Annotated in this window: 56 protein-coding genes and 1 CRISPR repeat array (1 of these 57 running past the window's edge); of the genes, 10 read left to right on the top strand and 46 right to left on the bottom strand. The window is 69.8% G+C overall.

Annotation, left to right across the window (positions count from 1 at the left end; all coding sequences use genetic code 11):
• From CG747_RS36975 to CG747_RS36940, 8 genes are all read left to right on the top strand, one after another.
• A protein-coding gene (locus CG747_RS36975; protein WP_100606286.1) for a CRISPR-associated endonuclease Cas3'' crosses the window boundary here: on the top strand, window positions 1-1326 show its 3' portion. The gene continues 957 nt to the left of window position 1, outside the view; 1326 of the gene's 2283 nt are visible here — the last part of the coding sequence; its start codon lies off the left edge, out of view; its stop codon occupies window positions 1324-1326.
• A 693-nt stretch (window positions 1327-2019) separates the two neighbouring features.
• Window positions 2020-2781, top strand: coding sequence for a type I-C CRISPR-associated protein Cas5c (gene cas5c, locus CG747_RS36970; protein WP_180985856.1), 762 nt, complete (start codon window positions 2020-2022; stop codon window positions 2779-2781).
• Window positions 2782-2785: 4 nt separating this feature from the next.
• On the top strand, window positions 2786-4588 hold the full coding sequence (cas8c, locus tag CG747_RS36965) for a type I-C CRISPR-associated protein Cas8c/Csd1 (RefSeq protein WP_180985855.1): 1803 nt from the start codon (window positions 2786-2788) through the stop codon (window positions 4586-4588).
• Between the two features lie 58 nt (window positions 4589-4646).
• Window positions 4647-5519: a type I-C CRISPR-associated protein Cas7/Csd2 gene (gene cas7c / locus CG747_RS36960; protein ID WP_100606284.1), complete on the top strand. Its 873-nt coding sequence runs from the start codon at window positions 4647-4649 to the stop codon at window positions 5517-5519.
• Complete coding sequence (gene cas4, locus CG747_RS36955) at window positions 5516-6184, top strand: CRISPR-associated protein Cas4 (protein WP_100606283.1); 669 nt, start codon at window positions 5516-5518, stop codon at window positions 6182-6184. The genes cas7c and cas4 overlap by 4 nt, the downstream gene beginning before the upstream one ends.
• Window positions 6181-7215, top strand: a complete 1035-nt coding sequence (gene cas1c, locus CG747_RS36950; RefSeq protein WP_100606282.1) for a type I-C CRISPR-associated endonuclease Cas1c — start codon at window positions 6181-6183, stop codon at window positions 7213-7215. The genes cas4 and cas1c overlap by 4 nt, the downstream gene beginning before the upstream one ends.
• A complete protein-coding gene (gene cas2 / locus CG747_RS36945) occupies window positions 7215-7505 on the top strand; it encodes a CRISPR-associated endonuclease Cas2 (RefSeq protein WP_100606322.1) in 291 nt (96 codons plus the stop codon). The genes cas1c and cas2 overlap by 1 nt, the downstream gene beginning before the upstream one ends.
• Before the next feature lie 137 nt (window positions 7506-7642).
• A CRISPR array of direct repeats spans window positions 7643-11803; the repeat unit is 37 nt; unit sequence GTGGCGGTCGCCCCCCGGGGCGACCGAGGATCGCAAC.
• Window positions 11804-12104: 301 nt separating this feature from the next.
• Window positions 12105-12992 (top strand): DUF5655 domain-containing protein, encoded by an 888-nt coding sequence (locus CG747_RS36940; protein WP_100606281.1) that lies wholly within the window; start codon window positions 12105-12107, stop codon window positions 12990-12992.
• A 183-nt stretch (window positions 12993-13175) separates the two neighbouring features.
• On the opposite strand, the gene CG747_RS36935 is transcribed toward CG747_RS36940, so the two are convergent.
• Together CG747_RS36935 and CG747_RS36930 are read right to left on the bottom strand one after the other, a co-directional pair.
• Complete coding sequence (locus CG747_RS36935) at window positions 13176-13505, bottom strand: DUF6087 family protein (protein ID WP_180985854.1); 330 nt, start codon at window positions 13503-13505, stop codon at window positions 13176-13178.
• A gap of 52 nt (window positions 13506-13557) precedes the next feature.
• A complete protein-coding gene (locus tag CG747_RS36930; protein WP_180985853.1) occupies window positions 13558-14256 on the bottom strand; it encodes a DUF317 domain-containing protein in 699 nt (232 codons plus the stop codon).
• Between the two features lie 88 nt (window positions 14257-14344).
• Here CG747_RS36930 and CG747_RS48395 point away from each other — a divergent pair, with 88 nt between their 5' ends.
• Window positions 14345-14581 carry a hypothetical protein gene (locus tag CG747_RS48395; RefSeq protein WP_180985852.1) on the top strand — a complete coding sequence of 79 codons (237 nt, stop codon included), beginning with the start codon at window positions 14345-14347 and terminating at the stop codon, window positions 14579-14581.
• 383 nt (window positions 14582-14964) lie between these two features.
• Here the strand turns inward: CG747_RS48395 and CG747_RS36925 are convergent, their stop codons facing one another.
• From CG747_RS36925 to CG747_RS36760, 33 genes are all read right to left on the bottom strand, one after another.
• Window positions 14965-16074: a DnaB-like helicase N-terminal domain-containing protein gene (locus tag CG747_RS36925; protein WP_100606278.1), complete on the bottom strand. Its 1110-nt coding sequence runs from the start codon at window positions 16072-16074 to the stop codon at window positions 14965-14967.
• On the bottom strand, window positions 16075-17340 hold the full coding sequence (locus CG747_RS36920; RefSeq protein WP_180985851.1) for a DNA cytosine methyltransferase: 1266 nt from the start codon (window positions 17338-17340) through the stop codon (window positions 16075-16077). It lies immediately after the preceding gene.
• On the bottom strand, window positions 17337-18206 hold the full coding sequence (locus CG747_RS36915) for a hypothetical protein (RefSeq protein WP_100606277.1): 870 nt from the start codon (window positions 18204-18206) through the stop codon (window positions 17337-17339). The genes CG747_RS36920 and CG747_RS36915 overlap by 4 nt, the downstream gene beginning before the upstream one ends.
• 105 nt (window positions 18207-18311) lie before the next feature.
• Window positions 18312-18629 (bottom strand): hypothetical protein, encoded by a 318-nt coding sequence (locus CG747_RS36910; protein WP_100606276.1) that lies wholly within the window; start codon window positions 18627-18629, stop codon window positions 18312-18314.
• A gap of 241 nt (window positions 18630-18870) precedes the next feature.
• On the bottom strand, window positions 18871-19644 hold the full coding sequence (locus tag CG747_RS36905) for a hypothetical protein (RefSeq protein ID WP_257980976.1): 774 nt from the start codon (window positions 19642-19644) through the stop codon (window positions 18871-18873).
• Between the two features lie 73 nt (window positions 19645-19717).
• Window positions 19718-20431 (bottom strand): DUF317 domain-containing protein, encoded by a 714-nt coding sequence (locus tag CG747_RS36900; RefSeq protein ID WP_257980975.1) that lies wholly within the window; start codon window positions 20429-20431, stop codon window positions 19718-19720.
• Complete coding sequence (locus CG747_RS36895) at window positions 20428-21198, bottom strand: hypothetical protein (RefSeq protein ID WP_257980974.1); 771 nt, start codon at window positions 21196-21198, stop codon at window positions 20428-20430. The genes CG747_RS36900 and CG747_RS36895 overlap by 4 nt, the downstream gene beginning before the upstream one ends.
• Window positions 21199-21302: 104 nt before the next feature.
• On the bottom strand, window positions 21303-22067 hold the full coding sequence (locus CG747_RS36890) for a hypothetical protein (protein ID WP_100606275.1): 765 nt from the start codon (window positions 22065-22067) through the stop codon (window positions 21303-21305).
• Window positions 22068-22193: 126 nt separating this feature from the next.
• Window positions 22194-22772, bottom strand: coding sequence for a DUF317 domain-containing protein (locus CG747_RS36885; protein WP_100606274.1), 579 nt, complete (start codon window positions 22770-22772; stop codon window positions 22194-22196).
• A 361-nt stretch (window positions 22773-23133) separates the two neighbouring features.
• Window positions 23134-23619, bottom strand: a complete 486-nt coding sequence (locus tag CG747_RS36880) for a hypothetical protein (RefSeq protein WP_100606273.1) — start codon at window positions 23617-23619, stop codon at window positions 23134-23136.
• Between the two features lie 69 nt (window positions 23620-23688).
• Window positions 23689-25491, bottom strand: a complete 1803-nt coding sequence (locus CG747_RS36875; RefSeq protein WP_100606272.1) for a type IV secretory system conjugative DNA transfer family protein — start codon at window positions 25489-25491, stop codon at window positions 23689-23691.
• Between the two features lie 46 nt (window positions 25492-25537).
• A complete protein-coding gene (locus tag CG747_RS36870) occupies window positions 25538-26305 on the bottom strand; it encodes a DUF317 domain-containing protein (protein ID WP_100606271.1) in 768 nt (255 codons plus the stop codon).
• Window positions 26306-26309: 4 nt separating this feature from the next.
• On the bottom strand, window positions 26310-26915 hold the full coding sequence (locus tag CG747_RS36865) for a hypothetical protein (protein WP_100606270.1): 606 nt from the start codon (window positions 26913-26915) through the stop codon (window positions 26310-26312).
• Between the two features lie 69 nt (window positions 26916-26984).
• Window positions 26985-27812 (bottom strand): DUF317 domain-containing protein, encoded by an 828-nt coding sequence (locus CG747_RS36860; protein WP_100606269.1) that lies wholly within the window; start codon window positions 27810-27812, stop codon window positions 26985-26987.
• Window positions 27809-28165 carry a hypothetical protein gene (locus CG747_RS36855; protein WP_100606268.1) on the bottom strand — a complete coding sequence of 119 codons (357 nt, stop codon included), beginning with the start codon at window positions 28163-28165 and terminating at the stop codon, window positions 27809-27811. The genes CG747_RS36860 and CG747_RS36855 overlap by 4 nt, the downstream gene beginning before the upstream one ends.
• 48 nt (window positions 28166-28213) lie before the next feature.
• Window positions 28214-29092, bottom strand: a complete 879-nt coding sequence (locus CG747_RS36850; protein WP_100606267.1) for a DUF317 domain-containing protein — start codon at window positions 29090-29092, stop codon at window positions 28214-28216.
• Window positions 29089-29895, bottom strand: coding sequence for a DUF317 domain-containing protein (locus CG747_RS36845; protein ID WP_100606266.1), 807 nt, complete (start codon window positions 29893-29895; stop codon window positions 29089-29091). Before CG747_RS36845 ends, CG747_RS36850 begins: the two co-directional genes overlap by 4 nt.
• Window positions 29892-30281 carry a hypothetical protein gene (locus CG747_RS36840; protein WP_100606265.1) on the bottom strand — a complete coding sequence of 130 codons (390 nt, stop codon included), beginning with the start codon at window positions 30279-30281 and terminating at the stop codon, window positions 29892-29894. The genes CG747_RS36845 and CG747_RS36840 overlap by 4 nt, the downstream gene beginning before the upstream one ends.
• A 251-nt stretch (window positions 30282-30532) precedes the next feature.
• The gene (locus CG747_RS36830) at window positions 30533-30940 is read right to left on the bottom strand and encodes a hypothetical protein (RefSeq protein WP_100606263.1); all 408 of its coding nucleotides are present in this window, start codon (window positions 30938-30940) and stop codon (window positions 30533-30535) included.
• A gap of 30 nt (window positions 30941-30970) precedes the next feature.
• A complete protein-coding gene (locus CG747_RS36825) occupies window positions 30971-31750 on the bottom strand; it encodes a hypothetical protein (RefSeq protein WP_100606262.1) in 780 nt (259 codons plus the stop codon).
• A gap of 27 nt (window positions 31751-31777) precedes the next feature.
• Complete coding sequence (locus CG747_RS36820; RefSeq protein WP_308303831.1) at window positions 31778-32491, bottom strand: hypothetical protein; 714 nt, start codon at window positions 32489-32491, stop codon at window positions 31778-31780.
• A 16-nt stretch (window positions 32492-32507) separates the two neighbouring features.
• Entirely contained in the window at window positions 32508-33425 is a 918-nt protein-coding gene (locus CG747_RS36815; protein WP_180985850.1) for a hypothetical protein, read from the bottom strand.
• Complete coding sequence (locus tag CG747_RS36810; protein WP_100606260.1) at window positions 33425-34201, bottom strand: tetratricopeptide repeat protein; 777 nt, start codon at window positions 34199-34201, stop codon at window positions 33425-33427. The genes CG747_RS36815 and CG747_RS36810 overlap by 1 nt, the downstream gene beginning before the upstream one ends.
• Window positions 34198-34620 carry a hypothetical protein gene (locus CG747_RS36805; protein ID WP_100606259.1) on the bottom strand — a complete coding sequence of 141 codons (423 nt, stop codon included), beginning with the start codon at window positions 34618-34620 and terminating at the stop codon, window positions 34198-34200. Before CG747_RS36805 ends, CG747_RS36810 begins: the two co-directional genes overlap by 4 nt.
• Window positions 34621-34726: 106 nt before the next feature.
• On the bottom strand, window positions 34727-35176 hold the full coding sequence (locus CG747_RS36800; RefSeq protein WP_100606258.1) for a hypothetical protein: 450 nt from the start codon (window positions 35174-35176) through the stop codon (window positions 34727-34729).
• A 377-nt stretch (window positions 35177-35553) separates the two neighbouring features.
• Window positions 35554-36654, bottom strand: coding sequence for a hypothetical protein (locus CG747_RS36795; RefSeq protein WP_257980987.1), 1101 nt, complete (start codon window positions 36652-36654; stop codon window positions 35554-35556).
• 82 nt (window positions 36655-36736) lie between these two features.
• Window positions 36737-37075, bottom strand: a complete 339-nt coding sequence (locus CG747_RS36790) for a hypothetical protein (protein WP_100606256.1) — start codon at window positions 37073-37075, stop codon at window positions 36737-36739.
• Window positions 37072-37530 carry a hypothetical protein gene (locus tag CG747_RS36785; protein ID WP_100606255.1) on the bottom strand — a complete coding sequence of 153 codons (459 nt, stop codon included), beginning with the start codon at window positions 37528-37530 and terminating at the stop codon, window positions 37072-37074. The genes CG747_RS36790 and CG747_RS36785 overlap by 4 nt, the downstream gene beginning before the upstream one ends.
• 28 nt (window positions 37531-37558) lie before the next feature.
• Window positions 37559-38671, bottom strand: coding sequence for a hypothetical protein (locus tag CG747_RS36780; RefSeq protein WP_100606254.1), 1113 nt, complete (start codon window positions 38669-38671; stop codon window positions 37559-37561).
• Window positions 38664-39404 carry a glycosyltransferase gene (locus CG747_RS36775; RefSeq protein WP_100606253.1) on the bottom strand — a complete coding sequence of 247 codons (741 nt, stop codon included), beginning with the start codon at window positions 39402-39404 and terminating at the stop codon, window positions 38664-38666. Before CG747_RS36775 ends, CG747_RS36780 begins: the two co-directional genes overlap by 8 nt.
• Window positions 39405-39459: 55 nt before the next feature.
• Entirely contained in the window at window positions 39460-40344 is an 885-nt protein-coding gene (locus tag CG747_RS51110; protein WP_374701861.1) for a hypothetical protein, read from the bottom strand.
• A gap of 3 nt (window positions 40345-40347) precedes the next feature.
• The gene (locus CG747_RS36765; protein ID WP_100606252.1) at window positions 40348-40620 is read right to left on the bottom strand and encodes a hypothetical protein; all 273 of its coding nucleotides are present in this window, start codon (window positions 40618-40620) and stop codon (window positions 40348-40350) included.
• Between the two features lie 61 nt (window positions 40621-40681).
• Window positions 40682-41464, bottom strand: coding sequence for a hypothetical protein (locus CG747_RS36760; protein WP_100606251.1), 783 nt, complete (start codon window positions 41462-41464; stop codon window positions 40682-40684).
• Between the two features lie 709 nt (window positions 41465-42173).
• Between CG747_RS36760 and CG747_RS36750 the strand changes: the two genes are divergently transcribed.
• Complete coding sequence (locus tag CG747_RS36750) at window positions 42174-43280, top strand: hypothetical protein (RefSeq protein ID WP_146022211.1); 1107 nt, start codon at window positions 42174-42176, stop codon at window positions 43278-43280.
• A 148-nt stretch (window positions 43281-43428) separates the two neighbouring features.
• Here CG747_RS36750 and CG747_RS36745 read toward each other — a convergent pair whose 3' ends face one another.
• From CG747_RS36745 to CG747_RS36695, 11 genes are all read right to left on the bottom strand, one after another.
• Window positions 43429-43998: a hypothetical protein gene (locus CG747_RS36745; protein ID WP_100606317.1), complete on the bottom strand. Its 570-nt coding sequence runs from the start codon at window positions 43996-43998 to the stop codon at window positions 43429-43431.
• 16 nt (window positions 43999-44014) lie between these two features.
• Window positions 44015-45529: a VirB4 family type IV secretion system protein gene (locus CG747_RS36740; protein ID WP_100606249.1), complete on the bottom strand. Its 1515-nt coding sequence runs from the start codon at window positions 45527-45529 to the stop codon at window positions 44015-44017.
• Window positions 45530-45584: 55 nt separating this feature from the next.
• A complete protein-coding gene (locus tag CG747_RS36735; RefSeq protein WP_100606248.1) occupies window positions 45585-46049 on the bottom strand; it encodes a DUF6238 family protein in 465 nt (154 codons plus the stop codon).
• 38 nt (window positions 46050-46087) lie between these two features.
• Window positions 46088-47560, bottom strand: coding sequence for an SCO6880 family protein (locus CG747_RS36730; protein ID WP_100606247.1), 1473 nt, complete (start codon window positions 47558-47560; stop codon window positions 46088-46090).
• Between the two features lie 87 nt (window positions 47561-47647).
• Window positions 47648-49024: an ATP-binding protein gene (locus tag CG747_RS36725; protein ID WP_100606246.1), complete on the bottom strand. Its 1377-nt coding sequence runs from the start codon at window positions 49022-49024 to the stop codon at window positions 47648-47650.
• Between the two features lie 34 nt (window positions 49025-49058).
• A complete protein-coding gene (locus tag CG747_RS36720; RefSeq protein ID WP_100606245.1) occupies window positions 49059-49751 on the bottom strand; it encodes a hypothetical protein in 693 nt (230 codons plus the stop codon).
• A complete protein-coding gene (locus tag CG747_RS36715; RefSeq protein ID WP_100606244.1) occupies window positions 49752-50066 on the bottom strand; it encodes a DUF6112 family protein in 315 nt (104 codons plus the stop codon).
• A 140-nt stretch (window positions 50067-50206) separates the two neighbouring features.
• Entirely contained in the window at window positions 50207-53239 is a 3033-nt protein-coding gene (locus CG747_RS36710; protein WP_100606243.1) for a TniQ family protein, read from the bottom strand.
• Window positions 53236-54324: an ATP-binding protein gene (locus CG747_RS36705; RefSeq protein WP_100606242.1), complete on the bottom strand. Its 1089-nt coding sequence runs from the start codon at window positions 54322-54324 to the stop codon at window positions 53236-53238. The genes CG747_RS36710 and CG747_RS36705 overlap by 4 nt, the downstream gene beginning before the upstream one ends.
• Window positions 54321-56372 carry a Mu transposase C-terminal domain-containing protein gene (locus CG747_RS36700; protein WP_100606241.1) on the bottom strand — a complete coding sequence of 684 codons (2052 nt, stop codon included), beginning with the start codon at window positions 56370-56372 and terminating at the stop codon, window positions 54321-54323. Before CG747_RS36700 ends, CG747_RS36705 begins: the two co-directional genes overlap by 4 nt.
• A complete protein-coding gene (locus CG747_RS36695; RefSeq protein WP_100606240.1) occupies window positions 56369-57121 on the bottom strand; it encodes a TnsA-like heteromeric transposase endonuclease subunit in 753 nt (250 codons plus the stop codon). Before CG747_RS36695 ends, CG747_RS36700 begins: the two co-directional genes overlap by 4 nt.
• Window positions 57122-57335 lie beyond the last annotated feature (214 nt).

Genomic DNA, 57335 nt, shown 5'->3' with positions numbered 1-57335 from the left:
GACTCCGAGGAGCGTTTGAAGGGCCTGACACCCACGCAGCAGGATGAGCTCCAAGCGCGAGCCCACACGGCGCGGCTCGCGGCGGAGAACTGGGACGCCCCGTTCGTGGTGACCACAACGGTGCGTCTGTTTGAGTCGCTCTTCTCGCACAAGCCTTCGCAGATGCGGCGGTTACATCGCTTGGCCGGATCCGTGATTGTGCTGGATGAGGTCCAAGCGTTGCCCGACCGGCTGCTGACTCCGATCCTGAGTGCGCTGCGGGGCCTGGTCGACCACTTCGGGGTCACGGTGGTACTGGCGTCGGCCACTCAACCCTCCTTCTGGAGGCTGCCCGTGTGGGAAGGGCTGGAACGGCGGAACATCGTCGACGATCCATCCCGGCTGTTCGAGGCGCTGCGGCGAGTCGATTACGAATGGCGAGCGGGCGATGACGTGTCCTTGGGCAGCATCGCGGCCGAGGCGGCCGAATACGAGCAGGTGCTCACTGTCGTCAACACTACGAAGGATGCCGCACACTTCCATCGCTACCTTGACGAACACGTGGCCCAGGCCGCGGAAGTGCTGCACCTGTCGACTCGGATGACCGCCGGCCACCGTCGCGAAGCCATCGCGGAGATCAAGAAGCTCCTCAGCGACGGGCAGCCCGTGCAGGTGGTATCCACCAGTCTCATCGAGGCTGGAGTGGATCTTGACTTCCCGCGGGTCTACCGCGCATGGGCGCCGGCGGAGTCGATGCAGCAGGCCGCAGGGCGCTGCAACCGCGACGGCCGCCTGCACCGAGGCGCCGTCGTCATCTTCCAGCCCTCCGACGGAAAGCAACCACGCAGCAAGACGTACGAGGCTGCCTTGAACGCCAGCGGCACCTACTTCGGACCTGGTCGGTCCGCTCCGGACGACCTGGAAGCTTTTGAGCGTTACTACCCTGAGCGCTACGCCTTCCAACAGGGGACCCCCGATTCAGGGCTCGGGGCCGAGATCGAGGACCTGCGACGCAGCCTCGACTTCCCCAAGGTCGACCGCAGCTTCCAGATGATCGAGGACGAGCTGAGCGCACCAGTAGTCGTCATTCGCTGGGAGACCGACCGAGAGGCTATCGAGACGGCCATCGCGCGGCTTCGGGACCCCGCCCGCCCGTGCGGACCTGAGGTGCTTCGCAGCCTGCAACCGCACACCGCTTCCCTGCCGCGCGGTGAAGTGGAGGCGGCCCTGCGCTCTGGCCTGGCGACGCCCATCACCGGCGACCTGTTGCTGTGGGAAGGGGGGTACCACCCACAGCGTGGACTCGACCCGGACGCTCCCGAGGACCGGAGCGCGTTCAATCTCTGACAAGTGTTCCGCCCAGGCACACCTGTTCGCGGTTGGCGGGGCAGTCTGCGTAGGACGTGGCATCATAGGTCATTCCCGGCCCTTGCGAGGCGGCCAATACCTGCGCTCTCCGGTATGCCAGGAGGCGACGGTCCGCCGAGTCCCGGCGCAAGAGCAATGTGGCATGTTGCTGGGGCAGCAAACCCAGCATGGCGGTCGCCTTCCGCGACTGAGGGTCGCAATCATGTCGGTGGGTGCGTGCTGCTCTGCACCACCAGGGTCCGCACCGGTGAGGGGCGGGGCGTCAGCCTCGCCCCTCACTCGTGCCCCCATTGAGCGAACTCCGTCCCGAACGCTACTCACACAAGATCCGCGTACCCCAGGATCACTATCGACCGCACTAGACGCTGGTTATCAAGCAAATACCACTTCACCTACATGGAAGCTGTAACTGGAGCCGGGTTGAACGCAATTGCTTTGCTCATCGAGCCCGGCAGTGTCGTTGTCGCCGTGATCCTCGTCGTCGTGCTCGTGATTCGCCGTCGTGCTGTGCGACTCCTCCTGGAGGTGACCTGAACTGCCCAAACACAGCGTGGCGTTGCTGGCTTTTGGCTGGCAACGCCGCCGCTGTCAGTGGTCGCCCCTATGGTGAGGATTCGAGGCCGCGCCACCGGCTGCGGGTCCTTTCAACAATCGTGCTTTGGTGAGGAGTTGATGGTGGAGTCGGATCCCGGAAGGCGCCTCGGTCTGGCTGAGCGGCGCGGCAACGACGGCTGGGTCTATCCGGACTTAGTGGTGGAGGTGGCCGGTCCGCTGGCCTGCTTCACCCGCCCCGAACTGAAGGTGGAGCGGGTCTCCTACCCGGTGATGACGCCCTCAGCGGCATCAGGGGTGCTGGAGGCCATCTACTGGAAACCCGAGTTCCACTACGTGATTCGGGCGATCGAGGTGCTCAGGCCGATCGAATGGACATCGATCCGCCGTAACGAGGTGAAGTCGGCGATCTCAGCCGCCGAGGTGGCAGCACTACGCAAGGATCCACGACGACGCTACGACGTGGAAGGTGACCGCGATCAGCGCAACACCATGCTGCTGCGGGATGTTGCCTACCGCATTCGAGCTCAGGTGAAGCCGGCGGCACACAGCCAGGGCGAGTCCCCTGCTAAGTACCGGGAGCAGCTGCGCCGCCGCGTGGACAAAGGCGCCTGCTTCTCCCAACCGTTCCTAGGCTGCCGTGAGTTCAGCTGCGCGTTCGGCCCTGCTACCGAAGCCCCGACCATCGACAGGGACGAAGAGCTGGGAGTCATGCTCCACTCCATCATCTACCCCAAGCGCGGCCAGGGCGGCGGGGAGAAATACCGCTGGTTCCGTGCTCAACTCATCAACGGTGTACTCAACGTTCCGGCGAAGCCCCTGGATGACAGCCACGTTGCACTGCCCGGCGTCGGAGCGCGCACGTCCGCCCGGGGGAAATGACCACATGTTGCTGCATCGCCTGACGGAGTACGCGGACCGGGCAGAGAAGCTGCCGCCACCGTACTACCGCCCGAAGAAGATCCAGTGGGCACTGCGCGTAGACGCGGACGGTACAACCGCAGCCCTGTACGACCAGCGCCTCCCCAAGGGGTCTAAAGAGAAGCCTCTGCAGACGCCCGCTCCATATGCCTACCGATCGGGGAAAACTCCGCCCCCCTCCCTGCTTGTAGACACTGCCCAGTTCGTCCTTGGGGTGCCGAAAGCCGCGGCCGACGGCAGAGTCAGCGACGCCGCCATCCAAGAGGCCCACCGCCGCCGGGACGAGTACGCAGCCCTGCTGCTGTCCTGGGCCGAGCACCACCCCGACGACCCGGGCGTCAGCGCACTGGCCACATTCGTCTCCTCAGGCGGCCTGGACCGGGTGAAGATCCCGCAGGAGGTGAACTCCACCGACACTGTCGCCGTGATGGATGCGGACGCCGGCTGGCTGCACCTGCGCCCATCCGCGCAAGAGGCGTGGGCGACACAGGTCCGCGCACGGAAAGCCGGCAGCGGCATCGTCGATGTGTGCCTGGTATGCGAGGACGAGGGGCAACTGCTCACCACCATTCCCGAGAGCATCAAGTCCGGCGCCATCCCCACCAGCGGAGTGGGCCGTGACGCGCAGTTGGTGAGCATCAACGCCTCAGCCCACGGCCGAGGTGGAGCCCTACAACTCGTCAACACGCCCGTCTGCGAAACCTGCGGCTCCCGGTCCATGGCCGCCCTCAACCTCCTGCTCGCCGACGACCGCCACCGGCGGCGCGCCGCTGAGTCGGTCACCGTGTGGTGGACCCGTGAACCCACCGACCCATTCTTCGACGCCTTGGACCATCCCACCGAGGAGACGGTCGCACGCCTTGTCGACTCCCTGCACGCCTGCCCCGACCCCATCATCGCTGAGCGCCTCGACCCCAACGGTTACTACGCACTCACCCTCGCCCTGAACAATGCTCGGGCAGCCGTTCTGGACTGGCTGGACACCACTGTCGGGCGGCTGCGCAACCACCTCGGAGCCTGGTTCGAAGACCACAAGGTCTTCGACGGATGGACCGGCTCCTACCGCTACCTGCCCCTGTGGCACCTCGCTCTGGCCTCCGGCCGCTGGGACGACAAGGCCGGCAAGTACGCCCCCCGCAGCGCACCCCGCGGCCTGGAAGACGAATTGCTGCACGCCGCCCTGACCCGCGGACCGATGCCCGCCCGCCTGCTGCCACACCTGCTCCAGCGCATCCGAGCCGACCACCGTGTCGACGCCCCCCGCACCGCCCTGATGCGCCTGACCCTCCACTCCAACCGCACCGACAAGGAGCAAACCGGCCCCATGCCTCGTCTGGACGACACAAACCAAGAGCCTGGCTATCTGTGCGGCCGCACCTTCGCCGTACTGGAAGCCATCCAGCGCGCAGCACTGCCCGAGATCAACGCCACCATCGGCGACAAGTTCTTCGGCACCGCGATGACCGCCCCCGCAGCGGTCCTCACCAACCTGCGCAACGGCGCCAACGGCCACCTCAAGCGCCTGCGCCGCGACAAGAAGGGGACCTACTACGCCCTGGACGCGCGCCTGGCCGACGCCTTCGCAGCCCTTGCCCACATCGAAGGCGGCATCCCCGTACTCCTGAACACCCGCCAACAGGCGTGGTTCGTCCTCGGCTACGAACAACAGCGCGCCGAGGACAACGCCGCCCGCGCCGCCCACAAAGCCGCCCAGGAACGGAAACTGGCCGAAGCCGAGAACCCCCAGAGCGCCGGCGCTCCCGCCTAAAGCCGTCGCACATCCAACGGGCCCCACAACCTTCTTCACGACTTAGGAGCAACAGCACATGACTGCAGCGCACCTTGACCCGAACCGCAAGATGGACTTCGTGTTCCTCATCGAGGCCCGCGACTCCAACCCCAACGGCGACCCAGATGCCGGCGGCATGCCGCGTACCGACCCGGTCTCGGGCCAGGGCCTGATCACCGACGTCGCCCTCAAGCGAAAGATCCGCAACACCGTCGCTCTCCTCAACGAGGACGCCAAGCAGCCCGGCTACGACATCTACGTCGAAGCCGGCACCGCCCTCAACGCCCAGCACGAACGCGCTTACGCCCCCGACGCCCTGGGCAACGAAGCCAGCCAGCTCGATGCCCGCCAGTGGATGTGCCAGACCTTCTTCGACGTCCGCATGTTCGGCGCCGTCATGACCACCGGCAAGAAGGACAAGCAGGCTGGCCGCGTCCAAGGCCCCCTCCAACTCACCTTCTCTCGCTCAGTAGACCCCATCACCCCGCTCGAATACGGCATCACCCGCGTCACGCCCACCAAGCAAGAGGACATCGAGTCCGGCAAGAACACCGAGATGGGCACCAAACACATCGTCCCCTACGGCCTCTACCGCGGCGAAGGCCACTTCAGCGCCCCCCTCGCCGCCCGCACCGGCATCACCACCCAGGACCTGGAGATCTTCTGGCGCGCCTTCACCCTCATGTTCGACCACGACCGCGCCGCCGCCCGCGGCGAACTCAACCTCCGCAGCCTGTACGTCTTCACCCACGACGACAAGTACGGCAAAGCCCCCGCGCGCCAACTCCTGGACCGCATCACCATCAAGGGCCCCGGCGACGCCACCGCCCGCGCCTTCACCGACTACCAGCTCGATATCGCCGACACCGACCTCCCCGCCGGCGTCAGCCTCATCCGCCTCATCGGATGAACACCCCAACCCTCGAGGACGGCGGGGAGGGGCATCTGGCCCAGATCCCCCTCTCTGCCCTGGAACACTACGCGTACTGCCCACGCCAGTCCGGGCTGATCATCCTGGAAGACGCCTTCGCCGATGACGCCGCCACCGTCCGCGGCACCCTCCTGCATCAACGTGTCGACACTCCCGGCAACCGAGGTCGCGGAACCGTCCGTACCCTCCACGCGCTGCCGGTGTGGAGCGACAGCTACGGACTGACCGGCATCTGCGACGCCGTCGAACTCCACGCCGACGGCCGCATCCTCCCCGTGGAGCACAAATCCGGGCGCTACCGCCCAGGCGGCCCTGCTGACATCCAGGCCGCCGCACAGGCGATCTGCCTGGAAGAAATGTTCCGCCGACGCGTTCCCGAAGCCGCCGTGTACTCCGCCGCCGACCGCCGACGCCACAAGGTCACCGTCGACGACGAACTACGCACCCACGTACACCAACTCACCCTCACCGTGCGCACGATGCTCTCCACCAGTTCGCTCCCCCCACCCGCCGCCGACAGTCGTTGTCGACGCTGCTCGATGGCTACCAGCTGCATGCCCAGAGCCCTCGCCAGCACCCGCCGCTACCAACAAGCCCTCACCGACCTCTACACCCTCGACGACTCCCAGGACGACGTCCCTTGACCACCGAACTTCTCAACACCCTCTACGTCCAAACCCAAGGCACCGACCTACGCCTCGACCAGGACAGCCTCCGAGTCCACCTCCCCGACACACCCGGACGCAAAATCCTCCCCTTACGCCGCATCGACAGCATCGTCGTCTACGGCCACATCAACCTCTCCACAGAACTGATCACCCGCTGCGCCCAGGACAACCGCCCTGTCACCTGGATGAGCCGCAGCGGCCGCTACCTCGCCCGCCTTGACGGAGCTATCCAAGGAAACGTTCTCCTCCGCCACGCCCAGCACCATCTCCACGACCAACCCGAACCCCGGCTCGCGATCGCTCGCAACATCGTCGCCGGCAAAATCCGCAACAGTCGCTGGATCCTCCTACGCGCGGCCCGTGATACTCCCACCCAACAGCGCGAGCAGATCCGAGGCGCCGCCGAAGGTCTTGCCGAAGCACTCAACAAGACCGCCACTGCCGAATCCCTCGACATCATCATGGGCATCGAAGGCAACGCCGCTCGCTGTTACTTCGGCGCCCTCCAACACGTCCTACGTCCCGCTGCGGGCATCTCTGCCTTCACACACCGCAACCGCAGACCTCCCACCGACCCTGTCAACGCATTGCTCTCCTTTACCTACGGCCTCCTACGCGGACTTGTCCACGGAGCGACTGAACAGATCGGACTCGACCCCTACGTCGGCTACCTCCACGGCATCCGCCCAGGCAAACCCGCACTCGCCCTCGACCTCATGGAGGAACTGCGCCCCGTCCTCGCCGACCGTTTCGCCCTCACCCAACTCAACCGACGCCAACTCCGAGCAGAACACTTCGAACACCTACCTGGCGGCGCCGTACGCCTCACCGAAGATGGCCGCAAAGCCGTCATCAGTGCCTGGCAAGAGTGGAAGACCCAAACATGGGAGCACCCCATCGCTGGCAGGGACGTCCCCGCCGGCCTGCTGCCCGTCATCCAGGCGCGCCTGCTTGCCCGGCATCTACGAGGCGACTTGCCTGGATACCTCCCGTGGACGGCGGCCTAGTGGACCTGCTGCTGACCTACGATGTTGATACCACCACGCCGGAAGGCCGCCGTCGCCTCCGCCGCGTGGCCAAACTCTGCGAAGGCCATGGCATTCGCGTCCAGAAATCCGTGTTCGAAATCGTCTCCGACGACAAGAACCTGCTGATGCTCCTGGGCAAGCTCGACAGCATCGTCAACGCGGACTGTGACAGTATCCGTATCTACCGTCTGCCCCATGAGGGATTCGAAAGCGTCCAGACCCTCGGTATCGCCGAAGCGCAGCGACACCGAGACGATCTCGTCCTGTGATGTCACTGCTTCGGAACCACAAGCACACACACGACACGCGGATCACGCCGAAGCAGAATGTCCTTTCTGTGTATCTCTGATCCCGCCTGCCGGGTAACTCTCTGGCTCGAGTGTCGCGTTTCCGCTGCTCAGCCAGTGTGGCGGTCGCCCCCCGGGGCGACCGAGGATCGCAACATCTCGGTGGCGCGGGCTCGGCCTCCGTCGTAGGAAAGTGGCGGTCGCCCCCCGGGGCGACCGAGGATCGCAACCGCATTTCGGGGAACACCCCGTCGTCGAGCACCAGGTGTGGCGGTCGCCCCCCGGGGCGACCGAGGATCGCAACCCCTAGAGGGGAAACGGGCTGATGAGGGAGGTGAAGTGTGGCGGTCGCCCCCCGGGGCGACCGAGGATCGCAACATCGGATACGCCCCCGACAGCGCCCACGTGACCGGCGTGTGGCGGTCGCCCCCCGGGGCGACCGAGGATCGCAACCTCGGCAGTGACCGCCTCGCGCAGGCGAACGCCGCCGGTGGCGGTCGCCCCCCGGGGCGACCGAGGATCGCAACGATGTCATGTATGGGGGCAGCGCGGGCGGAGGGAAGGTGGCGGTCGCCCCCCGGGGCGACCGAGGATCGCAACCTCCGGCTCCGCCGGTGGCGACCGCTGCGGGTGGGGGTGGCAGTCGCCCCCCGGGGCGACCGAGGATCGCAACGTCGTGGCGGCAGAAGAAGGCGGCGCAAAACATGCCGGTGGCGGTCGCCCCCCGGGGCGACCGAGGATCGCAACCACACCGGTTCGGAGATCTACGCAGAGTCGCGGCGGGTGGCGGTCGCCCCCCGGGGCGACCGAGGATCGCAACGCTTGGTGTGCTCGTCGAGAACGGACCACCGTCCGGGTGGCGGTCGCCCCCCGGGGCGACCGAGGATCGCAACGCGCGCCGGTGCGGTGTGAGGGACAGCAGCCTGGTGTGGCGGTCGCCCCCCGGGGCGACCGAGGATCGCAACCCCTTGACCCCGAGGAACAGAAAGACGGTGGCCGCGAGTGGCGGTCGCCCCCCGGGGCGACCGAGGATCGCAACGATGCCGACGAGAGCGAGCAGCTTTGGCGGTGGTGGGGTGGCGGTCGCCCCCCGGGGCGACCGAGGATCGCAACTCACCCACGCTAGCCATGTCAAGCAAGCGCACCCGAAGTGGCGGTCGCCCCCCGGGGCGACCGAGGATCGCAACACCGCTTCCGCGACCGGACGAAGCGGCCTCTGCCCGAGTGGCGGTCGCCCCCCGGGGCGACCGAGGATCGCAACCCCCAGCAGTGTGTGTACGTAGCATGGCCTGCACAGGTGGCGGTCGCCCCCCGGGGCGACCGAGGATCGCAACAACAGTGCGCCCCCACGATCTCGTGCCGTCGATGTGTGGCGGTCGCCCCCCGGGGCGACCGAGGATCGCAACAACCTCCGGCACCCCCAGCGCCCTCGGTGCCCCCTAGTGGCGGTCGCCCCCCGGGGCGACCGAGGATCGCAACTGCCACGACGCGTCGAGGGGCACCCGTTTGACGACGGGTGGCGGTCGCCCCCCGGGGCGACCGAGGATCGCAACGGCTTCGTGGAGGCGGCGACGGACTCGTGCCTCGTCGCGTGGCGGTCGCCCCCCGGGGCGACCGAGGATCGCAACGATGCGGGGGTGGGTCCCGTGTACCTGAAGGCGATCGTGGCGGTCGCCCCCCGGGGCGACCGAGGATTGCAACGTGATGCCGGCCATCGCGGTGGGGTGGACGGTGGCGGGTGGCGGTCGCCCCCGGGGCGACCGAGGATCGCAACCCGGAAAGGAGAAGACGATGCGCCCCACACCCCGAAGGTGGCGGTCGCCCCCCGGGGCGACCGAGGATCGCAACGGCGTCGCCGTGACCGTGATCGGCGGCACCTGGGGGTGGCGGTCGCCCCCCGGGGCGACCGAGGATCGCAACCACCACTATCCGCGCGGCGCCTCGCATGATGGGGTGTGGCGGTCGCCCCCCGGGGCGACCGAGGATCGCAACCGGCCGGAGGTCCCGGCAGCGGCCGTGCCGGTCGGGTGGCGGTCGCCCCCCGGGGCGACCGAGGATCGCAACCTTTACCCCAGTGAGGGATAGGGGCTCACACCCAGTTGTGGCGGTCGCCCCCCGGGGCGACCGAGGATCGCAACCTCCTGCGCTACCCAACCAACGGCGACGACGTCGGGTGGCGGTCGCCCCCCGGGGCGACCGAGGATCGCAACTGCCCATGAGGCGTCGTGGTGGCGGTGGGCGACGGTGTGGCGGTCGCCCCCCGGGGCGACCGAGGATCGCAACAGCAGGGGGTGTTCGTCCGGGACCTCGCACTCCACCACGTGGCGGTCGCCCCCCGGGGCGACCGAGGATCGCAACGGCGCGAGCGTGACCGTGATCGGCGGCACCTGGGGCGGTGGCGGTCGCCCCCCGGGGCGACCGAGGATCGCAACTTCCGCGGCCACCGCGTCCGGCCACCGGATGGCGTGTGGCGGTCGCCCCCCGGGGCGACCGAGGATCGCAACGTGAAGAAGCCGACGCCGCAGCCGCGGCGGTCGGTGGTGGCGGTCGCCCCCCCGGGGCGACCGAGGATCGCAACAGGACCGCTCCGATGCCCTTGAAGAAGCCGACGATGGGGTGGCGGTCGCCCCCCGGGGCGACCGAGGATCGCAACGTGAGCAGGTTGGAGCCGGTGTCGACGATGCTCGTCGTGGCGGTCGCCCCCCGGGGCGACCGAGGATCGCAACCTGCGTCCCACCGCCATGGGGGAGCAGGCCCTGTAGTGGCGGTCGCCCCCCCGGGGCGACCGAGGATCGCAACTCGCTCGGCAGATGCGGCAGCTGCGGCCGCAGGCGACGTGGCGGTCGCCCCCGGGGCGACCGAGGATCGCAACCCGCAGGTCAGACCGGACAACAACACGAACAACAACGTGGCGGTCGCCCCCCGGGGCGACCGAGGATCGCAACCTTCGAGGGGGAGGGGATGATGAGGTGGGGGAGCCAGGTGGCGGCCGCCCCCCGGGGCGACCGAGGATCGCAACTCAAGGACACCGTCTGGTGGGGGCCCAGCGGTGCCCGTGGCGGTCGCCCCCCCGGGGCGACCGAGGATCGCAACACGACGAGAAGGCGTTCGGCTCCGGGTGGGTCGCACAGTGGCGGTCATCCCTCCCCGGGGCGACCGAGGACCGCAATGACCTGCACAATCGACGGGTAGGGCTTGTCGAAGTCGAGTGGCGGTCACCCTCCGGGGCGATCGAGGATCGCAAAGGCGATTACGTCAAGGGCAGGTGAGGGTGGGACCGCGTGATGGTCGCCCTCCAGGCGGCCGAGGATCGCAACCGCTTGTTGCCGTTATGGCAGACCTGCGGAGGGAGTTGTGGCGGGGCGCCCTCCGGTGTGACCGAGGATCGCAACAAGCAGGCGCACCAGGAGCCGGAGGCAGGCCCCAGGCGTGCCGGTCGGCCCTCGGGGCGACCGAGGATCGCAACACCGGAGTGGATCCGTACACCGCTCCCGCGCACTTCGTGGCGGTCGCCCTCCGGGGCGACCGAGGATCGCAACTTGATCTCCATGAGCGTCCGCACCTGGGACTCGCGCGTGGCGGTCGCCCCCCCCGGGGCGGCCGAGGATCGCAACCGCGGAGCCCTCGCCAACGCCGTGTGGCGCCACGCCGGTGGCGGTCGCCCCCCCCGGGGCGGCCGAGGATCGCAACTTGACCAGGAACTGCTCGAAACGCAGCACCGGCATGGGTGGCGGTCGCCCCCGGGGTGGCTGAGGATCGCAACGTCTCCGCGAGATGACCGGGCGCACCCAGGAGCAGCGTGGCGGTCGCCCCCCCCGGGGCGGCCGAGGATCGCAACCGCCGTAGCCGGTGGGACATGGCGGAGGGGCCCGGGAGTGGCGGTCGCCCCCCGGGCGGCCGAGGATCGCAACGACCCCCGCGCCACCACCGTCCTCGACTACGACCTCAGGTGGCGGTCGCCCCCCCCGGGGGCGGCCGAGGATCGCAACGCATCTTCGACACCGACCCGAACGCGAAGCCCAAGAAGTGGCGGTCGCCCCCTGGGGCGGCCGAGGATCGCAACCATCCGGAATCGGCCTCTATCTGGGCCGCGATGATGGTGGCGGTCGCCCCCGGGGCGACCGGGGATCGCAAAGACTTCGGGGCGCCGACCAGCGGGCGGCCGCTGACGGTGGCGGTGGTCCTCTGGGGCGACCGAGGATCGCATCTGGATGGCCTCGCACGGGGACTGGCTGCCCGTCAACGTGGCGGTAGTCCCCGGAGCGACCGGAGATCGCAGCACGAGGAGACTGCTCGTCTACGGACTGCACCACTCCACAGTGGCGGTCGCCCTCCGCCACGAATCGCAACAGCCTTCAGCCCTTGGAGCTAAGAAGGCACTGAATCCATCTTGCCCCAACGCTCTTTGACCTGCGTTGGGACGTATGTGGGATCACCCGATCCCCTGGGTTCTGTGGGGCGAGAGCGCCCCCCGCCGGGGCGTAGGTAGCGGCTCACAAGATCTTCACAGTTCCGAGCAGTCAAATGGAAACAATTCGATCACCGTCGGCTGTTGCAGCACCCGTAGCCGAGGAGGGGACGGTGACGGGCCTGAAGCTGTTCAACGCAAACGGCGGCGTGACCGAGGTCACGCCGCGTCTTGCTGCTGTCGAAGCGGATGTGCAGTGCCTCGTCGAGGCGAACATGGAGACGATGCTGGGGGTGCGGTTCCTGGCGAGCGAGTACGTCATCGACTGCGCCGATGGCGGGCGGATCGACTCGCTGGGAATCGACGAGAACAATGCACCCGTGGTCGTGGAATTCAAGCGCGGCACAGATGCAGGCGTGATCCACCAGGGCCTCTACTACATGTCCTGGCTCATGGCCCACAAGGACGCCTTCCGGAACCTGGTCCGCGACCGGCTCGGGGTGACGGTCGCGTCCCAGATCCTGTGGAGCGCACCCAGGTTGATCTGCGTCGCCGGCGACTTCACCCGTTACGACGCGCACGCCGTACGCGAGCACCGGCGCTCGATCGACCTGGTGCGCTACCGGTACTTCGGCAGCGACCACTTCGGTCTTGAGACCGTGGCTTCGGTCACGGGCCACTCGGTTGAGGTCAAGCGGGTACGCCGCCGCGCGCCCGGGGCGCCGCCGGTTCGGCAGCAGGGCGGTGCGATGGCCGAGCTGGCCGCGGCAGTCGACGAGGTCCTCGTCGGCCTGGGCGACGGCGTCAACCGGGTGCAACGCAAGCAGTACTGCGCCTATCAGCGGCTGCGGAACTTCGCCTGCCTGATCCCGCCCCAGCAGACCAAGGTGCTGGTCTATCTGAAAGCGGATCCGACGGCAGTGGACCTGGTGTCCGGCTTTACCCGGGACGTGACCGGGCTCGGCCACCATGGCACGGGCGACCTGGAGGTGCAGCTGCGCACCGAGCGGGACCTGGAGCGCGCCCAGGACCTGTTCCGGCTGAGCTACGCCGCGGCGTGACGGGCCAGGAACAGGTAGTGCGTGTCGTGGGCGGTGACGTTATGGATCGTCGCTGTGCTGCCTTTCGACGGGCGGTCAGGAAGTGGCGGTGGAGCTACAAGTATTCGGCGGGTCCCCGGTTTCGGTAACCGGGGATCCGCCGCTATATTGCCGCCGTCTTCCCGCGCGGCCCTGAATGGACTGCTACTGCTCTCGGTCCTCTGCTGGGGTTGGCTTCCGGTGTCGACCCTGGCCTTTCCCCAGCGCGGGGCGATCCCATTCGGCGGCTTTCTGTTCGGCTGGCTGCGGCAGGTACAGCACGGTCTTGGCCTCGGCGAGATCGCTGACGAGGCTGACCGTCTGCCACTCGGTTCCGTTCCATTCCTGGATCACGCGTGGTGCGCTGGGGCCGACGTGTTGCCCGCGGTGCGGACCTTCGGTCAGTGGCACTGCGCGACGCTTGCCCTTCGAGGCGTTCTGACGTTCCTCGCGTCGCCGTGCCCAGTCCTCCAGCGGCTCCTGTTCGTCGTGCATCTCAGCATCGTGGCGCAGATGCGATGACCGCTGCCACAGGCTTGGCCAGACGTCACCGTGACCTCGCCGAACTCGCGCGTGGTGCTGGCTGCGCGCGGATGTCGGGACGGCTCAGGGCGTTCAGCCTTCGGGGCCTGGACTCAAGGTGCCTCTGTGTGAGTCCGTGGGCCACCTCGAAGGCCACGTCCTGCAGCACGGAGGCTGCGGCGTGCGGAGAGAAGTGGAGCGTCCACCTGGGGGTGTCGGCCGCGCCGCCGCCCCAGAACGTCCAGGCGGGCAGAGGGCTGTGATGGGACTGGGCTGCGAAGGCGTCGAACTGGACGCCGGAGGGGTGATCCTTCGGGGCTTGCCAGCGGATCCAGCGGCCGTCGACGGTGTGCTCCCAGCCGGCGTCGGCCAGCGGGCGGGTGGCGTCGCTGATGGTCGCTTCCGAGACCTGGCTGCCCGCCGCGATCTCCACTGCGTCCGTGGAGGCGAGGCTGTCGAGGAGCACCCGCATGATCTCTACGGGGACCGTGGCGCTCGCGGTGGCGTGCCACAGGCGCTCGCCGACCGGGCTCTCGTACGCGGCAATCTTCCACTGAGTGTCGTCGGGGTCGGCTTCGTGGACGAACTCGGCGCGCAGGACGAGGGATTCGTGGACGGCGAGGGTGGTCTCGTCCGACCGGGTGCGCCACTTCTCCCACTCTCCGTGCGACTCGAGAAAGTCCTTCAGGAGTGCTTCGTGGTCGCCGGCCCCGGCAGCGTGCATCTCTACAGACTCGGCAGTGGCCAGGGGCGGCTGGGCGTCGGCCGCACCCGACGGCGAGGGGGTGCGTGCCTGCTCGGCGTGACGTTCGGTGCTGGCGGCCGGGGAGTACGGCATCGCCGTAGAGGCGCTCGAACTCGGCGATGGCCGTGGCGGGGTTGTCGTACTGGGTTGTCTCGGTGCGCAGGTGGTTCTCGCCGTGGAGGTGGATGCTCGGGCCGTCGCGGTAGGTGCCGACGGCGACGGTGGTCCACCCGTCGTGGGCGTGGGCGTGGATGATCAGGCGGCCGTGACGGATGGCGTCGTAGATCTGCTGGGCGTCGCCTGAGACCTCGCGGATCTCCTCGCGCGAGCACCAGGGCATGGGGTAGTTGGCCCAGGTCCATTCGGTGTCGATCTCTTCGCGCAGCTGGGGCGTGATGTCGACGGTGACGCCCTCGGCGCGCAGGGCGCGTGCGGCCAGTTCGGCGTAGTGCGCCTCCTCGCGGTCGATGCGTGCCATGACCATCGTGGTGTCGTCGAGGGGCTCGAAGCCGTGGACGGCGAGGAGGGCTCGCACGATGTGGGTGGGGGTGCCCGTGATGGTGGCGGTGACGGCGCTGGGGCGGCCGTGGAGCAGGTCGAGGCGAAGGTGCAGGTCTGCTTCGGGGTGCGGCAATCTGTTCTCGCTTCACGGCTCCGGCCGACGCAGGGCCGGCCGGGGCGGGTGGTTCATCGGAGTGCTCGTGCGCGGGCTGGGGTGACTCGTGGTGGCGGGCCGGCCCGTGAGCCGGCCGGGCTGTGCGGTGCGCGAGGTGCCGGCGGCGTAAGGGCGGTGCTGTGCTGCCAGCGGGTTCGCAGGGCGGTGAGGTCGGCCAGGGCGCGGCGGCTGCCGGTGATCAGCTGGTGTGGCGTGTTGGCCGGGTCGTGGGCGTAGGCGGCGATGCGCGTGCCGACGCCGAATGCGCAGGCTAGCAGGGCGCGTTGAAGGACTCGCTCACCCCAGTATTCGGGTGAGCCGACGGGGGCGGAGACCAGAGCGATGAGGTCGCCGGGGTCGAGTCCGTCGGTGAGGAGTCCGCGGTGCTGGGCTTCCCAGAGCACGGTGACCGGGTCTACGGGCTCCCCGTTGTGGACCAGGGCGGTCAGGCACTGCCACACCGTGGCGTGCAGAGGCAGCGTGAAATCGCTGGGCTGTAGCCAGCGCATGTTCTTCAGCTCTGCCGGGTGCGCGGTGGCCGTGGCGAGGAGGAGTCGTTCCTCGTCGAGGGCTTCCTCGCTGCTGTGCCCCGCGGAGTTGTCCGGCACCAAGGTGCGCGGCAGGGAGCCGGGGTGCGGGGCGAACTGTCCGGCGAGCGTGTCCAGGAACTGTCCGAGCGTCTCGGCCTGGGCCAGGGTGCTGGCGGCCGGGTTGGGCAGGGTGGTGTCGGTGGCGGTCTGGGCGAGGCGTTCGGCGTGCATCAGCAGCGTGCGCCGGGCGTGATCGGCTCGGATCATCCGCGCGTACGTCGGCGCGTGCCGGGGCCAGGGGCAGACCTGGATGAGGGTGTGGAGGTAGGAGGCGGTCAGCCCGGGGGCATGGGGGCGCGCCGCATCGAGCACGGTGTTCAGCCGGGTGGGATCGGAGTGGTGGATCTCCGGGTCGGGTGGGGGCACCGTGCGCATGGCCTGGAAGAGGGCGCCGTGAGCGTGGTTGCCGAACTGGCTTGCATCCAGGTCTCCGATGTCGGCGAGCCGCTGGGGTTCCAGGAGGAGTGCGCCCAGCAGGGACTGCTCGGCGTAGTGCACCGGCTGAGCAGGGGGCAGGTCGTCCAGGTCGTCCTCGTACGGGTCGGTGGGCATTTAGGCTGCCAGGGTGAAGTCGTGGGGATGGAGGGTCTTGCCGAGGTGCGGGGCCAGCAGGTGGGCGGCGAGACGGGGTGGCACGGCGTTGCCGATCTGGGAGAACTGCTGACCTTTGTTCCCGGCCCAGCGGTAGTCGGCGGGGAAGGTCTGCAGGAGGCCGGCCTCCTGGGCGGTGATCCGGATGGACTCCGGCGAGGGCCGCTCCCCGCTGGCGCCGCTGGGAGCGGGCTCGGCGACCCAGACGCACTCGTTCGCACGGTGGCCGAAGAACAGCGTCCCGGCCGGCTCGTCGGATCGGCGCACGGTCGCGTTCGCCTGGTTGTTGCTGCGCAGAGACCACGACCAGCGATGTGCTTCGCCGGCGAACGTGGGGGCGGAAACGTCGGCCGGCTGGTTCTCCCTGGCTCCGTGCCGGGCGCTCCACCCGGCACCCTCACGTCGCGACTGCAGGACGATGGCGCTCTGCGGCTTCCAAGTCCCACGGTCGCGGGCGTCGGTGAGCGTCTTACGGGATCCGGAGGGGAAGGGCTCGGGACCGCCGCCCGGTCCTCCGCCGGCGCACACGGTCGGCACGGGACGGTCGGTGGCTCCCCAGCCGAGGGCCTCGGCCATGGACACCCACTGCGCGCGGCCCGGCCCGAACAGCGACTCGGGCTCGGCCGCCTTGGCGTGCGTGGGCGGTGGCGGCTCGGCGGTCCGGGTGCGGGAGGCGAGCAGGATCGCCCGCCGCCGCGTCTGCGGCACCCCGTAGTCGGCGGCGTTCAGGATCCCGGTCCATACCGAGAACCCCCAGGTGCGCAGGATCGCGGCGTACTGGCGCCACAGGGGCAGGACGTCGGGCACCTCTTCCATAGCGACCCACTCGGGTTGCCCGTGCTGGTTGAGGGCGTGCAGGTAGCGCATGGGCTCGGCGGCGAGCAGTGAGCGCTCGTCGCGGCAGTCGGCCAGCAGCTGTTCGCGGGTGTCGCGGCCGGTGGCGAGGTCGGCGACGGCCTGGTGGACGAGCGGCTGGTCGAGGAGGCCGAGGCGTTTGCCGGCCATCGACCATGCCTGGCAGGGCGGGCTGGCGATGAGCCCGGTGGTCTTCCCGAGGAAGGGCCAGACCGGGTACATCGCCACGTCGGTCCGAATCGTCAATTGCCCTTGTGCGGCGCGGGTCTTGCAGGCCCATTCGTCCCATTCCAGGCCGATGTCCCGCACGCCGAGCACGGCCAGTGCGTGGCTCCAGCCGCCGGGGCCGGCGAACAGGTCGAGCACGATCACGTGGCCAGCCCGAAGCCGTCCTGCGTGGCTGTGATTTCTCCTCGGCAGGCCCAGGGAGAGCACCCGTCAGCAACGCCCTCTTCCAGCTGCTCCGCGTCTTCTTCGGCGCCGACCTCTTGCTGGAGCGCCGCCCATTCGGCGGCGGTTACATGGTCGATCGGAGCTTCGCTCAGCGGAATGCGTGAACGGTGCAGAAATGCCTCGCCCAGCAGACGGTTGCCGGTGGCATTGGCGCGAGCGTTTCCCTTCCGAATGGCGGCGTCGAATTCCACCACGTCCGCCCACTCGGCTGGGGAGGTGTCGCGAATATGCCGCCATTGGGCGTTACCATGGAACGGGCAGCCAAGGCAGCTCGATTTCGGCGTGTCCGCCAATCCGAGCGAAGACAGATAGCGAACGCAGTCGCTGCGCGACCAGCCCATGTCGATGAGCGGGTGCCGGTTGCGCATGTACTTTACATCCGCGTCCTTGGCGCGGTGGAATTCATCGGTGGAGATGCCCACCCACTGCTCCACGAACACCTCTCGCGGAATGCGGGCAGGATAGGGGTAGCCGAGGAGTTCGCGGACCTGTCGCTTGATCGGCTTTATCTTATATTCGCCTGTGCATTGCCTTCTGGTCATTCCGTCCTTGCCGTCCTGATTTCGAATGTAGAGCGGCATGGACGCGAATCTGTGGCCAGGGTCGAGCGCATCGCTGCGAATGTTCCCGGAAGTGACCCGCAGAATAGGGATACCTGCCGGTTTCGCTATCTCCCGCTCCAGGCGGTCGAGGTGCGAATAGACGGCCTTCGGTTCCCACCCTGTATCGGCAAAAATGGCGTAATCGACCTTGGGGAGAATCCCTTCGGCTGACAGGGCGAGCATGGCGCTGGATTGAATTCCGGCGCCGAGCGAGATGGATCGGAATACGGGGTTGGTGGAAATTGGGTGTCCTTGCGGCGAGCGGGGCGCTGTCCGTGGGCGGGTCGGTCAGCGGCGGGGAGCAGGGGCGCGGCGTGCGGCGGGGGCCGGCGGAGCCGGGGCCGTCACGGGGGCACGGGGAGAAGCGAAGGCAGGACTTACCTCGTCGAGGCCGTCGGCGAGGTCGCGGGCGGCGTCCGTGGCCGTACGCAGCCATTCCCATGTGGGGGCGGGCAGTTGGCGCCAGTGGGCGTTGTTGCGAGCCCATTCGAGGATCTCGGCGGCGTTGCGCAGCTGCTCGGCGAGCTGGGCCAGCACGGCGTGCTGCTGGTCTCCGTCGCGAGCGGTGGCCAGGGACTGGAGGAGTTCGTCGAGGGCGGTGGGCACCGAGCCCGGGTCGTCGGGGAGCCCGTAGAGCCGGGCATGCAGTGACTGGGCGATGCCGTTTGCGGGGCCGCCGGAGGACCGGTGGTCATAGCGCGGCGCGGCCAGGCGGCGCAGGGTGAAGTGGACGACGACGTCGCGGGGTGTGGCGTCGGGGTGGACCTGGGCGGCCAGGGCGAGCGCGATGTCGTGCGCGGTGGGGGTGTCGGAGGGCGTGAGGTCTCCCGGGAAGTGGGGTGCGGGGTCAGCGGGAACGGCTGGCGGCGGCCGTCGGCAGGGGCGTGGCTGGGCGTGTGGTGGTCAGACCGGTGCGGCGTGGCCGTGCGAACGAGGCGGCGAGGTCGTGGCGCCCGGCTGCGGTGAGGTGGACGCGCTCGTCGCGGAACCAGTCGGGGCAGTCCTCGCGCATCACCAGGCCGCGGCTCTCCAGGGCGCGGATGGTGCTGATGCTGACGCGGAGGTCCTCGCGGCGCAGGTAGGGCTTGTCGTGGGTGATGGCGACGTCGCCGCGGGCTATCGCGCGCAGTGTGGTGCTCTGCGCGGGGGAGAGGGCAGGCGGCTGGTGCTCGGGTACGAAGCCGCGGTGCCGGCGTTCGGCAACGAAGAGTTCGGCGGTTGCCAGAGCGTCCGAGGAGCCCAGGGCGGTGAGGCTGGCGACGAGGGTGAAGCGTCGGCCGGCCTCTCGTCGGGCCTCCTGCTCGGTCAGGACTGCCAGGAAGTCGTCGCCGAGTTCAACAGGCAGCCCCGCGCGGGTGTGGTCGAGGATGTCGACGGCGTCCATGAGATGGTCGGCTGCATCGGTCGCAAGATGGGCGAGTTGGCGTACGCGTGCGTACACCGCCCGGATGTCGGGGCTGTGGTACATCGGCTGGGCGTTGAGCGTGTCCACGATGGTGAGCGCGGATCGGGCGAGGCGCTGGGCAGATTCCGTCTGGCTGTTCAGCAGGGTGGCGGGGGTTGTCCCGTTGAGCGCGTGACGCAGGTGGGCGTCGTTGAAGCGGGTGAAGTCGGCTGCCAATGCGAGGAGCTGTTCGGCGGGTTCAAGGGAGAGGGTCTTCTCGGACAGGGAGGGCTCCGGGGCAGGGAATGACTCAGCGACGCCGGCCGGGGCGGTCGAGCTGAGCGAGGGCGTGATCGATGTGCGGGTTCATCGCGGCGGCGCGGACCGGGGTGATCAGGGCACTGTGCCCGTGCCGCGTGCTGAGGGAGACGTCGGCGAAGGCCCGCTCCACGGCCGTGGGCGTGGACAGGTGGGCGAAGAAGTTGCGGACGAGGCTCTCGGGGACCTCGCGCGTGAAGGTGGCCAGCGGCTGGTTCTCGTAGTAGGCGTGCTCGGCCCGCCAGACGATTTCCTCATGGGGCGTGTGGCGTAGTTGGCAGTACCAGTCGGGCGAGGTGAGGGAGCCGTCGTCGACGGACCAGTCGTTGAGCGCCGCGATCTGTTCCAGGGGCATGTCCGTGATCGGGATGCGCTCGGCGTGACGGGTATCGCCGAGCAGCTGAGGCAGTGCCTGGGTCACGGCGGCGACGGCCTCCATGGGCGTCTGCCGGCTGAACTGCACTTCCCAGTACGGTTCGTGGTGGGCGATCGTCCACCAGGTGCCGAGAGGGTGGATGGGGTCGAAGTCGCAGAACACGCTGCCTTCGGGGCTGTCGATCTTGACGTGGCCGGTGGTGGCGTCGTGCTGAGTGGTCCAGCCGAAGAGGTGGATCAGGGGGCCGATCGCGTCGGCGAGCCGGTCGCCGGCGCCTGCCATGTAGCGCGGGGAGACCATGACCCGGTCGTCGGGCGCGTACGCGGTCACCGGTGGGCTCCCTGCGTTGCCGTGGCCTTCGGCACGGTGGCCGCTGCCGTCGGCAATGGGGTGCGAGGGCGAGGCTGGGCCAGCGCTTGTCGCCCCTGCTCGGTCACGGTGATCTTCTGGCCCTGGTACAGCGAGGTGCTGGCGTCGGCGCTGACCAGCCCGCGCCTGGCCAGAGCCCGGTAGGTGGAGATGGAGACGCGGGTCCCGTCGTTGGTGGCGACCCGGGTTACACCCATCCCTCGTGTCGAGCTTTCATACAACTTTCCGCCGCCCTGCAGCGCGGAGAGTGCGTCGTACTGGGCGGGGCTCAGCGCGGGACCCGTCTTCTGCCGTACGACCGCCGACTTGTACTCCTGTGCGGTGGCCAGGTCCTCGGTGATGCCGTGGGCGAGGTAGTGGCAGCCGATCGCGCACAGGTCGAGCTGGTGGACGGCATCGTCGAGGTGCCCGCTCATCTTCGGGATGGCCTCGGCGTGCCGGGCCGTGCGCACCGCCTCGTCATCGGCCGGGTAGCCGGTGACCTGCGCGCCCTCGTAGGGGTTGGCGAGCACCACGTGGGCCAGGTCGGTGCCGGCGAGCGACGACGAGGAGACGACCGAGGCCAGCAGCTCCAGGCTGCCCCGGCTGCCCGCGATGTGGGTGTACGAGCTGTTGTCGAGCGCGGTCAGGCGCGCCAGGGCGGTAGCCGTGAGGTCCTGCGTCTGGAGAAGAAGGGGGCTGATGCGATGCAGTGCGTCCGTGCCGGGCGTGTAGGAAATGTCGCGCACGCGCGCCTTGAGGGCTTCGAAGTCGCGGGCCAACTGCCGCAGTTGGCGGACTTCTTCGTTCAGGTCGAGTGGGGGCGTGGTGATGAGATGGCTCCTGGGCTGGTTCAGCGGCTTCGGGCGATGACCTGCGCGGTGGCAGGCAGGGGGCGGGGCGTGGTTCCGGGCGCGGTGCTCGGCCCGGCCGGAGGTGAGTCGATGACCGAGGCGAGGGCGGTGATGCCTGCCGAGGTGAGGCGCGCGCGGTCCAGGGGCGGGCCGCCGACGTAGGCGGCATGTGGCGAGCCTGCGGTTCTCTCGGCCAGGCCCTTCGTCTCCAAGGCGCGCAGGGTGCTCATCAGCACCTTGGGCTCGCGGGAGCGGGTGAACTCGCGGCCCAGCGAGCTGCTGGCCACGACATGTCCGCAGGCGATCTCGGCCAGGGCCGTGCGCTGAACGGCGCTCAACCGGTCGTCGGGGGCTGGCGCGGTGGCCCAGCGGCGCCGCCGGGTCTCGGCGGCCAGTGTCACGGCGCAGCTGACGGCGGCTTCCGGAGCCAGCGCGGTCAGCTCGCGAGCAGCCCCGACGCTGAGGTCGGCCGCGGCGCCGGCGAGGAAGGCGAGCTGCTTCAGCCGCATGACCGTCTCGGTCAACTCGACGCTCTCATAAAGCCGTTCGCTCTGGATCGCCTTGATGGCGGACTGGGTGTCGGTGGCCAGACGTTGCGCGGAGGCAGCGTGGGCATCCGGTGCTGGCGGGTCGGCGGCGCGCAGGAGGAGGTCGAGCGCGTCGTTGTGCTGGGTGTACTGGTCGGCCAGGTGGAGCAGCCGCTCGACGGGCGTGGGCGGTGGCGCCACGTCGAAGAGCAGGGATTCGGCGGGCGGCTCGGTCATGAGCGACGCCGCGTCGGGCAGAGGTGAATGGGACTCGTCTTCCGTCGGGTTGGGTATGGCCGCTGGCCTCGGGGGCGCTTAGGCGGCAGGGTCGAAGTCGCTCTGCTTCGCGTGGTGGCCGGTGCGTCATCGGCTTGGGCTTGGTGGGGGCGCCGGCGGCTCGGGGGGTTTACGTGGGCCGCGGAACTCGGCGAGGGGAGCGATGACGGCGTATTGGCGTAGTGGGCGAGGGATCTCACGCAGGCGGCGCATCACGGGCTCGCCTCGCACCAGCGTGCGGATGACGCTGCGGGCGAGCTGCGGTGGTGCGTCGTGGCTGAGCGAGAGGTTCCAGCGTTCGGAGCCGTCACTGCGAGGTGTCTGGGTCGCGATCTGCCAGGCAGCCTCCTCGTGGGGGGTGTGCGCGAGGATGCACAGACGGTCGGCCGAGAGATACACGGTTCGCGTGCCGTAGGCGGTGCGCTTCCACCCGGCGTTGTAGAGGTCCTCGGCTAGGTCCTTCAACGGGTCTGTGTCGGTGAGGGGGTGGGAGGGCAGCAGTGTCAGCGGTGCCAAGAGCGCGTGGGGCAGTTCGCGAGGGGTGTTGCACGAGAAGGTGGCGGTCCAGGGGCGTGGGCCGCTGTGGGCGGCGGTCCAGCGGGGTACCGGGCCGGAGGCCAGCATGTGGTAGCTGATCGTTGTGGCGTCGTCCGGGGAGGTCAGCATGACCTGACCGGTGTCTGGATCCGATCTAAGGCTCCAGTTGGGTGCACGGTCTCGGATCGCTTGGAAGGTGCTGGTGGTGTTGCCCTCGCCGGCCACGTGCAGTGGTGAGACGAGGAGGAGGGAGGGGGAGAGGAAATAGTCGGAAGACGTGGCGATTCCTTGGCGTCGGGGACAGGCGATCTGCTGCGTTGACTGCTGAGCGGTGCAGGGCGGGCCAAGGGGCATCGAGGTGCCTGCGGAGCTGGTCGTGGAGGTCGACGGTGTCCGTTGGCAGAGCAGCCGAGGACTCTGTCGTGGTGGTCGACGAGGACCTGTATCGCAACGTCGTGCCGCGGCGCGTGGGCACCGGGAGTGTGTGGCGCTACAGGCCGCGACGGTGGAGGGGGCGGGGCGTCGCGGGGGGCTTCGCGTCAGCCGACGCCTTGCGGGTGGGGAGCGGGGGGACGGCGCCGGTCAGCTCGATCCGTGCCTCGTCCAGGGTCCGTTGGGCGGCGTCGAGATGGCGACGCAGAGCGGAGTGGTGCGGGATGGCTTCCAGCTGCGCGTTGATGGTGGTGCGGCTGGCAGGGTCGCTGACCTTGGTCAGGGCGGGGAGGGCCTGGGTGTAGTGGGCCAGGGCACGCCCGATCGTCGCCGCGGCCCGGCTCGATCGCAGGGCGTCCTGTGCGGGGTTGGTGGTCGGGATCTCCTCGGAGAGGAGGTGGTGGGCGTCGGCGGTGAACCGTAGGGCGAGGTGGCCCAGGAGGTCGATGTGGCGCAGGGCGGTGAAAAAGCCGTCGGGGCCGGGGTCGACCTGGTGGGCACGGAGGTCGGTGAGGACGGCCGCAAGAGCTTCGGGGCGCGTCATGTAGTCGAGATCGTCGGGCTCGTATACAGAAATGGAGGCCTCCAAGGACAGGGGTGAGATGAGCGGGTGCTACGCGGCCGTGCCGTAGTCGCCCTGGTGAGGGGTGTACTTGGCCAGGGCGCGGTGGGTGATCGCCTTCGAAGCGCGGTCGGAGGCGGCGGACAGCTCCTCGGCGCCGGGCTCCAGGTACCAGGGGTGCAGGTCGAGCATGGCCACGCGCATGCCGGTGGCGAAGCAGAGTGCGGTGCCCTTGGACAGGGCGCGGATGGCGTCGGCGGCCAGGATGCGTTCCTGCCGCATCGACACCGAGGTGGACTTCCCGGACTCGGAGGCCGAGGTGGAGGTCGTCTCGACGTCGTGGTCGCCGATCAACCGGGAGAGCTTGTCGGCAAAGTCGGGGTCGTCAATACCGCTGCCGATGACCTTGATGGTGGAGGCGGACCACATGGCGTCCATGCCGGCATCGCCCCAGACTTTCTGGCCCTGGCGGTAGGACTGCAGGATCGTGATGGGGATGATCCCTCGGGAGCCGAGGTGGGAGTACAGGTCCGGCAGGTCACTGATCTTGCAGACGTTGGCGGCCTCGTCCAGGATCGCGAGCATCGGCGGGTCCAGGCGTCCGCCGGCACGTTCGGCCTGGGCCGTCGCGGCCCGCATCACCGAGTCCGCGCACGCCGCGATGAGCGCCGACGCGCCGCCTCCGCCGTCCTTCGACAGCAGGTACAGGGTGTCCTTGCTGGTCACGAAGTCCTTCGGCTTGAACTCCTCGACGTCCTTCTGCGGGGTCACCCATGCGGCGATCTCGCTGTTGAGGAGGGCGGCGGCGTACTGCCGGGCGGTTTCGTAGATGCCGTCGCGCGTCTCGGGCGGGCCCTCGACGGTTCCCTTGAGCTGGGCGGCGACTGCGGCGTGGTTGTGGTCGCGCAGGATGTCCAGCGGCGTGCGGTCGGCAGGGAACGCCAGCCACTGCATCACGTCGGTGATGGGCCGTTCGTCGAGGGCTGCGGCCAGGAACAACTGCGACAAGATGTTGGATCCGGCCTTGGACCAGAAGTCACCCTGCTGCGAGGCGTCCACGCTCGCGGCGAGGAAGTGCCCGGCCAACCTGCCGGCGCCGTCCAACGTTTTGGCGTCGGCCAGCGGGTTCCACCACATCTGGCGTTCGGAGTGGGCGATCTGCTGCGGGTCCATCGACCACGTCCGGCCCACGGCCGCCCGCGCGTCGAGCGTTGCCGTATACGCGTCGCCGGCCGCCTTGTTGGAGGTGAGCAGGACGGGGCCGGGTGCGTTGAGGATGGAGGGGATCGCCAGCGAGGTGGTCTTGCCGGAGCGCGGCGCCATGATCGCCACGGCGACATCCTCATAACCCATGCGGACCTCGTGGCGAGTGCCCTGAAGGTTGCCGAGCAAGATGCCGGTGTCCTTGGCATCGATGTGCTTGGTGTCCTTCAGGCTCGGCCGCAGGGAGCGGGCCTTGGCGGTGATGGCCTTGGACATCAGCGGCTCGATGTCCTGGTGCTTGGCCATCCCGGCGACGCGCTTCTTGCGCCCGCTGGTGCCGTCCTTGTGCCGCTTGTAGAGCACGGCGGCGGTGATGCCGAGGGCGATCAGTATGGCGCCGGGCAGGATGCGTGCGCCGATCAGGAGGGACGTGTCGTCCAGGCTGGGCCACAGCTGGTCGGGGTGCAGCAGAGCCTGGACGGGCTGGTAGGGGGCGGTGTGTCCGGAGTCGGTGGCCCAGGCGGTGAGGTTGCCGCCGAGCCAGGCGAGGTTGGATGCGGGGACGGCGATGGCGATGGCGCCGAGCAGGACGCGGAAGGCTATGTCGTAGCCGTCAGTGTTCGGGGTATTCGGGCTGGAGGGCTGAGGCAAGAGGGCAGGGCCTTACGTGGCGGGGGCAGGCAGGGGAGGAGGTGGGTCAGCGGGTGCGGCGCGGGTTCGGCACGCGTGGCGGCTCGGCGGCCGGGGTGTTCGCGGTGGTGTACCGTCGCCGGGCGCAGAGGCCGGTGACACGCTGCTCCAGCGCGAAGGCGACGGCCTCCACGGGCACGTGCTGCCTGACGTCGTGCCGGTGGCGCACGCCCAGACCGGACAGGCGGTTCGGATCACGGATCACCGGGGTGTCATCGGTGAGCGCCCGGGTCAGCGCGGCGATCAGATGGGGTGGGGTGGTGCCGTCCAGGCACGCCCCCCACAGCTCATCGCCGGGGGTGTGGCCGGCGGCGACTGTGATGAACCAGTGGTCGAGGCCGTGGTCGGTGACGTAGTCGACGCGGACCACGCCATCGGGCGAAATGAGGCCGCTCTGGGGGGAGACATCGCGCCAACCCGCCTGTCGTAGAGGGGCAGTGGGCGGTGGGGCGGCGTTCAGGGCGCGAGGGTCGGTGAGGGCGTCGGTGAAGGCGGCGATGATCTCGACGGGGGTACGGGCCTCGAAGGTGGCCTTCCAGGCCGGCTGGTTGCCGGTGCGGGCGTGGCGGATGGTCCACCACGGTTCGTCCGGGTCGGGATCGATCCGCAAGGTCGCCTGCTGATCGGGGCTGGTCAGGATGACGCGGGGCATCAGCGGGTCGTGTCCGTAACTCCATCCACAGGCTCGGTGCAGGGGGACGGTGACCCAGGCCGGATCGCCGCCGCCGGCGAGATACCGCGGGGAGGTGAGGGTCTGCTCGATGGTCTCGTGCATGCCGTCACCTCCGCGCTGTCGACGATGCGGCCGACGCAACGGGTGTGGCCGGCGCCCAGCTGGGTGCGGCGCCGGTACCGGGCAGGCGCGACGGCGCTTGGCGAGCTGCGGCGGGGATGTCGAGGAGCGCCTGGCCGTGGGCGGACCACTCGCCCAGGTAGTGCCATGCTTCGGAGTTGCGCTCGTCGAGGACGTCGTCGTACGCCTCGGTGCCGGGCTTGAGGGAGGCCGCGAGCGTGGCCCGGGTCTCCAGCCACTCGTGCTGTAGGGCGTTGAGGCGGTTCAGGGCGTGGTGGAGGGCGGCGAGTCGTCCGGGCCAGTGGGGCAGGACGACTGCGGTATCGAGCTGTTGCAGCTGGACCTCAGCGGTGGCCAGGAGTTCCTTGGCGCAGGAGCGCACACGGTTGAAGGCTCTCCAGGTCTCGGCGTCGCGGACGGCGGCGCGCAGTCCGTACGCCTGCTCGTCGTGGGGCCATCCGGATTCATCGGTGTGCTCGTCGGAGTAGGCATCCCAGCTGGCGAGGATGAGTTCGCTCTCGCGCAGGTACGTCGCGAGCTGCTGGAGCCGTCGTTGGTGGAGTTCCTGCGGGGACGGGGAGGGGGCGGTCAAGGGCGCTCTCGGAGAAACGGCGGGGCAGAGGGAGGGTGAGCTGGACGCCGGGCGGCGCCCAGCTCACGGTCAGTGGCTGCGGACCGGCGCGGCCGATGCCGCGGTGGGCACCGGACCGCTGCCGGCGGTTAGGACTGCGGTGTGCCGGGCCTTGCGGGCGGCGGCGCGCACGGCTTTGAGGCGTGCTTCGTGGGCGGCGGCGAGCTGCTCGCCCTGCGGTCCGCGCTGCTCCTGGGTGACGAGGTGGGAGTGCGGGACGTCGTACATGCCGCGCTGGACGGGTTCGTCGTTGGTCAGGGCGGTGGTGAACGCGGCGATCAGATGCCGGGGCATGGCGTCGTCGAGTGAGGCCCGCCACAGGAGTTCACGGCCGCCGCCTCCGTTGGGAAGGGCGGCTTCGGCTGTCCAGTGGAACCGTTCACTGGGAGCGACGGTCCAGCGGCGCACGCGCAGGATGCTGTCCGGGTGCGTGGCGGTCTCGTTGCCGTGTTCGTCGCGTTCGTATGCCCAGCCCGCCGAGGCGAGCGCTGGCCAGATGTCCGGCGTGGTCGCGGGCTCGGGTTTGAGCAGGGCGTCGGTGAGGGCGGCGAGGATCTCGACGGGGGTGTTGGCGCCGAAGTCCGTGTACCAGCTGCGGCCTTCGGATTCACCGCGGATGTGCCACCACGCGCCGTACGACTTCGGCTCGGGTTCCAGCACCAGGGTGTGCCGGTAGTCCGGGCTGACCAGCGCGACGTGGGGATAGTCCGGGTTGGAGTGGTTCTTCCACCCGGCGGCCCGCAGCGTCTGGGTGATCCGGCGGGGGTCGCCGCGCCCGGCCAGGTGCCGGGGGCTGGTCTCGAACCAGATGGTGTTGTGCGGCTCGTTGGCGCGGGTGGGGATGTAGGGGCGGGTCACTGACGGCGGGCCGGCGGGTGCGGCGCGTCGAATGGCAGATTGCCGAGGCGCTCAATGTCCCAGTGCAGGATGTGCCAGTCGGTGAGGTCCTGTGCGGCTTCCCGCAGCCCTTCGATGATCCGGCGGGTCTCGTCGGGCAGGGGGTGGGGGGACTGCTGGGCGACGAGGCGCGCGGCGCTGCGCAGGACGTCGCCGAGCAGGATGGGCATGCCGGTGTCCTCGTCGAGGAGCGGGGCGAGCAGCGGCAGCATGTCTGCTGCGGCTGGGTTGGTACGCAGATAGTGCTTGACCTGGGCCAGGGTTGTGGTGGCCTGCGTGATCTGGTCGGGGCTGGGAGCAGGGGTGTGGGGCATCAACGTCCTTATGCGGAAGAGGGAATGGACGGGTGGGCTTGTGCCCGGCTAGCGGCGCTTCGTTCGGTGTGCCGTTCCTGTGGGCGAGGCGGGGCCGGCCGAGGGCGGCGCCGGTGGCCTGGTGCGCTGGGCGTCTTCCAGCCGTTGAAGGTGGCGCCGATAGTTCTGTTCCGGGGCGATCGGGCTCCTAGTGGAATGGAGGTATCCGAAGGTGTGACCGATGGTTTGGCCCTCGTCCCGAAGCAGCGGTGCGGGGGAGGTGAGGGAGGTGATGAATCCGGCGAGTGCGGCGGCGGGAGCGGTGTCGTCGAGGGTTGCTCCCCACAGCCACTGGCGGCGCCCATCGGCGCGGGGGAGGGACACCTCGGTCTTCCACCGCCAGGTGGGGGTGCCGACGTTGTCGCGGGTGCCGGCGAAGGTGAGGGTCTGGACCCGGGCGAGGATCGCGGTTTCGTCCGGTGAGAGCGCCATCTGGTCGCCGTCTACCGACTGCTTGGCCCATCCCCGGCTTTCGGCGATGTGCCATAGATCGGCTGTCTGCGTCTGCGCTGGTGGTGTTGGGGTGGAGAGGGCGCCAGTGAATCCGGCGATGATCTCGACGGGGGTGTGGCCGCCGAAGTGCGCGGACCATCCGGCGTCGCCGTCGGGGCCGGGGGCGGGGTGGATGCGCCACCAGGTGTCGCGTTCCTCCGGGGCGGTGGGCTCCAGGGTGAGGTGCAGTTTCCGGTCTGGGCTTTCCAGCAGGACGTGGGGGTAGCCGGGTACCGAATGGTTGCTCCAGCCCGCGGCGAGCAGGTACTCGGTTACGTGCCGTGGGTCGCCTCCGCCGGCCAGGTGCCGCGGGGTCACCTCGTCCAGGTACCGGACGCGGTTGATGCGGTGGATGGTGGGCCCGTTGGTGCGCGAGTAGAAGTGTTCGTGGCTCACCGCATCCGTCCCGTCTGAGCGGCGTACGACCGGGCGCTGGGGCTGGTGCGCGGTCGGTTGGTGGCGAAGGAGTTGCGAGCCCAGGTGGCGGCGCGGGCGGCGGTGATCCGGGTCTGCTGCCAGGCGCTGAGCTGGGAGGGCAGGACGGACACGGAGGTGGTGCGGATCTGCTGGGAGGGTGGGACGTGACCGAGCGGACGCATCACCGGCTGCGGATCCGACAGGGCCGTGCTGAATGCCTGCACCAGGTGCATGGGCGTGGTGGGCGTGAATCGCGCCTCCCACACCGGGCCGTGTTCGTTGCGGGCGCCTGCCCACCAGTGGGCCTGGCCTGGGGCCTGCTGGTGGAAGCGGACGAAGGCGTTGCCTTGCGGGTTGCGCGCGGTGACGTGCTGGCCTTGCTCGGTCTGCCATCCGTGTTCTTGCAGGGGCGCCCATACGTTGGGGGCGTGCGCGGAGCGCGGCTGGGTCAGCGCGTCGGTGACCCCGGCCACGATCTCCACGGGCACCTGCCGCGAGAAGGTCGCCTGCCACGCCTCCTGCCGCGCGTTCTGCTTTGCGCTGATGGTCCAGCCGCCGGGCTGGGTGATCGGGTCGTAGCCGACGCGGATGGACTTGTCCGGGCTGTCGAAGACTATCGGGCCGCCGGGCTTGGTCTTGTCCTTCCATCCCGAGGCGCGCAGGTACTCGGTGACGTGGCGCAGGTCTCCGCCGCCGGCGAGGTGACGGGGCTCGACGAGATAGTGCTGCTCAGCCTGCTGGCCGGCCGGGCCCCAGCCGGCCCATTGCTGCTTCTTCCTCACCCGCGCCGCCTGACGACCATGGCGGAGGCCACGGGCTTCGATGCCGGGCCGGTGGCGGCGGGGGAGGGCTTGGCGAGCTGCTTGATGGAGTCGGTGTGCTCGTCGAGGTCCACGCCCACGCTGTCGAGTTCGTTGGCCGCGCGGCCCAGGGCCAGCCACACCTCTGGCCCCAGGATGCCGCGCTGGGAGCGGTCCTGGGCGAACCGCGAGCCGGTGCCGATGAGTTCGGTGACCCGCCCGAGGATGCCTTCGTTGTAGTCGAGGACCTTGCCGAGGATCTGGGCGGCTTCGCGCGGCGGTGCCTGAGACAGTCGCTGGGTGAGCAGGCTGAGCTGACGGGCGATGTCGTCAGCGAGCCGTACGGAAGAGCGGGTTGGGTCGGTCATGGGCCTCCTGAAGGATCTGGGCTGCGGCTAGTTGAGATGGCGGTGGACGTCGGCATGGCGACGGGCTTCGTCAAGGGCTGCCTCGGGGCGCCCGCCCGCCAGCGGGATGCTCCGGTCGTGGTTGCCGACGATGACGGTGCGCAGGTAGCGGCGGAACAGGGCGCTGGCCAGGCGGGGTTTGCGGCTGGCGGTGATGGGAGGCGGGGTGCGTTCGGGTTTGTGGGTGACAGGGATTCCAGGTGATGTGAAGGTCAGCGTGTGCGGTGTGGGCGGGACGCGGACGCCGAGAGAGGCGAGGCGTTCGACCGGGCTGCGGGCGCTGCGGCGGGCTGGCGTCGCATCTTCGCGACGGCGTCTTGGTAGGCGGCGGCGTCCCAGACGTCATTGGTGATGTTGACCAGGTATCCGGCCATGAGCAGTGCGGGCACGGCGCCGGTGGCAAGGTGCTTCTTCGCGTCCTCGGTGAGGTGCCCGGGAGCCTCGTGCCAGACGTAGACCGGCCCGGCCGTCTCCAACGTCTTGCGTTCGAAGCCGGCGCGATCGAGCAGGGCCAGGAGCTTCTCTGGTGCGCCGGTGGGGGTGTCGGCATGGACGGTGTCGGTCAGGGGCTTGAGGTAGATCTCGACGTCGGTGCCTTCGTCGTCGGCGCGGTTTCCCACGTGACGGGTGCTCCTGTTCGCAGGCCAGGGCTATCGGCGCCTGGTGGTCGGCGTGGACTGGGGTGCTGCGGGCGTGCTGGCCGGGGCCGGGGGTGCGACCGCGGTGGTGCCCAGGGCAGGCCGGGCCGGTAGATTACGCAGGATGACGCCGACGCCCAGCTCGGACAGGCGGGCACCGGCTGCTCGCACGCAAGCCCCCTGGCGGGCGGAGTCGTCACCGGACAGGACGAGGACGTCCCTGTGTGTGTCGAAGGTGAAGCCGTGGTCGGTCAGCGTCTTGGCGATGTCGGGGCGTTCGGGCGCCTCGACGACGAGGTCGTCGCCGGACCAGGTCATCACCACGCGATCGGGCTCTGCGGCCGGTGCGGTGAGGCGGGCGGCGTTGTGCCGGACCTGGGCGAGAGCGTTGTCGTAGCGGGGCAGCAGGCCGTGCGTGATGTCCTTGGCAGCGGTGAACGGATTGTCGGCGACGGCTATGCCGTCGGGCTCCCGTACGCCACGGAAGGCTTCGAGGGGAATGCCCTGGGGGGCCATGGCGGCGATCAGGAATCCCTCGTCGTGGCCCTTGCGGTCCATGACGAACAGCCGGGTGCCGTCGCTGCGGGTCAGTACGGCGCAGTGGTCAACGATGTAGTCGGCCATGGCATCGACGACCTCGTTCATGTCCCAGACATCCACGGTGAGGTCGTCGTGGTCGGTGTTGCCTCCGCGGTCCGGGTGGTACTGGCTTCTCCAGGTGCCGGGCAGTTCGCCGGCCAGGATGATGGCGAAGGAGCCGAGGTATCCGGTGTCGGTGTGGGGGTCGTGCATGGTCTCCTCGGGAAGGAAGGTGCAGGGTCAGCGCCGCCGGGCCGTTGGGTTCGGTGCGGCGGGGCCGGGGCTGGTGGTGGACAGCCGTGGCGGGGTAGGTGGGCAGGCGTAGGTGGCGGAGGCTTCGCGTTCGCCCGGTGAGACCTCGGCGGTGCACGCGCGGCGCTGGGGATGGGCCTGGTGCCGGTCGGCGAGGTCATTGCGCATGTGCGCCAAGTCGGACCAGATGACGCCGAGCCGGTGATCGGCGAGGTAGTGCAGTCGCTTTGCGGTGTACGGGTCCGGTGATTGGCCAAGGTTCTGGTAGAACTCGGCAGTTGCCGCTAGGACCTGACCGAGGGCGGTCAGTACCCCGTCGTGTGTGGCGGTCAGTTCGGTCAGTGTGTCGGCGACCTCGTCGGTCGTGGTGGCTTCGCGGATCTGCTCGGCGAGGTGGGCGATCTGGGAGCCGAGCGGCAGGTAGTGCGCCTCGCGCAGGTCCGTGTCGAAGGCGTCGTCGGCCTCGACGTGATAGCTCACGGCGCGCAGCCGGGCCACGGCGCGAGTGGCGAGACGGTTCTCCTCGGCTTCGTCCAGGCTGGTGGGGAGGCGGTGATACGTCTGGTGGAGGCGGACGACGGGGATGAAGCCGGTGCGCTGAAGGATGCTGTGGGCTTCGGGGTCGCCGCCGCGGGCGAGGACTTCCCCGGAGTGCGTATCGCGTCCCAGGGTTATGAAGCGGTCGGCAAGGGCCAAGAACAAGGATCTTTCTGGTGGGTCAGCGGGACGGTCGTGCGGGGGTGGCCTGGGGAGACGCGATCGCGGGGGTGGTCGGTGCGGGCCTGCGGGTGGTGCTGGGCAGAGCGGCGGCGGTGGCTTCGAGGTCCTGTTGGATGCTGTGCAGACGGCGGGCGATCAGCTCCAGTTGGTGTCCGGCCGCCGGGCCGTAGGTGTGGGGCAGGCGGTCGAGGCGGTAGGCCGCGTGCTCGACGAGGCCGCGCCCGGTGGCCACCGGGCCGGTGGCCTCGTCGGCGAGTTGGTGCAGCAGTTCGGCGAGCTGTGCCGTGGCGCCGACCAGTTCCTCGGCGGAGTGGGCAGTGGGGTGCCCGGTGGCCCTGGTGAGCGCAGGAACGGGCTGTGCGGGACGCTGAGGAACGCGGCCCTGGCGGGGCGGGGTGAGGCCGAAGTCGGCCTCAATGCGCCGGCACTCGCTCATCAACGCCTTGGCCAAATTGTGGGGTTGTCCTTCCCATGTGCCGTCGGCGCGGATGAGGTTGGCCAGCAGGTCGAGGCGGCCGGGCTGGGCCTGGACGGCGATCCAGCGACACCCATGGTGGTCGCCCGGCGCGTGGATGCCCGCGGTGCGCGCGAGTCGGTGGGCGATCTCGGACCACTCCGCACCGGTGAGATCGCGGTCGCCGGGGTGCAGGCGCACGTCCGCGTGCCAGATGGCGCGGCGGTCCTCGCGCGGGCTGCCGGCGAGGGGGCGATCCCGCATCGGAGCGTCGAGGAGTTCGGCCCAGTCGGCAGACGTCCACCTCTCCTGCTCGTCATCGGGGGTGTAGTAGTCCAGGCCCGGCCAGCGGGCGACCATTGCGTGCGCGGTCAGGCCCTCCTGGTCGCTGACGGGGCGGCCGAGGGCTTCGCCGAGTGCCTCGACGGCGTCGGGGCTCCGCTGGTGGATGCGGGGGATCATTACGGGGCGACTTTCCCGACTGGTAGGGCGAGTTGGGTCAGGTCGTGGGCTGCAGTGACCAGGGCGCGTTCGCGCACCAGGTCAGCGTGAACGGCCAGTTCGCCGGGAGGCAGCAGCTCCAGAGCGCGGTCGATGGTGTCCAGCGCCTCGGGGTACCGGCCCAGAGAGCGCAGGGCCGACGACTTGCGGAACAGCGCGATCGGATCGCCCGCTCCGCCGTCGGGGAGCCGGTCCACCAGCGCCAGCAGCCAGTGCGCTCGCCTCGGAAGCAGACCACCCAGCCATACCCCGTGCAGCAGGACGTGCAGCGTCCCAGGGTGATCGCCGGCGGTATCGAGGACCCGCTCCATCCGGGCAAGCCCCTCCGAACGGGACTGTCCCAGGCGCGCGAAGGCATCCAGCGCCCAGCTGTAGGGGTCGCGATTGAGCACGCTCACTGGGACCTTGCCGACGACGGATTCGAGGGTGCGGCAGCGGAAGTCGTAGCGCAGCGTGCTCAGATATAGATGCCGGTACGTCCGCCCAGTGACCGGATCTGGCCGGTGGCCGGTGATCTGATCCGGGTGGAGCACGCCCAGTGCACTGTGCCCGGTGGCGCGGGCCTGCCAGGCGACGCCGGCGCACACCTGGGCGGATTCCTGCCAGGTCGCATTGAGATCCTGCAGGACCTCGGCCAGGCACGCGGGCCACCGCGGATCGGCGAACGTGGTAGTGGCGTGAGAGACCGCCCGTGCCAGAGCCGCAGCGCGGTCCGGGGTGCTGAGGGTATGGGTCACCGGTCGCCTCGCGCGTCGTACACGTGCACGAGCTGGTTAAGGCGGGTGAGCGAGTACCAGCCGCAGTCGACCGCCGCGTTGCCGTCTGCGAACTGGGGCAGCAGGTAGTCCTCCAGAGCGCGCAGGTAGATCAGACAGTCGGGGCACCGGCGAGAGAGGTGGACGAGGTAGCGGGGGTGAGCGGTGATGTAGGTGCGGTCCCCGCCGTTGGGGTCGTACAGACGCCACCCGTCCTCGTCGGTCGGGGTGTGCCAGGAGGGGGTTACGACCTTGTACGCATCGCCCCACAGTTCTTTGCCGGCCACGCCCTTGAGGACGACGACCTTGTCGCCGGGGCGGAAGTGGGCGTGGGTGATGTCCCGTTCGGGGGTGAAGACGTCGCCCGGAATGTAGGGCGGGCGGGATACGGCGTCGGGCACAGCTGGTCCTTCCACATCGAGCGCGGGGTGGCGGTGGGAGGATCAATACTCCGAACGATCCCCGGTTTCGGTAACCGGGGATCGTCGGGTATAGAGGGGCCTGCGCCTACCGGAACGGGTTCTCGGTGCCCAGGTCGTCGCTGTTGGCTGCGTCCAGGAGTTCGGGCAGGTCAGTGCCCTCGGCGTCTCTCTGATCGATCCACCATCCCGCCCGGGTGACGGCACGGATCTGCTCCTCCAGCACGGCCCAGTCGGCTTCATCCCAGCTGCCTTCGGTCACCAGCGCGGTGTAGGCGGTGGTGACGAGCTGGTGGCGGGAGCGCTCACCCCAAGCGAGGGCCTTGTGGGGGCCTTCGAGCGGCGGCATGGCGAACTGCTCGGCCCAGTCGGTAGCGGCCTGCTGTTCCTCGGCTCGCTTGGCGGCGAGCCATTCCTCCTTGCTGGCGCTGTCGGAGTCGCGGGCGGCCTTCCAGCAGTCGGTGCATTCGCGGCCTTCGAGCCAGCGGGCGAACCCTGCCCGCCGATCAGCGGGGCGGTTGGACAGGTCGTGATCCACGGCGTGTCCACAGCTGTGGGCAACATTCCAATTCGTTCGAACAGGCATATGGGTTCTCTTTCTTTGCAGGTGAAGTGGGTTCAGAGGTGGTCGGGGTGAATCCGCGGTGGGGCGGTGCCGCCCACGGTGAGGGGCGCTGCCGGCGACTGTGAGGCGGCGGCACCTCGCCGATGAACGCACCGCCTGACCAGCCCCTTGGTCGTCGTTGAACGGGACGTCGGCATCGTGAACGCCGCCTTCATCGGCATGTTGAACGCCGACAGCACAGGGAGCGCGTGAGGTGCGGGCTCCCCGGCGCCGCGCTGGAGGCGTTGCGCGGCGCCGGGGCCACCGAGGCGGTCAGGCTCAACGGGGCATTTTGCCGGGGATAGGGCGTGCTACGGGTGATGCGCGGGGGTCGTGGCGCGGGGAGGTGGAGGCGGGGGTGTGGTGTCCAGGGCGGGGCGCGGGCGGATCCGCGGCGGTGTGGGGATGCGGTGGGGTGGCAGGACCGCGACGGTGGCTCCGAGGTCCTCGGCTGCGTCCTGGACTTCGCGGGTGAGGAAGTCCAGTTGTCGGCCGATGGAATCGAGCCGGGCGGCAATCTGCCGGCCCTGCACGGTTTCCAGGGCGCCGGCGAAGTGGCTGGCCCTGTGCAGGAGTTCTTGCAGGCGGACCATCGGGCCCGCGTCGTGCCCGTGCTGGGTGGCGGTGAGCAGCGTCTCGGAGACGTCGCCTGCGGCGCGCGCCTCGGCGAGGTCCTGGAGCAGCTCTTGCAGGGGCACCTCGGGTGCGGGTTGCGGGCGGTTGAAATGCGAGATGTCCGGGCGCAGGATTCCGGGTGGAACTGGGCGGGGCAGTGCCTGTCCGGCCGAGTATTCGTGGGCGTAGTGCCCGATGACCTGCCAGCCCGGCGCGTCCGGGTCGCCGGTGAGGGCGATCACGGTCGAGGTGCCGTCCTCGACCAGGTAGGCGAGCGTGATGCGCCGGCCGTCGGAGATGTACCACGACTCGAACAGGTCCAACTCGCCCCGTCGCTGCGCGGCCTGGGCCCTCTGCGTCCACTGCCGTGCTTCCTCAGCGTCCAGTTCGGGCTCGGGTTGGTGGTGCTGGTCGGCGAGGTCAGTGGCGATGGTGCTGTGGTCCGCCCAAGCGGCGAGGTGGGGCCACAGGAGCTGATGCTGCTCGCGCTCGGCGGCCGAGCCGGGGGCTGCGGGGCGGCTCAGGACGCGGGTGATCTCGGCGTGGGAGGCGGCGAGGGCATTGAGCAGGGTTCGCCAGGCGGTGGTGTGCCGGGCGGGCGGCAGTTCGTCGAGGTTGCTGCGGGCTGCGTCCAGAAGGTGGGTGGCGTGCGGGGCGAGATGGGCGGCGTATGCCGCGACGGCTGCGGCGTTGCGGCGGGCGCGGGCGGCTGCCGCGGCATGGTGGTGGACGGTTTGTCCGAAGCGATCCCGGGTGGTGTCGAGCGTGGTCTCGGCCTCGCGGTCGATGACGGCAATGCGCAACCGGAAGTCACGGGCTCTGCTTGAGAGTTCGGTGGCTGTGGGAATGTCGGTGATGCGTCTCTCCTGGGTCGGTGCGTCAGCGGCGGGCCCGACGCCCGGGCGGCACCTGCGCGGTCATGGCCGGCGGGCGTACCGGGCCAGGGGGTGCAGCCTGTTCGAGGGTGCCGGTGCGCAGGTCGGGGTCGAGGTGCACCGGGTAGCGGGCGGCGGTGAGCATCTGCTCCGCCCACGTCGCGTGCTCGTTCTCCCAGTCGCGCCCCAGGTCGAACGGGAGCCGGATCCAGTGACCGCGCAGGGTCGGCTGGAACAGGAAGCCTGCTCGGCGCAGGACGTCTGCAGCCAGCAAGTCCAGGGTGCCTTCGACTTCGACTTCGCCGCCTTGCCCGCGGGTGATGCGGATCGGCTCGGTGCTCACCTGGAGCGTCCGGTGGCGGTAGCGGTCAGGTGGACGGTGGGGGCGTAGGTGGGCTTCGCCGGGATCGGCCGGGCGGACGGCACCGACGTCGTCAGTGCGGGACCGCTTTGCGGGGAGCGGCTGGCGGCGGCTCGTGCGATCCGACTGCGTCGCTCGGAGTACTCGTGGACGGCGATGGGGTTGTGGGGAGGGCCAGGGGTGAGGGCGGGGTCGAGGGAGTAGTCGGCTTGCACGGCGTAGCCGTGGCGGCGCAGATCGTGTACGGCTTGCCGGGTGCGTCGCATGCCGTCCTGGTCCGGGTTGGTGAGCCGGTACAGGCCGGGTGTGGCGAGGACGGGCACGAACTGCTCGCGCACCAGGAACCAGTGGGCCAGGTGTGTGGGGACGTTCGCGGTGGTGGCGACGAAGCCGTGCTCGGGATGGGTGCCGAAGGCGAAGTAGGGGGCAGGGGGCAACGGGTGAACCTTTCGGTGGAACAGCGGGTCACCGGCGGGGTGTGGGCCGGCCCGGCGGGAGGATGCGGGGCGGCGCCGCGACGGCCAGAGCGGAGCGTGGGTGCGGGGTCGCCGCCCGGGCCTGGCGGAGGAACGGCTCACTGTGGGTGAGCCAGGTGGCGATGGCCGGCCACGTCCGCGCGCCCAGTTCGGGGCGGGTGCGCGAGGTGCCACGGGCCAGCTCCTCGCGCACCGCCTGGGCATCACCGAGGGCGTCGGCAAGCCGTGCGAGGGCGTCGGTGTCCTCGGGCCACGGCGCGGCGGCGGGGCTGCACCGTTCCAGCAGCGCGGGAGCGTGGTCCACGACGGTCAGGAAGTCGCGCCAGGCGCCATCCAGGAACTGTGCGGTCGCGGTGCCGAGCGCGTCGATGTCCAGGGGAGTGGCGTCGCTGTAACGGTTGGAGGCGACCATCGCACTCCAGGTGTCGTGCTCGGTGCGGATCCGGTCGAGGGCGCCGGCCGCTGCGGCGATCCGTCGGGCGTGGACGGCCCGGTCGTAGGCGGGCAGGTACCGGTCGGTGATCGCCCTCGCCGCGCGGCCGGGGAAGGGCGGCAGGACGATGCTGCGCGGGGCGTGCGGCTCGCCGTACCCTTCGTCGAACGGCTCGGGGGTGAAAGCGCCGACGAGGTAGTCGAGTTGGTGGCCGGGGCGCTCGACGAGCAGCAAGGTGGTGCCTGAAGCGGATTCGGTGAGGGTGGCGGCGTAGGGGATCCGGTCGCTCTGGACGGCGCGGCCGAGTTCGCCGCTGTCCCATAGCCATGGCACGAGGTCCTCCTGCCACACCGGGTGGCAGTACAGTTCGACCTGTGTCTCCCAATTGCCAGGCAGGAGGACGGCGATGTCACGGACGGTGTCGTCGATGAAGCGCCGTGTGCTGGTCGTCACCGTGACGCCGTACGCCTTGGCAGAGCGGACCAGACCGGTCACGGTGGTGCGGGAGGCGTCCGGATCCTCGGCCTGCAGGCGGTACACCCCGGCTGCGTCTCGATGGAATCCGGAATCCTGCAGCGCGCCTTGCGCGGCCTGGTACTTCGTGCCGGATGCGATGGCGACGATGCCGGCATCCCGGCTGTAGGCGAGGATGATCTGCGCGTCAGCCATGGGCGGGCATCTCACGGCAGACGACGGAGCGAAGGCTGCGACCGTAGTGCCAGGCGTGCTCGCGGGCGGCTGCCTCCAGCTGGTCGTATCCGCGCTGGGCGGTGAGCTGGCCAGGGTGCTTGCGGTACCTATACACAGGCTGGGGCAGAAGGATTCCGGGGGCGAGGTTGGTCACGCCGACGGCCGCCATGTAGTCCTCGCCCTGGACGAGGCCGCCCATGGGGGCGGCGCGCACCAGCTCGGTGCGGGCGAGGATCGTGGTCGGCCCGATCGGGATGGTGTCCGCGGGCGACCGCCAGTACGTCCACACGTCGCCGGCCTCGTGCCGGCCGGGCGGCGTGGGGCAGCGCCACAAGGTGGACGACCCGTCGGGGTGAAGGTCCTCGCTCCACCCGGCGCACCAGCCCAGCCCGGTTGCTTCCAGGATGTCCAGTCGCGCCGCCATGGCGTCGTCACTGAATTCGTCATCGTCGTCGGCCCAGTTCACGTACTCGGTGCGAACCTGGGCCAGCGCGAATTTCCGGGCGCGGGCGGCGCCGACTGGCCGCGGCAGGGCGAGGGCGCGCACGCGCGGGTCGCCGGCGAGCGGGGCGGGCAGGCGCGCTGAATCGGCCCCGTCGATCGCGACAACCGCCTCCCAGGGTACGGACTGCCGGGTGAGGCTGGCGTGCATGGCGGTCAGGTAGCCGAGCCGGTCCTCGTGCAGCTGGGTGGCGATAACGACGGTGATCAGGGGCGTGTCGGACGTGGGCAGGGGAGGTCCTTCGGCAGGTGGGGAGAGGTTGGGGTTAGCGGCGTGCGGCTGGGTGGGCCGGTACGCCCCGCGCGGGGGTGGCGGCGCCAGCGGCGGCCTGGGGTGCGGCGATGCGCGGGGCTTGGATGACTGGGGGCGGCGCGGTAGAGGACCAGCGTGCGGGGTTGTCGCTGAAGGCAGTGCGGGGGTCGGTGTTCCAGTCCACGAACGGGCCGATGTCTTCGTGGAGCAGGCTGATCACTTCGATCCCCTCCGGGTGCAAGATGTAGCCCCATTGCAGGTCCTGCTCGTCGGCGGTGTAGTCGGTGACGGTCATCCGCGCCGGCGGGGCGCCGTCCGGGGTGATCAGGTTGTCGAGGGTGCGGCTGGGCCACTGATCGCCGCCGGTCAGGGCAGCGACGAGCGCGGGCGGAGCGCCGTGGAGAAGGTCGGTGCCCAACTCGTCCCAGCCGATGGCAACGTCGTCCACGAGGTGGCGCGACATGGCTTCCAGGTTCTGGCGGAACCGGTACCGAAAAGCGGTGAGGAGGAGCGGCAGGTGGTGGCTCGGCACACCGTCGGTGTGGACGTAGATGCCCTCGTAGCCGGTTATGCCGGCGTAGCCGGTCTGCGTGGGACGGGCGATGAAGGATCGGGTTGACAGGAGGGGCTCCAGAAGTGTGGGCGGGCTACCGGCCGTGTGTCGGGCCGGTGGGAGGGGCGGCGGAAGGCCGGGCGCAGTCCGCCCCTGGGGTGGGAGGGGCGGGGTCGGTGCCGGGTCGTATTCGGCGCGTAGGATCGCCAGGTCTGCTTGGTCAGCGATGGCCAGCACGGACAGGCTGCGGCTGGCGGCTGTCATCAGCGCCTTCGGCGGAGACCCCGGCTCCGCTCTGCGGTTGTGGCCGCGCCAGCGGGCGGCGGCCACAAGGTAGTCGCTCACCGCCTAGAGGACCGGTTCGGCCGCATCCAGCAGATGTCGGGTGACCGCACTGGCCTGCGCTGGTGTCTCGGCGGTGGCGAGAGCGTCGAGATAGGGGCGAAGGTCGGGGCTCGGCAGGCTCTGCTCGGGCAGCGGGTGCTGGGCCAGGAACGGCTCGGCGTCCCGTTTCGCCCAGCGCAGCAGGTCGTCTCGGGTGGCGATGCCGTAGTGGGCGGCGGCGATCTGGTCGGCATCGCGTCCGACGTTGTCGTACAGCTCGAAGTCGGGATGTGGCATCAAGGCTCCTACACGCAGGTGAGGAAAAGAGGGGGAAGGCGCGAGCGCGGCTGGGGTCGGCTTACCGGTGGCGGGCGGTCGCGGAGGCGCTGGGTGGTGCGGGAGCGGGCGGGTGCGCGGATGTGGTGGTGGGCGCGGATGTGGTGGTGTGGCGGAGGTTGACGCCGATGCCCTTGTGGGCCAGCTGGTGCGCCAGGGCCTGCACGCGCAGAGCACGGCCGTCCTCGCCGTATGCCGCAGGCAGCAGGAACGCGGCCTGGTGGGGGTGGTACTGGAAGCCGAGGGCGTACAGCGTCATGCGGGCGTCCTCGGGAACGCTCTGGTACGGCGTGCCGAGCGCGCCGTCCTCGTACCAGGTCAGGGTGACGACGCGTGTCACCTGCGGTGGTCCGGGCCGGTGAGGGGGCTCCGGCTGGAGGGCGGCGTTGTGACGTACGACGGCCAAGGCGTACCGGTATCGGGGCAGGACGCGGCGGATGACCGCGGCGGCAGCGCGGACAGGGTCGCCTGTGACCTTGATTCCGCCTGGTTCCGCCACGCCGTCGAAGTGGTGCGGCTTGAGGCCCGCCTCGGGAGCGAGCGGAGTGACGAGGAATTGGTCGCGGTGGAGCGGCCGGTCGATGACGCACAGTTGCTCGCCGTCCGGACCGGTCAGCACGGAGTCGTGGGCAAGGACGAATTCGGCGACTGCCCACTGGACATGTCCGCAGTCCCAGACCTGGTCGCCGAGGGCGAACTGTTCATTGTGTTGCGTGTGGTGGTGGTACTGGCTGGTCCATACGCCGGGCAGACGGGCGGCGAGCGCGTCGGCGAAGGAGGCCAAGTCGGTGCGGTGGGCGGTCATGTGGTCCAAGGTGTGGAGCCGGTGCAGGGGGGTGTGAGTGCCGGCTCAGAACGGGGGACGAAGGGCGCGGGCGGTGCGCGGCGGGCCTGGTGGGAGACCCGCGATGGGCGCGCTGCCGGGCGTTGAGCGATGACGCGGGGTGGCCGGGGCGGACCGCGCCGTTGAAGGCTGACCATCGTGAGGCCGGGGAGCGCTGCCGGGGTACTCCCAGGTGAACTCGTACCCGTCGTACGGGTCGATCAGGCCCAGTTTCAGCTTGGTTTCCCGGTCAGCGACTTGGGCCAGCAACTCGTCCTCTTCTTCCTGGCACTGTCGGTACTCGGCCCAGTCGGCGTCGCTGAAGTGGGCGGGGCGGTTCAGGGGACTCCTTGAGTGGGTGATGCCGGCGTGGATGCTTCGGTGGGCCCTAGGCAGTGTCCGACGGGTCGCGTGGCGGGACTCATGCTGGCCTTGGTGTGGTCACGCACCTGCTATCGGGACGCACGGCTCTGCCCGGGACGTGGTCTCGGGCGCGCCAGGACCAGCGCCTTGCGGTGCACGTCGCTCGTTCGGGTGGTTGATGTGCCGAGTGGATCTGCGGGGTTCGCACTTGGCTCTTAGCTGGCTGGGACTAAGTGAACTGGCCTGCAGAACGAGGTAGTTGGTCTTGATTCGTCATGTGCTTCGAACCTTGCTCGTCGCGCCCTTGGTGGCGGGCACCCTGTGCACCGTGTCGCCGCCCGCTCAGGCGGACAGTACGACGTGCGGGGAGAGGACCTGCCGTGCGGAGTTCACAAACGACTGGGGGTACGCCGAGTTCACCGTGCCGGCCGGTGTCGAGTACATCACCATGTACGTGTGGGGTGCGGGCGCCGGTGGCGCCGGTGGTTCCACCGGCGGTGGTGGCGGTGGTGGCGGCGGCACCGCTGTGAGCCTCGCCACCAACGCCCGGCACCCCGGTGGTGGTGGCGGTGGCGGGGGCGGCGGCGGTGCGGGCGGCAACGGCGGCTCCAGCGGCGGCTACGCCTTCGGCAGGGTCAAGGTGCACCCCGGGCAGAAGCTGAAGGTGGCTGTTGGCACAGGCGGAAAGGCCGGCACCGCCGCCCGGGTGGGCAGCCACGGCGGAGCGGGCTCCAAGGACGAGGACGGGAAGGCCGGGCAGGACGCCTACCGCCCCGGCACGGGCGGCATCGGCGGCGGCTCCAAGATCACCGACATCGCGTCCCGCCGCTGGCTGCTCGCCGTCAACGGCGGCTCCGCTGGCCATCCCGGCGCCGGCGGACACGGCGGCAAGGGCGGCTGCGCCGGCCATACCTTGCCCAACTGCGTCTGGGAGCCCCCTTACCGCTACCGCGGTGGTGACGCCGGTGCGCCCGGCGGTGGTGGTGCAGCCCAGCCCGTAGGTGACGTAGGGGCCTGCGGGACCGTCGGCGAGGGAGTCACGGGAGCCTGCTACGACTCCAGGGCCGGCGGTCAGGGTCAGAACGGCAGCCAGGGCACGGTCGGCACACGCGGCGGCGACGGCAGCATCGGCCTGCAGGGCCAGCCGGGCGGAGAGGCCGGTGAACCCGGCAAGGGTGCCGCCGGCGGCACGGGCGGCCAGGGTGCCAAGCCCCAATACACCGACATCGCACCCCCGGAGAACGTGGGCCTGGGCGGCGCCGGCGGTACGGGCGGGACGGGCGGCGACGGCGGCAAGGGTGGGCGCGGCGGGGTCGGGATCAACCGCCGCCCCGAGGGTAGTGGGCAGGCCGGGCACGGCGGACTGTTCGGCACAGACGGGCAGCCCGGCGGCAATGGCTACGTCCTGATCATCTGGGACAAGCCCGCTTCCTGACGCAACAGATTCTCCCGGTCCACTGCCTATATTCCGGGATATCGCGAGTGATGGCCTCGACTCCCTGTGACGTCGAGGCCATCACCACTGGACGGTCCGCACAGACACGTGTGTCCTTGCTGGGGACGAGGATTCGCTTGAAGACTCGCTAGCGGTGGCGTGTAGTCGGCCGGGGCGGCGGGGTCGCCGGGCTCTGCTGTCGGGCCGGTGCGGGGAAGAAACGGTGGAAGTCGAGGTGGGCGTCGAGTTCGTTGGCCGCGTCGCGCAGCGATTCCGACGTGCGCCGCAGGTAGGCGCGCGCGGTGGCGTGGTCGATGACCATGCGGTTCTCCCGGTACTGCCGGTCGGTCGGGCTGGAGGACCGGGGCAGGCAAAGGGCGCTCTCCGCGGTCTCGGCGAAGTACGGTGCTGCGTGGCTCGACATGGTGGCTGCCGTCGCGAGGTGGGCCAGTACGGCGCTGCCGATGCGGTTCGTGCTGTGGGTGCTTCGGGCGAATTCGGCAGTCATTCGGACGACGTCGGCCGAGAGGGCCTGTGCGTCGGCGGCATGCTGGAGCAGTTCGGCGTAGGACGGCGCGGCCGGCACACGGCCGGTGTCGTCCAGCAGCTGGCACTTCTCGGCGGTGGCGAGGAGTTTGGCCTTCAGGTCGTTGAGTGCGCCGATAACGTGGAGGGTGTAGTCGCGAGGTATCAGTTCGCGCTGGGCATCGGGATTCATGAACATCACTGGGTTTTCAGTGCATGCGGGCGTCGGTGTCGAAGAGTGCCAGCTCGTGGGGGTGCAGGAGGTGCTGCACGATGAAAGATCGTCCGGCGACCTTCCATAGTCCGCGGCCCCGGTTGAGGTGGGCGATGGCGTCGGTTTCCACCGAGGTGAGTCCCAAGAGTCCGGCTGCTGCATGGAGTTGGTCGGTCTCTTGCCGGTAGATGATGCGGGTGGAGCAGTCGGCGAGCAGTCCTTCGGCCAGGGCGCGTCCGCGGGATCCGGCGTCGCCGGCGGTGAGCAGGTCGGACAGCCGGTGGATGACCATGAGGTTGGCGATGCCCAGGCCGCGGCTCAGCTTCCACTGGGACTGCATGCGCTGCAGCAGGCCCGGGTGGCGCATCAGGCGCCAGGCTTCGTCGTAGACGATCCAGCGCCGGCCGCCGTTCGGGTCGGACAGGGCGGATTCCATCCAGGCCGAGGCGCAGGTCATGGCGAGGACGAGGGCGGTGTCGTCGCCGGAGCCGCCGAGGTGGGACAGGTCGATGGTGAGCATCGGCGAGTTCGGATCGAAGGCGACGGTGCTCGGTGCGTCGAACATGCCGGCGAGGTCGCCGTGGACGAGGCGGCGCATGGCGTGGGCCAGGTCGCGGGAGGCGTCGCCGAGGCGGCCGGACATCATGCCGCCGGCGGTGTCGAGTTCGTCGGGGTTGTTCAGGGTGGCGGCGATGTCGCCGAGCAGCGGGGTGCGGCCGGTGGCGGCGGCGCGGGTGACGACGGCGTCCAGAGCGACGTCGAGGCCGGTGTGCTCCATCGGCAGCAGGTCCCGCCCGAGGACGGTGCGGGCCAGGGAGCCGAGCAGCAGCAGGCGGCGCTTGCGGATCTCATTGGCCCAGTCGGCCTCGGAGACGCTGTTGGGCCTGGGGGCTGCGTCCAGGGGATTGAGCTTTCCGGGCAGTCCAGGGCCCAGCGCGATGGAGGTGCCGCCCAGAGCTCTGGCCACAGGCGTCCATTCGCCCTTGGGGTCACAGGGGACGTAGACCCGGTACCCGAAGGCGATCGAGCGGAGCGCGAAGGACTTGGCGAGAGCGGACTTGCCCTGGCCGATCACGCCGGCCAGCAAGACGTTGGGGTTGGTGAAACCCTCGATCTTGCCGTAAAGGGCGAACGGATCGAAACAGAACGACGCCTCGGCGTGGACGTCGCGGCCGATGTAGATGCCTTCCGCGCCCAGCCCGCCTTCGGCGAGGAAGGGGTAGGCCCCGGAGGCGGTGGCGGTGGTCATGCGGTGGGCGGGCAGCTTGAGCTTGTTGTTGCGGGCCGAGGCGGGCCCGGGGCGACCGGCGGGAGGGAAGAGGGGCAACGGCATCGTCTGCTCCTCCGCGCTGGTCCCGGTCGTGTGGGCGGCGGCCTCGGTTCGGGCTTTCGCGGTGGCCTCGGCGAGCTGCCGGCGGGCTGCCTTGCGGGCGGCGCGGTCAGTGCCGTGCGGGGTGAACAGGGGGCTGGCGCTGGCACGGCGGGCTCGGCGCGCGGGCCGGTGGTTCATGACATTACGGCTTTCACGTGAGGGGGTCTCGGTGCGGTGCCGCTCAGCTGGCGGGTTAGCGGCTGCAGCTGGTGGTGTGGCCGTGAAGCGGGGTGTTGAGGTCGCTCGGGGTGGTCTTGCGGCGTACGAGGTGGCTTGCGGCGAGGTGGCGCTGGCAGATGGTCAGGACGGGTGGGCCCTCGGGCAGCCGCTCGGGATGGCATTCGGTGTCCGGCGCGGTCTCGTGCACTGCGGGCAGGAGGTGGAAGGCGTCGTGCACGGCAGCGGCGGACTGCCACAGCCGGGTGTGCGCGGTGGCCAGGTGACGGCCGGCGGCGGGATTCGGGGGCCGGGTGACCTCGGCGAGATGGTCGAGCAGTTGATGCAGCGCGGTCAGATGGGCGTGCACTACGTCGAGGTGGACGCGGTCCGCGCTTGTCGGAGCGGTCTGCTGGGTGAGGGCGCGTGCGTGGTGGCGGACGCCGGCGCTGGCGGCCCGCAGATACGGGTGGGCGTCGCCGACGGGGAGGGCAGAGGGCAAAGGGATCCTTGACGGCGGGGATGCGCCGCGGGGTGGGGTCACAGAGCGGTGCGGGCGAGCGGCAGCGCGCCGAGCGTGAACGCGTCGGGCTGCTGGTAGTTGAGGCGCCGCAGGTCGACCTGGGCGGTGACAGCGGCGGCTTCGATCTGCGCGCAGGCGGCATCGAGCAGGGCATCGGTCTCGGCGGAGACGGTGAGCAGCCCGGTCAGGGCGACATCGGCGTGCCCGGCGATCAACTGACGTTCGCGGATTTTGACGTCGGCGTACTCGACGGAGTCGGCCTCGGAGTCCACCTGGCCGCGGCGGGCGCGCTCGTTGGCGTCGGCGATGATCGCGGCCTTCTTGCGTTGGACGTCGCGCATCGCGGACTCGATGCCCTGCGGCACGTAGATGAGGGAGAGGGTGCGCCGGACGCCGGTGGTGAACATCAGACCGTGCAGGAAACCTGGGCTGGTTTCGGTGCGGGGCCAGTCTTCGACCCAGTAGGTGGCGTGCCGAGCGGTGTCGGTGGCGAGCCGGTCGTACTCCTCGACCTGGACCACGGGCCCGGCGGCGGCTGGTTCTGCCTCGGCCTGGCCGGATGGCGACCACTGCTGCAGAGCGGACAGTGCCTTGGGGTCGTAGGCGGTGCGGATGACGGCGGCGATTTCGCGGGCGCTGAGCCAGCCGGTCACGGTCAGTCCGGCGCTGCGGGCAGCCTGGGCGATGGAGGAGGTGGTCTGTTCCATCACGGTGAACGCACCCGGGAGTCCGCCGCCGGCCTGGCTGATGAGGCGCTTGGCGGCCTTGAGATCCAGGGAGATCGCCAGGTATGCCTCGTGTGGTGCGGCGGCAGGGCCTGCGGAGGCGACCAGTTCGCTGTAGACCTGTCCGGCGACCGGTGTCTGGGGGTTGCCCTGTTGGGTCCAGTGGCGGGTCAGGGTGTCGCCGGAGTCGGGGACGGTGCGTTCCAGGACCTGCACGGTGGCGACGTGCCCGGTGCGGGCGATGCCCGCCAGCGCGCGTCCCCACCCGGCCACGTTGTGGTTCTGCGTTGCCGGGTCGAGCAGTGCGAAGGCGCGGCTGGAGACCCGGGCGACGGCGGTCAGGGTCTGCTGGTGCGGGTCGTGCACGGCGGCGGCCTGGTTCGTCGAGTCGCCGGGGGTGACCACGCGCAGCGAGGCGGCGCTGCCGGGAAGGTGCAGGATGCCGTCCTGGCGGGGCCGGGTGACGGGCCGGGCGCGCCACAGGGTCTGTCCGGTGCGGCGCCGTCGTGCGTAGCGCAGGACGATCGGCGCCCAGTCGATCAGCGAGCGGCCGTGGCGGCGGACCGCGACCAGGGCGGTGACCGCAGCCCATAGCGGGGTCAGGGTGATGGCACCGAGCAGCCCGGTGGACACCACCGTGACCAGCAAAAGCGCCAGAGCACAGGAGACGAGGACGAGTTGGGCCAGGGAGAGGCCCAGCAGGATGCCGCGCCTGGATCTGTGGGGGAATTTGACCGTGAGCGGGGTGATGGAGAGATCAGACAAGGGCCGTTCCGATAAGACGCGGGTGGTGTCCGGGGCGGCACGCTGTGCGAAGGGCACGGAGCGTGCCGCCCCGGAGTCGGGCAAGGGTCAGATGCCGGTGGGCGGAGGCGGCGGAGTGCCGGTCCCGCTGGCGGCGCCGGCGGAGTTCGGTGCCGGCGGTGGGCCCTGCGGCGGTGGCGTGGAGGCGCCTGTCCCGGGCTGGGACATGAAGTTGCCGCCCTGGCCGGCGGGTGATCCCGAACCGGCGCCGCCCTGACCGGGAGAGCCGCCGAACTGGCCGCTGGTGTCGTCCCTGGGGCTGGTCGGCGGAGGCTGGACGGCCTTCTCCAGACCGCTCTTGATCCCGTCGCCTCCGGAGGAGCCTTGGGAGCCGGAGCCGCCCCCCTCCTTGCCGTTGCCGCCCCCGGTGGGATTGGCGGCGACGTCACCGGGGAATCCGCCGCCGGACACGGCGTTGGGGCCCTGCGGTGCGGCGCCTGCTCCGGCTGCCGCGCCGCCGGTTCCGGCAGTGGCAGCCATGGTCGCGGCCTTGCGTCCGGCGCGTTCGGCGTGCTGGCGGGCCATTTGGGCACCGGCTCCGCCGGCACGGTGGATGTCCTCGCCGTTGGTGCCGTCGGCCGCCCAGTGGACGAACTTGAACACGGCGTACGGGCAGAGCAGGACCAGCACCACGATCACGATGCCGGACATGACGTCCGCGAGCGCGGCCAGTCCGTCCTTGGAGTTGGTCCTGCCCATGGCGGTGATGCCCAGGACGAAGATGATCGTCATCAGCAGCTTGCTGACCACGAGGGTGGCGGTAGCCTCGATCCAGCCCTTGCGCCACCGGCGTGCGGCCTCCCAGCCGCCGCCCGCTCCGGCGAAGACCGCGAGCGTGACCAGGACGAGGATGCCGACCTTGCGGACCATCATCACGCACCAGTACAAGAACGCCCCGACGGCTGCGCCTAGCCCGGCAAATACCGCCACCAGCCAGCCCATGCCGGACAGTGCGCCGATCTGGCTGACCAGGACGATGCGGCGGACAGCGGATTCGATGGACAGGTGCGCGGAGGAGAACAGCCCCTCCGAGAGCGCGTCGACCACTTCGATGGCGACGGTGGTCGCCGCGATGGCGCAGAAGGCGAACAGGACACCGCTCATCGTGCCGGTGAATGCCTGGGTGAGGGCTTGTCCGTCGCGCCTCACGGCGGCTCTGATGAGCTGCGCGCAGAACGTGCCGACCAGGATGATCAAGCCGATCGGCAGGAGCATCTCGTAGTTGTCGCGGAACCATGTGGCGTTCAGGTCCACGTTGGTGGTGTTGTTCACGGCTTTGGCGGCCAGATCGGCTGCGGCGGCGGCGAGTTCGCCGGCGCTCTTGGCCATCCAGTTGCCGATCGCCTTGCCGGGGTCGGAGACGAAGTCGACCGCGTCGCCGACGGCGCACACCTTGTCCGCGAGGGGGAGGTTGCAGAAGCCCAAGGGGAGTTGTCCCTCCTTTCAGATGGGGTTGGGGTCAGGGCGCGACGGTGGGGGCGATGGCGACCAGAGAGCAGTCGCGGGAGGGCCGGCACTGCACGGCGAGGGTCACCGAGCGGTCCTCGGCTCCGCTGCCGCCCTTCTTCCAGGCGATCTTCTGCGTGCCGGTGACGGTGACGTAGTAGATGTACGCCTCGGTGATCGCGGAGGGGTCGTCGGCCAGGGCCTGCTTGAACGCGGACGGGTAGTGCGCGTCGGTGACCTTGGCGGAGGCGTGCTGGGCGTTGTCGCCCAGGCGCGACCACAGCACCGGGTCCGGAACCTGACCGGTGACCGAGTCCCAGTCGGCGTACTTGGCCTCGGCGGTCATCCACGTCTTCATGCCGGCCAGTTCCTGGTCGCGGCTGGTGTCGCGGGTGTCGTAGGACCACAGCATCGCGGCGGCGGCCTTGGAGTAGGCGAAGGGATCACTGATCCGCGGGGGCTTGGGCACCGATCCGGCGCCCGGTGGCGTCGCCGTCGGCGTGGGATCCGCGGAGGGCGTGGTGCTGTCCGTCACGGACGGCGTGGCGCTGGCGTCGTGGTGGTGTCCGTCGTGCCCGGTGAACCAGGCGGCGATGCCGGCGACGGCGAGCAGCGCGGCGATGACGACGGCGACGACCAGGACGCGGCGTTTCGTCGACCAGGTGGCGCCATAGCCCGAAGGCGGGGAGCTGAATCGGTTCGGCATCTAGTGGACCTGCGACCCCAGAGCCGAGAAGAAGGCGACGATGCCGTTCGCGGCTCCCAGGCCCAGGGCGGCGCCGGCGGCGACCACGGCACCCTTCTTGCCGTTGGCTTCGGCCTGGTGACCCCCGGTGTGGTGGCCCCAAGCCCATACACCGAGAGAGACGGCCAGGGCACCGACGACGGCCACGATGCCGAACAGGTTGATGCTGTTGACGACGTTCTTCAGCACGGAAAGGCCAGGCAGGCCCCCGTCGGAGGGAGAGACGCCTGGGTTGTAGGCGAGGTAGACCACGTGGTCTGCGAGAGACATGGGTATGGCAAAGCTCCTTGCATGGCAGGCCGGATGGCCCAGCGGGGAAGGGGAAGAAGAAGGGGGAGGAGGCGCTCGGGGCGCGGAGGTGACCGGCCGGGCCCGCCCGGCTTCCAGGGGCCAGGCGGGACACGTGTAGGTTCCGGTTATTTCTGTCGTCCGCGGTCGGCGTGACCTGCGGCTTCAGACCGGTGTCTCGACGTTCTGTCGGTGGATTCGTCCCACCGTTCTGTCGAATTCCTAGGAGCCGGGAACCTGCGGGTGTGCAGTTCGTGGGCTGCGGCGCGGCGGCCCTCGGGTGTGAGCGAGTAGTAGGTGATGCGTCGTCCGGGGCCGCGTCCGGGTGTCGCTCGGCGCATCCAGCTGCCGTCATCTTCGGGGCGGCTGGTCAGCCAGCCGGCTTGTCGGAGTCGCCGGAGCTGGTCGGAGACGGTGCCTTGCGGCAGGTCGGTTCGACTGTGGACCTGGGCTCCGTAGAACTCCTGGTCGGCGTGGTCGAGAAGGTCTTGCAGCAGCGTGAGGGTTTCCTGACGGATGCGGATTCGTTCGACGGCGATGCCGTCGAAGGGCTTCAGCGGGCCGCGCTTGCCCCGGTGGCGGGCGGCGGCCTCGGCTTCGGCGATCGTGCTGACGTCGGACATCGGGAGCATCTGGGTGGGGGAGAGGGCGTTGTTCATCAGTGCCTGGACTTCGGGGCGCTGGATGTTGCGGAGCAGTGATTTGCCGCGGCTCGTGGGGCGTTGGGGGGTGGTCTGGACGGAGCGGTGATAGAGGGGATGGCCGATGTCGGCTTCGAGGCGCTGAAACTGTGTGGTCAGGGCCCTCTGCTCGGCGCCGAGGTAGGCGCCGGCGGTGGTGAGGTTCGGGAAGGACATCGTGATGTGGAAGCGGTGGAGCCGGAGCCAGCCGTGCAGGGTGCCCTCGACGGCCGCGCGGATGTCGCGGGGGATGGACGTGTCGAGCTTGGCGATCATGACTGTCCGGCTGTGAACGCCCTGGGCTCGCAGGGGGATGCCGAGGCGCTGGAGGCGGCGTCGGATCGTCTCGTCCTCGGTGTCGAGCTGCAGGGCGATGTTGTAGGTGGAGCGCTGGTGGGTGAGGTATTGCTCGCGCAGCCAGTTCTCGTCGATGGGCAGCGGGCGGCGGGTGCGGTAGATGGTCAGCCCGAGGTCTTTGGCCCGTTCGACCACGATGTGACGGGGCAGATCGGTCTCCTGGGCGATCTGGGTGAGGGGCTTTTCCTGCTGGGTGTATTCCCGATCGAGGAACTCAGCGGTGAGGGTGGCGCGAGCTCGTTCGCGCAGTTGCCAGGAGACCAGCGGGGAGGTGGGGCTGGTCCACTGCCGCGGCCTGGGGCCGACGTGTTCCAGCGCGAAGCGGACGTGGGTGAGGGTGGTGCCCAGTTGCTGGGCCGCTTCACCGGGGGTGCGTTGTTCGACGCAGACGATGCGGTCCAGGGCTTCCAGGTCGATGTCGCTCAGCGGCCGGCCGGGCAGGGTCAGGCCGGTCGCGAGGTCTTCGGGTGGTTCCCAGGTGTGGGGTTCGGCGATGTTCAGCTGAGCGAGGAGGGTGCGGGCGTGGGCGTGCAGGGCTTGGCGCTGGTCGAGGGTGAGGGTGGGCAGGAAGGCGAGGTAGCGGCTGCGGTCGCCGGCTGACTGCCAGGCCAAGGGGTGGGCGGGGTCGGCGAGGTCGGAGCCGGTCAGCAGCTGGTGGAGGTAGCGCTGGGCCTGGACGAAGCGGGGCGTCTGGGAGGTGCTGGTGGGGGATTCGCCGGGTTGTGTCCCGGTGTCGAAGCAGAGCTGTTTCCAGGCGTCCCAGGTGATGGGCTCCCCTGGGATGAGGTCCCGGCGCCGCTGGTAGTCGATGGCGCTGCCGTGGTCATCGAGATGGTCGGCAAGGCGGCTGAGCGCGGTGAGCACCTCCGGGTGCTTCTCGATGCTCCGTCGCAGGACCAGGCCCATGGTGTCCGACAGGTAGGGGTGGAGCCGGTCGGTGATCTCGCGGGTGCTCTGCTGCGGCTGGCCGGGCAGGAGCAGCAGTGCCGAGGCCATGGCCCGGAAGTAGTCCTCGTCCGTGCCTTCGCGCGGCATGAGCTGGACCGTCCAGGTGGGCCAGAGCAGTTGGGGAAGGTGGCGGAGGCGGTTGGTCGAGACCGCGGAGTCGGCTGACGGATAGCCGGCGCGGTCTGTGGCCGAGCGCAGACGCAGCCGGTCCATCGGGCGCATCTGCGGGTCGGCGGCCTGAAGGAACCGTCGGTGGGCGTCGGCGGAGAGCTGGTGCCAGGGATGGAAGTCCATTCCCTGCGGTGCGGGAGACCCTGTGGCTTCTCCTTGCCGGCGCAGGTGTCGGATGGCCTCGATGGCCTCGGCGTCCGTGCCGGCCAGGATCGGCTGAGCGGCCTGGGCGAGGGCGCCGCGGGCCGCGGCGGACAGCGGCCGCAGGCGGGCCTTGGGGGACGGTGGCGGCTGACGGCTCCAGTCGTCGAGCACCACGGCTCCCAGGCCGTGAAGATCGGCGGTGGTGAGCGAGCGCAGCAGCCAGGAGGTGCAGGCGTTCAAGTCGGAGAAGACCGTGTGGGCTTCGGCCTGGTCGGGCTGGGCCAGCAGAGCATCGATCCAGGCTTGGGCCTCCAGCAGCCGATGCCCGGTCGGCAGCACGATCGCCGGTGCCGTGCTCAGGTCGGTGCCGCAGGTCGAGGTGTCCCTGCCTGTGCGCAGGCAGCTGCCGGGGGCGCTGCGGTGCGTCCGCCGTGGCATCGCCCGCCGAGGCGCGGTGTGGCAGCGCGGGCAGACGTCGTGCAGCAGCACCTGGTGAGTGGTGCAGGCGAACGTCCAGGGCAGCCACCAGTGCAGCAGCCAGCGGCCGTCGCGCTCGCTCAGGCACTGCGGGCAGAACCGGCAGCGGGGCTCGCGCTGCGGGCCCAGCGGGAATCCGCCGCCGAGCACCGTCGCATCGAGACGGCCTGCGGGCAGAGCGGCAACGTGCTCCAGCTGCCGCAGGACGTGCGGTTCCAGACTGGTGACCAGCGAGCGGGTGGCGAGGAACGGGGGCAGGTGCAGGACCTTCAGCAGGGGTTGGATCGGCAGCCCGTTGCGGCGGGCGAGGGCCTCCAGCCAGCTGTCCAGGCCCTCCCCGGGCAGGGGAGCGACGCGCAAAGGCAGCACGCGCAGCGGGGTCATGAGGCGGCCTCCGTCCCGGCGGTCTGTCGCCGGTGGGCGAGGGACGCGGCCAGCTGTTTGCGGGCCTGTTCGGAGGCTTCATCGAGGCGGACCTCGTCCAGCAGATCGCGGGTGAGGGCCTCGCCGCCCGTGCGGATGGCGCGGTAGCAGCCCCGCATCAGCAGCGTGAAGTACGACCCGATGTGGCCGCTGGTGCGTTCGAAGAGGTAGCCGTCCAGATTCGTCAGCTGGCCGGGTCGGTGCTCGGCGAGGACGAGTTGCCGTTCGGTGGCCTTGAGCAGGCTTCGCCAGTGCCGGCGCCCCGTCTCGTCGGTGAGGCTGAAGGGAGCGACCCCCAGGCGGGTCCAGCGGCGGGCGGTCTGGGCCAGGACCACGTTCTTGCCCGACAGGCCGTCGGCGAAGAACCGGCGCTCGGCGAGGCCGACGCCGACATAGACGAAGGTGACGGGCAGCTCGTTGGCCAGCCACTTCAGGTGGTTGGAGACCGCGAGGCCGTCGCGGCGGTCCAGGTCGATGAAGTGGACGTCGTCGATGATGCCCAGCTGGGTCTCGCAGGACAGCACGCAGTCCAGTGCGTGGCTGGCCAGGGTGGCGGCGTTGGCCCGGTCGGTGGCGGGGTGGCCGTAGAACTCGCAGATCATCCGGTTCAAGGTCCGAAGGGTGGTGTTGGAGGTCAGCCCGACGCGGAAGACGGGGATGCGTTCGTGCCCGGCGGTGGTGACCTGGCCCAGGCGGCGCATCTGCCCCCGGTCGAAGGTGCGGCCGAAGAGGTTGGCGATGGTGGTCTTGCCCAGCCCCGGCAGGGCGTCGATCACCGCGGCCGAGCGGATGCGGTCCCCGTCCTGCCGGTTGGATGCGACGATCTGGTCCAGCTCATCGTGGACAGCGGACAGCTGCGGGGTCGCGACGATGCCGAAGTTGGCGTGCCAGTCGTGCCGGGCGTCGTTGTAGTCCTCGGCCGCCTCCTGGCCCAGGGCCGACAGCTGGCGCAGAGTGAGCGTCTCGGGCCGGAGCCGCGGTGCCTCGTCGACGAAGCGTCGCCAGCCTTCCTTGCGGGAGAGACTGAACAGGTTCGGCTGCCTCATTCGATCACCTCGAAGGCGTCCGCGTAGTAGTCCTCGCCGTCCGGCGAATCGAAGATCTCCTCTTCGTCGTCGCTGTCCCCGACCGGCGGATCAGGCACCACTGTCAGCTCGGGCGGCGAACTGGCCGTGGCCTGTTCGGGCAGGGTGGGCAAGGACAGCGCGTTGCGCTCGGCCGACAACCGCACCGCCATGCGGCGCTCGCGCCGGCCGGTGACCATGCCCTGGTCCCAGCGAGCCAGCAGATCTCCCAGGGCCTCGGAGGCGTTGATGTGCCGGCCGGTGCGGGCAGCCAGCCGCCGGGCGTAGGCGGCGGCTTCCGCGCTGAAGGCGGACTCCAGCCCTGGGGCGTGTTCCCACTGGAGGGCGTGCCAGGAGTTGTCGTCGGGGTCCTGGAAGTAGACGAAGCGGACATCGTCGGGGTTGACGTGGAACGGCCACCGGCCGGCGAACCGGCCGCCGTAGGGGCTCGTCGCCCCGCGCAAGCCGTCCAGCGCGGGCCCGTTGTAACGCAGCCCGTCAACGTCGACACCGTAGTGCTGGATCGTGCGCGGCTTGACCTGCAGAAAGTCGAACGCCAGCTCAGCAGTGGCGGGCATCCGCAGCCGTCCGGCCCGGTGCAGGCCGATGCGCAGCATCTCCATCGGCGACAGCTCCAGTTTCGGCCACTGCGGGACGACCAGCCCTTCATGCCCGCGACAGTGGTAGACCTCGCTGATCCATTCGCGGATGACCTCCTCGACCTCGTGGATGTAGAAGAACGCCTGATCCTCGATGCCCTCGCCGCGGCTGTGAACGTCCGGGCCCTTGTAGGCGGGCAGGTGCTGGATCAGCCCCTCGCGCAGGGTGCGGAAGAACCGCTCGACGGTCGGCTTGTCGGTCGGCTTCTTCGGCTGGGCCGGCTGGATCGACATGCCCAGCCGGGTGCAGACGCTGATCACGTGCGCGGACATAAACGCTCGCCCGTGATCGATGACCAGCGTCTCCGGCGGACACAGCCCCCTTCCCGGCACCAGGTCTTCCTCGGTGAACACCACCTGGTCCCACAGCCCGTGGTAAGGAGCCAGCTCGGGACGGGCGGCATTCTCCATCGGCGGGCAGACCGCCTCGAACAGCACCCCGGCGACGTCGACAGCCTTGGTCGAACACGCGGTCACCCGCAGGCCCACGATGCAGCGGGAGAACAGGTCCTGGGCGACCGTGAGTTGGACGGGCACCCATCGGCAGGTGACCGGCTCCATGGCGAAGATGTCCAGGTCCTGCGTGTCGAGCACCACGAACTCACCCGGTCGCGTCGCCCGCAGCCGCCCGTAGGTGCCGCGTGGGCGATCTGCGATGGAACGACGGGCCTTGGCGCTGCCGGAGACCGCGTTTGTGCCCTTGGTCAGCTCGGCCAGGCGCCGGTAGGCCGTAGCGCGGGACGGCAACGGCACCCAGCAACCGAACTCTTCCTCCACCCGGTCCTCAACCCGGCGGAGAACCGCTGAGCGGGTCGGCGTCGAGGCGTTCACCGACTCGGCCAGCACCCGGCGCAGGGCTTCCTCCCAACGCGGATCCACCCGCGACCCGCGGCCCTTGAGGGCCCGGGTGTCCACCAACCCGGCCTCGCCGGCCTCGCGGTAGGCAGCCACCCACCTGTCGATGGTCCGGTGCGAAACCTCCAGTTCAGCGGCCTTGGCCGCCGTCCGGTCGCCAAGCGGCAGATCGGGATGGAACTGTGGGTGCGGCTCGTTGGCCCCGGCGCATTCCGGGTGGCCGGACCGATAGCCGGTCAGCACTTCCCTCACGTGCCGGGCCCGTTCCCGCAGCTTCGCGCGCTGGGCGGCAGACAGATTCGCCAGCAGGACGGACGCCTCCTGACATTCCGGCTCTGTCCCCTCGTCCAGGGACCGGGCGCCGGCGGCCAGCCGCCCGAGAGGCAACGTGCTGAACTCGCCCGTCCGCTCATTGCGCAGCGTGGCGACGAGCCCTTCGAGCTCGACCACCTCGACCACGTCGCCGCAGTAGAGCAGCCGAACTCCAGGGAAAACGGTCACTGCCCGGTCGCTCATGCCACCACCTCGAACGTCGTCGCCGAGCCCATCGGCCGGCGCAGGTCCGCGAGCAGGGATCCTGACCAGATCAGGTGCAGCACCAGCGGACGCACCGCTTCCCGCGGCATCTCGTCGGCCAACGCTGCCTCGATGCCGCCAATGGTCGACTGCTCTCGGGCCGCGGCGATGACCGCGGGCATCCGGTCCGTCTCCAGCAGCTCAGGGCGCCGAAAGCCTGCGAGGAACCGCACGTTCTCCACCACGACGGGATCGCCGCCCGACCAGGTCTCATAGGCCCAGCCGCGGCGAGCGCACACACGGTGCGTCCATGCGAACTGTGCAGTCACTTTCGGGTCCTTCATGCGTGAGGGGGCTTTGACATCAACGACGGTCACCAGACCGTCGGCGTGGACAAGCAGCAGGTCAGGAACGTGCTGCCGTAGCCGGTCGCCATCGCGGCCGGCCAGATGGAAGGGCTGGGAGGCGATCTCCACCACCCCGGGGTCGAAGTCGGCCAGCAGAATGCGAGCCAGCTCCAGCAGGCTCTCGTAGGCCACCAGCCGACCAACCGTGGCGGCGTAGTACCAGCCCGAGTAATGACGACGGCCCTTGTACCAGCGGAAATCCCGCACCGGCAGACCGCCGGTCACCTCGGCGACGACGAGCCGGTCCAGGCCCGTCTCAACGAGCTGACCATCCGCCTGCCGATAGCGGACGGAAACCGTCTCACCTTCTGTCGTGCCGTTCCTGCTTGAAGCGCGTGCCACGAAGACCCCCTGTGTAGGTGATACCGACACCGGGACAATGGCCTGCGGCCAGCGGTAACCTGCGGGAAAGGCACGGCAAACCAAGCGAAAGGCTGGTTCTCGAACCGAGGTGGCGTTCGTCGGTCACGTACAGCAGGCCCGTGGATCTGGGGCTCTGGGCGACAAGTTGATGACAAAACGCTGAGACAACGACATCTCCAATGAGAATCTACAA

The organism is Streptomyces sp. CB02959, assembly GCF_002803155.1.
Lineage (GTDB): Bacteria > Actinomycetota > Actinomycetes > Streptomycetales > Streptomycetaceae > Streptomyces.
Note: the sequence above shows the minus strand (reverse complement) of the source record. Positions and strands in the feature narration are given on the sequence as shown.

What these genes read in the sequence shown, in the direction of transcription:
- cas8c (WP_180985855.1), top strand. Translation starts at nt 2,786, where the DNA reads ATGTTGCTGCATCGCCTGACGGAGTACGCGGACCGGGCAGAGAAGCTG.
- CG747_RS36885 (WP_100606274.1), bottom strand. Translation starts at nt 22,772, where the DNA reads ATGCTGACCTCCCCGGACGACGCCACAACGATCAGCTACCACATGCTG.
- CG747_RS36740 (WP_100606249.1), bottom strand. Translation starts at nt 45,529, where the DNA reads ATGAACCACCGGCCCGCGCGCCGAGCCCGCCGTGCCAGCGCCAGCCCC.
- CG747_RS36890 (WP_100606275.1), bottom strand. Translation starts at nt 22,067, where the DNA reads ATGACCGAGCCGCCCGCCGAATCCCTGCTCTTCGACGTGGCGCCACCG.
- CG747_RS36765 (WP_100606252.1), bottom strand. Translation starts at nt 40,620, where the DNA reads ATGCCACATCCCGACTTCGAGCTGTACGACAACGTCGGACGCGATGCC.
- CG747_RS36815 (WP_180985850.1), bottom strand. Translation starts at nt 33,425, where the DNA reads ATGATCCCCCGCATCCACCAGCGGAGCCCCGACGCCGTCGAGGCACTC.
- CG747_RS36825 (WP_100606262.1), bottom strand. Translation starts at nt 31,750, where the DNA reads ATGCACGACCCCCACACCGACACCGGATACCTCGGCTCCTTCGCCATC.
- CG747_RS36760 (WP_100606251.1), bottom strand. Translation starts at nt 41,464, where the DNA reads ATGACCGCCCACCGCACCGACTTGGCCTCCTTCGCCGACGCGCTCGCC.
- CG747_RS36710 (WP_100606243.1), bottom strand. Translation starts at nt 53,239, where the DNA reads ATGACCCCGCTGCGCGTGCTGCCTTTGCGCGTCGCTCCCCTGCCCGGG.
- CG747_RS36780 (WP_100606254.1), bottom strand. Translation starts at nt 38,671, where the DNA reads ATGGCTGACGCGCAGATCATCCTCGCCTACAGCCGGGATGCCGGCATC.
- CG747_RS36930 (WP_180985853.1), bottom strand. Translation starts at nt 14,256, where the DNA reads ATGCACGCTGCCGGGGCCGGCGACCACGAAGCACTCCTGAAGGACTTT.
- CG747_RS36915 (WP_100606277.1), bottom strand. Translation starts at nt 18,206, where the DNA reads ATGCTCGCCCTGTCAGCCGAAGGGATTCTCCCCAAGGTCGATTACGCC.
- cas5c (WP_180985856.1), top strand. Translation starts at nt 2,020, where the DNA reads ATGGTGGAGTCGGATCCCGGAAGGCGCCTCGGTCTGGCTGAGCGGCGC.
- cas7c (WP_100606284.1), top strand. Translation starts at nt 4,647, where the DNA reads ATGACTGCAGCGCACCTTGACCCGAACCGCAAGATGGACTTCGTGTTC.
- CG747_RS36720 (WP_100606245.1), bottom strand. Translation starts at nt 49,751, where the DNA reads ATGCCGAACCGATTCAGCTCCCCGCCTTCGGGCTATGGCGCCACCTGG.
- CG747_RS36870 (WP_100606271.1), bottom strand. Translation starts at nt 26,305, where the DNA reads ATGCACGAGACCATCGAGCAGACCCTCACCTCCCCGCGGTATCTCGCC.
- CG747_RS36745 (WP_100606317.1), bottom strand. Translation starts at nt 43,998, where the DNA reads ATGAATCCCGATGCCCAGCGCGAACTGATACCTCGCGACTACACCCTC.
- CG747_RS36855 (WP_100606268.1), bottom strand. Translation starts at nt 28,165, where the DNA reads ATGCCCCACACCCCTGCTCCCAGCCCCGACCAGATCACGCAGGCCACC.
- CG747_RS36880 (WP_100606273.1), bottom strand. Translation starts at nt 23,619, where the DNA reads ATGACGCGCCCCGAAGCTCTTGCGGCCGTCCTCACCGACCTCCGTGCC.
- CG747_RS36925 (WP_100606278.1), bottom strand. Translation starts at nt 16,074, where the DNA reads ATGCCCACCGACCCGTACGAGGACGACCTGGACGACCTGCCCCCTGCT.
- CG747_RS36705 (WP_100606242.1), bottom strand. Translation starts at nt 54,324, where the DNA reads ATGAGGCAGCCGAACCTGTTCAGTCTCTCCCGCAAGGAAGGCTGGCGA.
- CG747_RS36700 (WP_100606241.1), bottom strand. Translation starts at nt 56,372, where the DNA reads ATGAGCGACCGGGCAGTGACCGTTTTCCCTGGAGTTCGGCTGCTCTAC.
- cas4 (WP_100606283.1), top strand. Translation starts at nt 5,516, where the DNA reads ATGAACACCCCAACCCTCGAGGACGGCGGGGAGGGGCATCTGGCCCAG.
- CG747_RS36840 (WP_100606265.1), bottom strand. Translation starts at nt 30,281, where the DNA reads ATGACCGACCCAACCCGCTCTTCCGTACGGCTCGCTGACGACATCGCC.
- CG747_RS36935 (WP_180985854.1), bottom strand. Translation starts at nt 13,505, where the DNA reads ATGCACGACGAACAGGAGCCGCTGGAGGACTGGGCACGGCGACGCGAG.